The sequence below is a fragment of the Acidovorax sp. genome, from assembly GCF_046314175.1.
GTDB lineage: Bacteria > Pseudomonadota > Gammaproteobacteria > Burkholderiales > Burkholderiaceae_C > Acidovorax.
Window position 1 is genome coordinate 56,012 of sequence record NZ_JBKBXG010000003.1, and the last position, 45,720, is coordinate 101,731.

Sequence of the window (45,720 nt, forward strand, 5' to 3'; positions counted from 1 at the left end):
CGCTGGATTCTTATTGAACTCAGTCATGCTGACAACTAGGCCTGCGAGGATGGGGGCCATATTTAGCTCCATATGTGGAGTCAAATGGACCTGCATTGTTCTCTCCGGTCAAAAAAAATGGAGCCATTGCTGAGCGAAATTTATGTCTAGGCAATCCCATGGATTTCTCTAGCTTGCTTTAAAAGCACTTCAAATCGTCCATCCTTTCGCCATTGATACCAATGGACCTTAAGTGCGTTTGGTGTCAACGGCATCTGGGCAATTTCTTTCCAAGGGGAACCTGTCACATACCGCTGCAAAAGGCCATCGGCGATTGTTCTCCTGCAGTCTCGGGGCTTCCTCCCCTTGAGCGACTGCGCAGGGTCACATACATGGCGAACCCGAGCCCACTCTGCATCCGTTAGCCGCGTATAGGATGACGTCTGTCGGTGTATGGCTGGCTCTTGGTAGTGATTGGTATGAGGTTCGAGCGGTGATGCATTTCGATTCCAAAGAAAGGAATTTGCAGCTCCAGAGGCGAAATCAAATGGTGTTTCGAGCGCCAACACTGCGCCGATAGACAGAGATGTGACGTGAACCGTGCGCCCGCGCCTGATGCCAATGGGCAAGATTCGAGCCTGTGCCAAAGGTAGGCTCATCGAGAAACTACCTCGGCAACAGTTTTTGTAGACCGACGACCAAGCATTGTTTGCACTAGGGAACAGCGAGCCCCAGGTCAGCGACTCCCGTGTCGAAGGGCGGTCTCGTCCCCGGTATACACCCTTGAAGTCAGGCAGCGTCACTGACCAATGTCCATCGTTCTCTAGCGGCTGGCAGAGCAGCTCAAGCATTCGCGGCGTAAAGGCGTATTCGAACGCATCTGGAATCAGTGGAAAAAGGGCACGAAACAGTACCAGTGCGGGAACGAGGAAATCGCTCCACCCGTGGCGAAATCTAAAAATCTGATGGGACCCACTAGTCGATGCGTCGACCAAGCTGGGGAACGCCCCGAGGTAGCCCTCAGTTGTAGCGCAGGTCCAATCGGCGAAGTCTGTCGTGAAAGGTGCCCGCCATTCGTAGTCACCGTCTGGCACGCCAATCTTCGCGAGTGCTCCAAGGTTGTCCTCAAAGCGGATACCCACATTTGTGACCAATCGAGCGACCAGCGTCCCGCATTGCATTTCGAATCCATCCAACCATTCCATCTATAGCTCCAGGTAGTACCTGAAACCGTGTAGCGAATGGGCGGAAAAAGTTTTTTTATAGGGCGCGAGCGGTTAGGACGTTTTCCTAAACAGTAGGGTCACCGTGCAGCGGCTTGTTGATGCCAGTCTTTCTGCGCCAAGCAGCACGTTGACCTACCTGGCGCTCTGATTGTTCCGAAAATCGAAACAGCTGAACGACAGAGTCGGTCATCGGTAGATTCTGTCGATGGTGTCGGAAGCGCGACCAAATACCTGCTTTCACAAAAAGGGCCTGAACTGTCACGCGCTCGCCCAAGCGCGCGGCCTCGCCCCAGGCAATTCGAGCAATCTCCGCAAACTGAACATCCACGAGGTCAAATTCTGCCAACTTCGGCCCGGGTAGCTTGTAGTCAGCCTTTGTCTTTCGCACCTCGCAAGCTTCCAGGAATACTGAAAGCAAGATGTGCCGAAGCGGTGCAAACGGCACACCTGGCGCAGGCCTGAGCATCAACCGAGGCCAGGAGAACATGGCTTCAGTAGCCCCAACGAAGCTAAGCTTTCGCAAAAGAGGCGCGCCATAAAAGGCGAACAGGTCTGAGTCAAGCTGTTGCCCCGCTACATCACCACTCGGTAAGCGATAGCCCTTTGAAAGCGCTGTGGCCCTGTATTGCAGAGGCCAATCATCACGATGGACCCAATTGCTATCCAGGGTAGCCACGGAAGCAACTGCAAGGGCGACCTCAGTATCGGAGCAGACCTCCGATGCCGAGCGTCGTCCTCTTGATTGAACGATGGACGCATCATCCCAAAAATTGGACGCATCGACTGATATCAAGCGGGTTCGGTGAATCGGGCACACATAGACTGCTGGCAGAAGGTGAGCGCGATGCCAATATGTCTCGCCATATACCGCCAAATCGTTGGCTGCGCAGGCTGTGCAGAACCTCAGCGGAGCTGTACCGTTTCTGGCGGACCTGGCGAGAGTCATAACGCGAATATCGCGGAGGCTTAAAACATCCAAATGCATTGAATGCGACTGGGCGTTTGACATGAACGCAGTCACATACGGGAATACCGTGTGTTCATGGACAAGCTGTTCCAGCGGAATTCGTCCGAGCTCCGCTATCCGCTGCAGTCCTGCAGGAAGTAGAAACGACATCGTTCCGTTTGGTCGAAAAAGTACCTCTTGCAGGTAGCGCTTTCGCGCAACACCGAGATGCCGGAAAGCGCGTGTCACAAGGCTCCCGATGACTTCATCAGGATACGGCGTCGGAAAATAAAGCGCCATGTCCACCCTTCAGTCGAGCGGGACCAGTTCCTCGGCATTGCGAGCCATTCCGAGCGCCTGAAGCTGCGGGAACACAGTCGTTCCTTCCTTCTCTGCAAGCATCAGCGCACGTCGATAGTCGTTTGGTCTTTCCGAAAAATCAGGATAAATCACTGCGGCCGCTTTCCCTTTTGCAGCATCGTGCTTCCCGGTCCTCTTTTTCGGCATTGTTTTGGTAGCAAGTGCGCGGAGTGCCTCCGGCATGTTTTGCACCTTGCCCTCTGCGTTAATTTCATCTGCCAAGGCCCAGGACGTCACCTCGTCGTTTCCGCCAGCCATCGCCGCAGCGGCAACTTGTGTCGTGAAGGTCTCATCTTTGGGCTTGCTCCGTCGATTCGCTGCGCGCTGTATCAACGCGGTGTTGACCAAGCTCTGGACGGTGGTTGGCAAATCAAGAGGGCGGATGTCCTCGAATCGTGAGAGTTTGCGGTGGTCGTTTGCCGACAGTGCATCAATCATCTCGTGCATCAAGTGAAAGTTCTCCTGATAGACCCGTTCCAGCAGGGCAACAGACAGCACTTCGTGCCCATCCAGGATGGCGCGGACCTGCGCCGCCGCGAAGAGCTTGATAGCTAAATCTAGGATGCCTTGGGTACATGAGTACAGCGTGTCGAGCACTTCATTGGTCAGCTTCAGCGGTGTGCGGACCCATTGGTATTGCCACATGACTTCAACGAAGCCAGCCCATTCACTTTGCAGCTCAAAGGCATCTTCTTCTGGATGGGCCATAGACCCCTGGTCGTAACGAAGCATTCGATGCCACGGGGGAATGCAGACACCGGTAGAGCGCCTTGCCATCCGGAAGTCCGCACCGAGCAACTTTGCCGCCTTATTGGTTCCGATGAAAAGAATCGGTACGCTGAGCATGTTGCACATCGTGACGAGCTGCGTCATGACTACTTGCGCACCTTTGGGCGAGTTGCACAAGTTCTGCACCTCATCTGCGACCAGCAGACCGACATGATGGATGCATAAAAGCCGCCCTACGGTGTGAATCAAGGCGTCTGTGCTGGTCCGACCGGTATTGCTGAGATAGAGCTTCTGGTAACCATGCTCTGGGAGCAGACTGTCGAGCTGGGAGATGACGGCAATGGCCAACGCTTTTACGCTGTCGCCGCTGCTTGACATGTCGACATGGATGTACGGGACCTGAACAACATTGATTTCCTCGTGATATATAACGCGAGGGTATGTTGCAAGCCAGCGCTTAAGAGCGGTAGTTTTCCCCATCCCGGAGAGGCCCACCAATGCGGCCGAGCCGGTGGTTGGTACGGTGGTCGCTGTCTGTGCAAAGGACAACCCAGCTTTCTGGTGCTCGTAGAGACTTTGCAGATTCTCTACTAGTGCTTTTGTCCTTGGTGCGCGTCCCACATAACCTTCTCGCAGCATCGTATCGACTGTGCGGGCGAGTTCCACATGCTTGGACATGGGGACCATGAAGCTTGCCAAGCCCTGAATTTGTTGGATGCGCTCGTGATTTTCCCAGTCGCGTTGCTCCTCATGAAAGTTTGGTGCAAACATCAGAGCATCAGCCATGAGCTCATCGCTCATTGGTTTGGGTAATGCTGAAATCAAAGGGTTGTTTTGCAATCGCGGGAGGCGCGGTTCCGAATAAATCGCCTTCACGTAAGACGGCTGATTAACTATGGTCATCCTGTTAGCCATTCATCATTCGGTTGCGTGCAGCCAAAATAGCGTCACGTGATTTCGATTGGACGGATGGAGTGCTCGATTCGCTCTGTTCAAGAGATGCGGTCGTGTTCACTCCAGGAAATGAAATGACATTTCCGGAGGGGGTAGCCGTAGGATGTGCCGTAGCAATCGGCGTTGAGGCCCCGCTGTTGGCTGTCTGAGCATCTTTGACGGCCTGGCGTTCTGACTGAAGCTCAATCGCTCTTGATTGGGTCGTGTTTCTACGTCGGCTTGATTTAGATTGGCCTGCCATTGCTGCTTTGGTTTTTGCTGATGCCTCGTCAACAATGCTCTTGCTAAACGAACGAAATTCCATCCGCTGCTGAGCCGATGACTGCTCCGCCCCTCCATGCAATTCTTCGTCAATTTTTTGAACATGTTTGGCCTCCGACCAGGACATGCCTTCAAAGTGTCGACTCCTCGGTGAGAGAACTGCCGTGAAGCAAGCTTGAGGCATTGACTCGTCGTGCACGTAAATGCGGTCAACAATGCGCCGGTCATACGTAATCTTGATTGGAAATGAAGATTTACGCCCATTGACGAACCAAGTGCTTCTGTCGACATGCTCCGGCAGGTAGTAGATTCCGCCGACGCGGATTCCTTTCTCGTCCACGTAGGCCGTCTCAGATGGAAGCAATTGAAGTCTTAGCGAGTCTTCGGTGTGTCGTGCTAGTTGCCCAACTCTCGAAACGACCCCGTGGTTCCATAAATTAATAGGAGATGGCTCCACCCGGTCTCGGAGCTGTGATTCTGATAGGGGAAAGTTTTTCTGAATAGTACGATTCTGGGTAATGATGTGTTTGACCAGAATCGCCTCCATTTCCATTAAGGTTAAACAGGCATCTAAGGAGTAGTCTTTTACGCGACGTTTGTTGGCATTTGAGGCAGGGTTGTAGCCTTCGACAGTGTCACGCATTGATTGATGCGTTAGCTTAAATTGACCTTCGACGAATGGTTTCCAGTCCGGCCGAAGAGATGGAATATTTGTAACTGTGGTGTTTGAGGCTTGACAGAGCTTCGTCGCTTGATGGCTCATCGTTTCACCACGGTCAGCAAAAATCTGCTGAGGCATTATTTTGTCAGCGGGCCAATCTTCAGGGTCGTAGGGAACGCCTAAACACTCTAGGCGTTCTTGTTTGTTTTGAACGATGTTCATGATGGCGTGCAATGCAGCTGTCCAAGATGCATTTTCAAAACCTAGATACCAACTCACGATGAGTCGAGATGCTCTATCTATGATGTAGTAAAGCGTGGGTCGGCCCACGATGTCATTTCGATTTATGAGCGAAACCAGGGTAACGTCTGCGATGGTTGCATCTGCTTCGTAGATATGTCCGACGCCGAGGCAGTTTTGCATTGCAGTGCCCACCACTTGCCTATGGTCTCGCTCGAAGTTCTTGTCACCTTTCCTCTTTCTCAGTTGATGCTCTCTGGAGTAGTTTTTCTTTAGGAAATATTCGAGTTGCCTACGGGTTGGTCGCTCGCTGGACGGGCGAACGTGCAACACACCATTGCCATCGCGAAATGTGTAGAACCGCTCGTATAGGGCGTCTAATGCATTTTGGACGGTACGCCGCTCATCTTTAAGATAATGACTTTCTATAATTGCTCTCATGTTTTGAAAATCGATAGGCAGCATCCTGAAGTTTGAGGCTCCGGGTTTCTCCGATGGCTTTCCACGTGCACCTTTTTCAGACTCACCAACTCGGCCGCAGTTGGCGTATTTTCCAAGCAAGGCTGCTTGGGTTTGACCACCCTGCCAATAGCGTCGGAGATTAAGTAGAATTGTCGTTGGCGAGCATTGCATTTCTGATGCACGTTCAGCAATAAGTCTCCAACGGTCCCCTTGAACATAAATCAGCGGGTTTTTTGTCAAAGGCTCAATTATTGTCCAGTTGCGTGCTTGCACGGCTAAACGGGCTTTGCTGGAAAAGTGTGTGCTGTGGGTGAATTTTTGATGGCGTGACTCGTCATGCATCAAGTTGCCTATTTTCAAAAGTTCGGCATAATTTTTCTCAACTGGTAAGGCGGTGCTGCTGAGTACATCAATAATAAATACTGAATTTCCTGTGGGAGTGTCGGTGAGTAGCGTATATGTACGGCCATCTGGAAGAACGAAATGGTCATTTTTTAGAATAAGCATTACATTCCGCCTACGGCACGTAGTTGCCCGCTTCTTGCCACAACGGTGAATTCCGCCATGGGTGTCGACGCGAGGTCATTTGATTCCAGTGGCGCTATCAACGCTCGTTCATGCATCAGCATTCGTGCAAAACGCAAGGCCGACCCTGCTTGCAAGCCGCAGCGCTCGTCATATTGACTGCAGAAAGTACTTAGAATTGATTTTTTGGAGGCGTTCGTCATTGCTGACAAAAGTCGGCTGCAGTGCTCTTCCGTGTAACCGGAATACGGCTCCTTTTCGCCTTCAACATACTGGCCACCAATAATCCACTCGATATTTCTGATTTTGGCGTGAGGCAGCATGGAATGATAAATTAGGTGATGTGCTGTACCCAGCAGCGAGCAGGTTTCTCGTGAAATCTCTAGCTTGTCGAGAGTTCGAATGTCTTCGGCTGCTTCCGTTCGCTTGATGTCATACGCCTCCAGAATTTTGACGCTATTTATAACTCTCGTAACGAGAAAATCAACTGTCATGACCGTTGGGGTATGTGTTCCCGGATAGCATGGATGTGCGATTCCTAGGTTCATAGCGACATCACGCGTAATTTCTCGGTCGAGTGGGAATTGTTCTCTAATATCAATGATGTCGGTAGACCACTGCAGCATTAAAAAAAATTGCCATTCAACATCGCTCAAAAGATGATGCACACGTCCGGTTTTGTTGCTGAACGTTCGGCGGGAAAGCCCGGTTGATGACAAGTCCGTGATTTCAATAAATGGCCGATAGTCCTTGCCAATTCCGCTTCCTCGGCCTTGCTTGAGAAGACGCTCAACTTTTTCCTCTGTCCATGCCCGGTTCTGATATCCCATTTATCCCCCGTTAAAAAATAACAGGAGTATCAAGGCTAGATGGGTAGCCTTTCGGCCGTGCGGTCGAGCTTGCTATATACCCAGAATTCCACAGTGCTGAGATGGCAGGTTTTTGAGGTAATTGAGCGATGACCACAGTATTTCCTTTTGTACACATGCAGGCTCCGAATGAGCCTCCTGCCTTTGTGTAGGTAAGCACTCCAATTTTCGGAATGTTTAAAAGGAATTTCGGGTGGTCAGGTTTCTTTATAGGCGCACCTAAAGTTTTGTCACCGATGGCTGTCCAGCGTGGGGTACGAAAAAAAATCATGCGCGAATTTAGTTTCTATCGCCATGAATATGCAATGCCTATGACCGATACCGGCGCTTTATGCAGAACGGGTTTTTCGTGAAGAAGCGGCGCCAAACTTGAATTGTTCGACGCCGCAGAAGGGGAGTTACCGCTTAGAAGAGACCTTCATCGTGGGCTGTGCTATAGGTTTGTGCGGAGCTTGTTCTTGTCACGACTTGGTTCTGCGCCATTTTTTGGAACTCTGAAATCAAGTGATTTATCCTTTGACTGGGCATCGTCTCGATGGTCAGTTCGCGATAGAGAAATGCGACGAACAGTTTGACTTCCTGAGAGGAGCTTTCGAGTGTTTCCGGCACGAATGCACCGACGTATGAGTCCTGCCTCATCTGCTTCAGTTCTCGTGAGATTCTTGCGTCTAGCGATTCCTTGGCGGGCCAAACAAAGTCTTCAAGTCCCATAGTGCCCGCTAGGAGCGGAACAAAAGCGGGCGGAATGCCTAGATAATTTGCCGCTTTTTTGTGCACAGAGCGGTTCGCCGCACCGATGTCAGCGTCATTTCGACGCCATTGAGCGAGTCTCACGTAAGTCACCCCTAGGGACTTGGCGAGCATTGCAAGGGAGTCGCCACGTTTTGTCGCTTCCTCTGCAAGGGCGCGTAGTAAGGGCTGTGAATTTCCTGAGGTTGTGGCAGATTTTTTGCGAGGGTGAAATTTTCCTGATGTCATAGATGAGTACTTTTCTGAAACGACAGCAAAGCTCGCTGTCTATTCGTATAGCTCCCATGAATGAACAGCCATGAACCGCTCCTTCATATCAGAAGCATTGCGCCGATATGAATCACCCCGGTTTTTGAGGAGGGTCAACACTCTGAGAGGATTGAGCTATGAAGAAGACGACATGTTCTCGTCAGAGGGTTCGACTCGACATCACGAACGAATGCTTGCTGCAAGCCTGTTTCGTAGACCGACCGACAGAAGCACAAAATAGCTGTGCAGCGACAAAACCACCCCTAAAATAGCTGTGCAGCGACAAACCACCTACAAAATAGCTGCGCAGCGACAAACGAGCTAGACGAGGTGAAAAGTTAGCTTGCGCTCACTTCGAAATACTCCAGGCACTCTTTCCCCGTCGCGAATGTCAGCTAAGTTCATCATTGGTCTGCTTGCTGTCATCTTTGCAATCCATTCCAAAGATAAGCCCATCGCGGTTCGTGCAGCGTCAGCCTGTCTTCCATGAATATTTCCCCACAGAGCCTGCTCCATGAAGGGCGGCTGTATCTGCGCATAGGATTTGCGTGGCGCTTGCGCTGCTGATGAGTTGGTTGAGCGCACGACGGAACTTGGCTACAGCGCTTTGGCCATCACAGGTGAATTCTTAATGGCCGGCGCGGAGCAAGCGCATATTGTTGTTCTAAAAGACTACGCTGTTTCAACAAGTCCCGTTGTTGCACTAGGCACCTTTCAACACTCGGGTCACGGCGGACTCAGCAGCGCCTTTGCAAACGAACTCGTCATTGTCATTACGAGAGCATTGGCGAACTTCTTGCTTGAAGCGCACTACCAACCTTGAATTCCCTCAACAAGGAGATGCGTCGTGGAGAATTTCTATATGCCGTGGTCTGGCCCGGTGGACCAGACCTTCAAGTACTGGTCAAAAGTCGCGATGGGCCAAGTCGGGTTTATCAACATCAACATGGGCAAGTCGTCGGACCCGGCGCTAGAGCAACTCATATTGGATGGGGTTGGCAGCTACGGCCGCCAAATTGGGCAACTCAGTGACGCATTGTTTGCAGTGCTCAAGCACGTGAAGACAGAGGACTGGGACGACGAGTCCAAACTCGCAATTCTGGCATTCAGAAAGCAATACGAGGCTGTCGAACGGGTGAAGGCTAAGCACACCGCCTAGTATCAAAAGGCTTGCTTCGATTCCGCTCCTCCTAGGCACGCTCCCGTGTCTGGATGTTTTTCCTTGGACATTGCAGAGTTGCATGGCAATACTTCTCACCGAGGGCTAGTGCCACCCAGGTGCTGGAAAACGGAGGGAAAAAATGAACACCATGAATGTGTCTGAGCGTCGGGAGTTTCTGCGGGCGCTTGCCGCGATGGGAGGAATTGGCGTACTCAACGGCTGTACCGTCGTCCGCAATCCAGAACCTGTCTGTCCCAATTCGCCTGAGGTGAGTGGGCCTTCCACGACACTAACTATCGACACCCATTGCCACGTCTTCAACGGCTCAGACCTGCAAGTGGCAGAGTTCGTAAATCGCATTTTGGGTAGCGAAGGGGGGTTGATTGGTGCAGGCGCGAAGGCAATTGCTCCAACCCTTCAAAGGGTAGCTTGGAATACAGCCCTAAGTGGTGCGGCAGAGCGAGCCGTCCTCAGGGACCTCAGCGACTCATTGAAGTCCTGCTCTCCAGGCGCCAAAGTGGCAAGGATTGGCCAAGTCAGGAACGTCGCATTTCAAGCAGCTGTCAAGGAATTGAAGCGGGCTGTGGACGCAACCCCAGAGATGCAGGCCGTGAGAGAAAAGCGTGGCCCCATGGCGGTAGAACCGAAAGGCCCATACGAGTCTGAACGCGCGCAAATCATCGATGAGGTGGAGCGCCTCCAAGGAATAACCGTTGAATCGTATCGCGAACTCCTTGCTGAAAAAGGAAAGAAGTCAGCGAGTGGAATCGTAGCTTTCGTGCTTCAGAAACTGCAGTACAGGTATGTTTCTGTACATGACTATCTGGACACTTATAACCAAGAGGGTGCCCCCCGGTTCATCGACTTGATGCTGCCGAGCTTGGTTGACTTTGACTACTGGCTCGCGGATGGAAAACCGACCATAACATCCCTTCCAGACCAAGTCGCGGTGATGGAATCTATCTCTATTGCTACCGGTGGAAGAGTGCATTCGATGGTGCCGTTTGACCCGCTGAAGCAAGTCGCATTTGACCTTAAGCAGACAACATCCAATCCGCTTGAACTTGTTCGTGATGCCATCGAAAACCGAGGCTTCATTGGGGTGAAGTTGTACCCTCCTATGGGCTTCGCGCCGTACGGAAACGCGGATTTGCCTAGGGACCTGTGGGACCAAGAATGGCTGAAGAGGTTTGGCAGACGTACTGACCTTGGAGCACGTCTCGACGATGCAATGGCCAGGCTGTACCGTTGGTGCGAGAAAAACGAGGTCCCAATAATGGCCCACAGCGGCATCTCAAATGGGCCTATAAGGAAATTTCGAGAACTCGCCGGCTCAAAGTACTGGGCAATAGCTCTTAGAGAGTTTAAAGGGCTTCGCATCAACTTTGGTCACTTTGGCGATTCCGACCTCGGTGTAGGTAATTGCTCGGCAGATTGCAAGGCGCGCGGATTGATGGCGTTGATGGGCAACGGGCCGGATGCCCCAGGTAGGAACGCCTACGCTGATGCTGGCTATTTCATCGAAGGCCTGTCTGGAACGCCTGGCGTCAAAGAGGTACTCAAAAAGCTCTATGCTGAAAGCAACCCTGGCCAAGCGCCACTTTCGACAAGGTTCATGTATGGGACGGACTGGGACATGACTCTTCAGCAAGGAAAGGAAGCGGTGGGCTCTTTCCTTCGAAACTTCGAGACTCTTTTTCAAGAAATTGAAGCCCAGCCCGCCGTGAAGAGCCAAGGCAACCATGACCTGGCTGCCAAGTTCTTTGGAGGCAATGCAGTCGAATGGATTGGGCTTCGGCCAGGACAGCGCGCGAGGCTGCGCCTGGACAAGTTTTATACGGCCAACGGGGTGGCTCTGCCTGATTGGGCGAAGAAGGTAGTATGAAGCCGCTGGCGAAGGACGCTTAGCAAACTGGAATCAGTCTCGACTGCAAGCACTGGTGGCATCGATTTGGGCTTGCGAGTGCTATTCCAAAGCAGGTAGGCCCCAATCAATAGCAGTGGAACCCAGAAAGCCCAGTGAACGAGTGGATAGGAGATTTTGCGAAGACCGTATCCGCCTGAACACAATGTAGCTATCGTTGCGGAAATTGGAAAACCAGTCCGGCTTCAGAGACTGGAATGACATAAGGGTCGGGACCAAGCGAACGCGCAGCCCAATTACAGAGGGGGACACCAGGGTTAGCGCGGGGCGAAAAAGCAGGCGTATGACTCGACGCAGGGGAAGGCGCCCGTACTGCTTTAAGGTGGTGTGACCGAACAGAAGTAGCCGCGTGGCAGGCTCGCGCCTTGGTAATGCAGAGAGCCACGCTGTTGAGGAGTCAAGTGCCGCGACATTTCTGCATCCTATCGCCCACGCGATAGGGCTCTCCCCCTGAGCACTTAGCTTGCTACGCGCAGACTTCGTCGATATGCCTGGCCGCTGATTCAACTTCGGCGTCTTGCAGTAGCGCATCAGGAAACCCCGGGGCGATTCAATAGATAGCAGCTTGCTGATGACAATTAAATCAATGTTGCTTTTAGCGTTGTCGCTGCTGCCTCAAAGGAGACAAATATTGGGGTGAGTGCGACGTCTTTAAGACTGCGCTCAGGGCGTCAAAGGGCTTTGATTTCTCTGTCTGACCGCGGGTCTCTGTAACCGGGTGCCAACTGCGCGTTGCTGGCTCCATAGAGTGCGAGCGGGTCGCGCAGCCAAAGAGCGTATTCAATGCCACGGAGGCTATGGTCATTAGAGCAGTCTACAGACCAGCGCCGAAGCATGTACCCAGCGTTGGCGGCACGAACCCGGACTCGTAGAACGCCATCTTCGGGAAATTCGTAGTCCATGAGAACGACTTCGGGGCGTGGGTGATGTGGATGAGGCACCAACTCAAGCTCTATGAGTCGGCTCCACTGGACATCACACTCTGCCGTCTCATCCCGGTGCACTACGCTGTCCTCAAGCACAGTGGGCTCTTCCATCCGCGTCAAGACGAAGTCCCGGAACTGCTTATGTCTGCGGTCAAACGCTCGCACGTGCCAGCGGATGCCAATGTCGACCAGAGCTAAGGGAACCAACTCCCGTTCTGTGCGCCCACTGTCAATGGACGTGTAGCCGAGCTTAACTGCCCTGCCACGATGAATCGCCCGAGAGACAGGCGCCAAGATTGAAGACCTAGGGAGGCTCAATGAGCTCGGAGTCTCGCACCGCAGCATAGGGTGTGCCTCGCCCCCCAACAACTCTCCGGAGCCTTCCCCGTAGCCCTTTGAAAGGGCCGTCAGAACCCGTTGTGGGTTGTGTTCAAACAGCGGAGTGAACGCAGGCGTCGGCCGGTAGACCTTATCTGAGTCCAACTCAAGGTTCTCAGGAGCTATCTCCCTATACAGCGCAATGTCCCGTGTCGCTGCTGCAGGACCAGTTCCGAACCGGTCTACGACGTCAGCACGTCGCAACTCGCCTAGGAAATACAGCTTGAAATCGATATGAGACAGCCGTTCGCGCTGGCTCTTAGTCAGGCTGGCCAAAAACTGGGCGCGTTTATCTGAATTTTCCGACATCTAGACATCATAGCTCATGACGAAAGGTCACCGAATCTCATTGAGCCTATTGCATCATCATTTTGATTAGATATACTACTCACATGAAATACATGATGTCACCATCAACAAATCAACCAGGCGATGGGCATCGAATTGATGCGGTTCGTGGGCGCAGCCAAGCCGTTATGCCTTCGGGTCACTATGTCAAACGAGACAAACAGATAGGGCGATTCATGGACGTAAAAGCAGACAAGACACCCTTCAAAGGCGTCCGTCGCCGGGAAAAGTGAGGCACCCATGTTGGAAAGCACCGTTCACTTTTTCCTCGCTGCGCCGCGTCGCATTACATGGATGGGCATGGCACTGGCTCGTGTCCGCACGAACAGGCATCGCCCGGGCCTCCCCTTCATTGACTCTCTGCCTAGCCGTCTCGGCATTTGGATGCCCGAAAGCGCGCTGGGCTTCCGCCTAGCAGTGCTAACCCTGACGCTTGGGCTGTGGACAGTTAGCGCTGGACGGAGATACGAGCGCTTTCTGGAAATCTGACAACCGTAGTGCCTATATGAACCGAGACGACCACCTTCTCCGAGCAGTTCGACAAGTCACGGCTGCAGCCTCTGCACGCTTTACTTACTTAGCGGAATCCATTGCCAGAGCGCTCGAACCCAGTGCCACACAGTTGCAGGAGCTAGACCGCGCCTACAACGCCACGGGTGAGTACCTCATCGAATGTGCGGAATTCGATGGGCAGGTGGTGCAGGTTCATGCACAGGGCTCTCGACAAATGGGGACCATAGTTCGTCCCATGGATACGCAGCGTGAGGGCTTTGATATCGACTTGGTTGTACGGCTGGCCAACACAGCGTTCTCTCGTTACGGTGGGCCAGAGGGTGCGGCTTTACTGCTCGACCGCCTATTTACCGCGCTTAACCGTTACGCCGAGCGGCATGGCCTTGGCATCGAGCGATGGGAACGCTGCGTCACTCTTATCTACGCTGGCGGCATGAGAGCCGACTTTGCGCCGGTCATCGATGACCCGCTGTACGCGTTGCCCCACGGCGAACACCATGGGCGCATCCCCGACCGAGACCGCAGAAATTTTATTTCAACGAACCCAAAAGGCTATTGCCTGGGCTTCGACTCTGCGGCCCGCGTTGCCCCAGTTTTCAGATTGTCAAAGGCTCTTACGGCGAACTTCGCGGATGCCCGTAAGGCCGATTTGGTGCCACTGCCTGAAGCAACCGAAGTGTTCGCTCGTCTGCTGAGCCGGTTCGTGCAGCTTGTCAAAGTGCACAGGAACATGTCCTTTGCGGAACTGAAAGGCGGCGGTGACCTTGCCCCCACCTCGGTATTCCTGACCAGCTTGTTCGCAAAGGCGTACGCCATTCTGGCGCCGCAACCGCACGACGGGCCTCTCGACTTGTTTTTCGACATAGTGGAGCTCGTGCCAAGCCTTTTCGAACGCGAGATTCTTCACCCAGGCCAGCAACACTGGAAGCTGATGAATCCGTTCGCTCAATCTGACAACCTGGCATCTTCAATGAACACGCCAGCACGTCAGCACGCGTTTACGCAGTGGCACACGAAATTCGTATCGGACCTAGAGGGCCTCATGGGCGCGATAGAAGGCAATCAAGGGCTCGATGCTGTTATCAATTCTGTTGACCGGGCGTTTGGTCATCGGGCCGCCCAAGCTGTACTTCAGCAGAACGCACAACGCCGGGATGGTAGCCGTGCACTTCAACGGGCGGGGTTTGTCGTTGCCGGTGCCATGCCAATCGTCACCTCGGCACGTGCACACACCTACTTTGGCGGCCCAGCAACGTGAAACCACCGATTCGCCTGCCAAACCTCGCCCAACGTCACGCGGAGCTCAAGGCGCTGCGATGGCCAGAGTCGACCCTAGAACTATGGCAGGGACGGGCGCTACGCTTTGGGTTCAAGGTGGCGCCGACGCCGCTATCGCGAGTTTATCGGTGCGCCCTAAATCTGTATCCAGCCAAGTATCCCGAACTGTTTGTGATGGACCCAGACCCCAAAACGCTCGCAGCAGGTCGGGTCTTGCCGCATATCTATCCGCACAAAGGTGCGGGTACCAAGCTGTGCTTGTGGTTGCCAAAAGCACATGAATGGTCTGCGCAGATGCGGCTCGACGAAACCTACCTGCCCTGGGCCGCTGAATGGCTTGACTACTTTGAAGAGTGGCTCGTAACGAACGAGTGGTCTGGTGGCGGAGAACACCCTGACCCACGGCCCAAGCGCTGGGCTCGACCATTTGCCCCGGGGCTGGCAAGCTGAAAGCTGTTCAACAAGACCTATTAAACGAATCAATAAACCACCGTGAACAACAAACACCAAATCAACATTGAGCAGAACAAGTCCGAGCGGCTGATACTGCTGCGCGCCCAGAGACTGTTCTATGCCCGCGCCAAACAGTACCAAGCAGGATTCACTCTACTGGCGCTCATCCTCCCCCTCTTGGGGGTACTTTTTGGTACCAGCCAGCCCGAGATTCGGCCCTATCTGGCGTTGGGCTCGATAGTGGTTTTGCTTCTGGATGTTTGGGTCTTCTCGCCTTTCCAGAAGGAAGATTGCAAGCGCGGTGCAAGGGTTCAGGAGCAGTTTGATACTGAAGTTCTGAAGCTCGACTGGAACCCACTCGTCGCCGGTCGGCGCATAGATGCTGAAGACATTCGAGCGATAACAGCCACTCCCGTCGCTGACACGGAGCAAAAGCGTTTGATGGACTGGTATGAGCCGGTCATATCCCGGCTTCCTCTTGAGCTCGGCAGGTTTATTTGCCAGCGCACTAACCTTGCTTACGACATGCGGGTTCGCAAGGAATACGCGGGAATGCTGCTCGGGGCAGCAATACTTCTGTCTATCGCCTTAGCACTTGCTGGCGTTTACCAAGGCCAGAAATTCAGTGACCTCATCCTGACGATGTGCGTGCCACTCCTGCCATTGTTTGCGTATGTGCTCCGTGAGTATCGGAAACAGAACGACACCATCGAGGCGCTGACTACGCTGAAGTCGGAGGTAGAAAAGCTGTGGGACAAGGCGCTATCTGGGGCTTCATCCGAAGAATTGACTTCCAGCTCACGCGCATTGCAAGACGCCATCTATCGGCATCGTGCGAGCAATCCACTTGTATTCGACTGGCTCTACAACAAGCTGCGAAATCGCGAAGAGGACCTAACTCGCCATGCGGTTGAGAAACTGGTTACCGATGCGGAACAGAAAATGAACCACACAGGCACCAGATGAAACTACATGAGCATTTCAAGGTATTCCTCCACGACTATGTGAACCTGAATGCCACGCGCCTGGGGCTCCTGCAGGACAGCATCATTGCTGTCGAAAATGCAGTGCGAGCACTTGCGTGGGGTCCCAAGATTGTTTGCTTTGCTCCGCAGGGTTCTTGGGCTCACGAAACCATCATCAAACCAAAGTCGGAGCAGCCGTTTGATGCCGACCTGCTGGTGTTCGTTGAGGCCAAGGAAGGCTGGGCTCCCAAGGACTATGTCAACGAGCTTGCAACCGAGCTCGGCCGCATTCCCGCCTATGAAGAGAAGGTGCGTCGCTTCTCACACTGCGCCACGATTGAGTACGCTGGCGAGCGCAAGATTGACATTGCGCCTTGTATTGTCAATCGACTTTACGCAGGTCAGTATGAGGTCTGCAATCGTGTCACTAACCAGTTCGAGGCCTCCGCTCCAGAGGCTTACACCGAATGGGTGAAAGGCAAGAACGGGGTCGCCGGTGGGAATGACCTTAAGAAGGTCACACGGCTGCTGAAGTACATGCGCGATATCAAGGGCAACTTCACCTGCCCGTCGTTCCTACTCACAACCTTGATGGGCCTCCAGGTCTACGAAGGCGACCGTGGCAGCGCGCAATTCGCAGACCTGACAACGACCCTCAAAACGCTCGTCGGCCGCTTGGACGACTGGCTTCAAGCGCGGCCAAACGTTCCAACAGTGCCAAATCCACAGCTGCCACAGGAAGACCAGGCGGCCGGCTGGGACCAAACACAGTATTCAAACTTCCGCGACAAGGTCAATCTGTACAGGGGCTGGATTGATGATGCCTTCGCCGAGCAAGACCGGGACGAGAGTATCGGGAAGTGGCAACGTGTCTTCGGTGAAAACTTTGCAGCTGGCGAAGCGAAACAGGCCGCAGAGCGAGTCAGCGAAAATTCAGTCAGTGGAGCGCTCGTGGTCAGCGGAAACTTCCGAGACTTGGTCGAACTGGTTAAGACTCTTGGCGCTGCAGCAGTCCCTGCCAAGCTTTGCCAACTTCCACATGTGCGTCGTCCAACATGGAGGAAGGCTGCGGACCAGCACACCGTTCTGGCGTCAGCCGTTGTGCGCACAGGGCAACATGGAACAACAATACGAGCTATCAAGTCCGCTGAAGCACTGCAACCAAATTACTGGGTGCGGTTCACTGCGACAGGAAAACATGGCGTTCCTTTCGCAGACGACTACAAGGTTCAGTGGCGTGTGACAAACACGGATAAGGTTGCGTCGAAGGCCGGTGCCCTTCGCGGCGAGTTCTACCCGTCGGACGAAGGCACGAGCCGCTCCGAACGTTTGGAATACCGGGGAGTTCACTTTGTCGAGGCCTTCCTGATTCGAAAACGGGACAACCGGCTGGTGGGACAGTCGGACCCCTTCTACGTCGTCATTGAATAATTCGAAGGTGCTAAGTATTGCTCATCGGGCGAACGTCAGGGTTGAACAGGCAAGGCGCGGAGTATCTGAACTTGCCAAACCCATCTCCCTTTTCTGATATGGGCTCACACTCTGGGCGTCGCATGCCGCCACGCATAAGCCGAATTTTTGTGCCTTGATTTTATCGTCCCCGCAGTTAGCAGGCTCCCAATCACCAAAATGCCGCTAGGATGAAGGTTTTGCACCCAAGAAAAACATGCTCATCGGGCCCATCGATAAGATTACCGAGACTGACCTGCAGGCATTGGTCGCCGCTCAAGCAAGTGAAAGTGCAACCCTTGATTTCAAGAGAGATTTGCCTGGTGCTACAAGCAAAGATAAGTACGAATTTGCCAAAGACGCCTGCGCATTGGCAAATTCGGGCGGCGGTGATTTGGTTTATGGAATTGATGAAACGGATGGCTTTGCAAGCAGAGTTTTACCTTTGGTGGGCGAGACTTTTGATGCAGCGAAGCGCCGACTGGGGATGATTGCAGACGCAGGCATAGAACCTCGCATTCCTGGCATCCGCATGGAAGCAGTGATGGTATCTGGGGGGTATGTTCTCATTGTGCGTGTACCGGCATCCTTCAATGGACCTCATCGCATCGTGTTGGACGGTCACAGTCGATTTGTTGTAAGAAACAACACGCACACCACTGAACTTTCATATGACCAACTTCGCGATGCATTTAACCGTATGAACACGTTGAGCGAAAAGGCCAATAAATTCAAAGCTGAGCGTTTAAATAGCATAGTTGCTAAAAAGACTGGGCTGCCTATGCGGAAGGGGCCCATCGCCGTGGCTTTGCTTGTCCCACTTCAGCCGACGGTAGGGCGAAACAGTTTCGACATCACGGCCATCGACCCGCAATCCATGCTTACTTGGGTCGCGAGCGGTGCGAAAAGCATGCGCAACCTGGATGGGTTCCTAGTGTATGAAACCATGACTGATAAGCCCGAAGACGGTTTGTACGCCTATGCTCAAGTTTTTAGAAACGGAGCGATGGAAGCGGGGCTAACCGCCACCCAGACTATTTCCGACGAGAAGAAGATTCCTTCATCTGCGATTGCCAAGTTCCTAAGGAACTGCTATTTGAAATTTACAACCACTGCGCAGGAGCGTGGCCTAAGGGGTCCAGCCGTCTTTTCTTGCTCCCTTCTCAATATTGGAGACTATCAATTCGCAGTGAAAGATATCTATTCGAGTCGCTCAGCTATGTACTCCGACAGGCCTCAACTCACACTCCCTGATGGGTGGATTGAAGCCCTAGACTCACCAGCACCAGTGGATGATGTTGTGAAGCCAATACTGGATGTAATGTGGGAGGCATTTGATGCCAGTCGGTGTTTTGACTACGATAAATATGGTAATTGGTCTCCGCAATAGATGGAGCTAGAAAAAGCTTGCTGATTCTTTGAATCTATTTTGAGTGTCAATTGAAAGGAATTTATGCAGACATACAAAGAACTCTTAGCGCAGCGTGAAGCGCTTGAGCGGCAAATTGCGAATGCCCGTGCATCGGAGCTTTCTGAAGCTGTGTCCCGAGCACGAGGTTTGATTACAGAATACGGTCTGACTCAGGAGGATGTATTCCCCGCAAGAAGTGCAAAGACTGGCAAGGCTAAGGGCACCGTTGCGGCCAAGTACCGGGACCCTTTCACAGGTGCAACTTGGACTGGCCGAGGCAGGGCTCCTCTGTGGATTGCAGGCAGAGACCGAACTCAATTTGCAATCTGAACGCACTGCGGCTTTTAAGGCATTCGCTCCTTCAGGGTAACTGACTTCGACAACCATCTCAGCCGCTTGCGCCCGCCTAAGTCTCAAAGCCGCCATTTGTGGAAGGCGTTGGCCTGGAAGGCATGCCCTGAGTTGGAAGGCAGGAGGTCGTAGGCTTGAGCCAGCCAAAACTGGCCAAATTCACCAGGATTTACGACCAGCAGGGAAAGACGTATCAATCACGCTCACGCCCTTCACACCACTCGATAATTCGGTTGCCACTGCGATTGCGGTCATTGAGTAGTGGCCTGCTCGCCGGATGGGGCTCCAAAGTTGAGTAGCAACTTGGTCTCCAAATTGCATTCAACTGTAGGGTCTGCAATTCCCGAAGTCGGGTCCGAGGGAACAAAGTGAGGTTCCGCTTCCGTCGGCCAACCCAACGCGTCATCTACTGCGACCCACGCGCTCGGCGCTCTTCGGTAAACGTCATTGAGAACCTGCTGCGCCCGAGTCAGACCATCAAAGCTGCTGGCATTCATGTGGGTATGGAAGGTGGCGCCAACTACCCGCGCTTTAAGTGCAGGAGGAAGTTTTCCTGCTGCTCGGCTGTACCGCAACGAGCGCACCCAAGACGTAGACAAGACGATGACCGCATTGGGGTATGGCGACAACAACTGCTCAAGCAGAGGGCTGTTCTCGAAAAGCTTATGACCTTGCGCCCCGGGTCCGAAGTACAGACCGCGACGAGGGTGGCGCCAAACGTCTTGATGGTGCAGGACGCCATCAAAATCCAAATAGAGAATTTGTCGCCCGCGGCCCGCAGGTTGTTTCATTTTTTGTTCCGTTTGCTTGAAATGGGAACCCTCACAAAGTACTGAGGCCCATCGCCCTTATCCGCGCGAGCAAGTCCGAAAGTACAGCACCTTGAGCGCCTGTTCGGCCGTCAGTGACTACCAATCCCTTGAAGAAGGGACGGAAGAGAAATGGTCGGTCGTCCATTGCAAGCCATGCGTCCGAATATGGTCTGTTCACGTGCATCCACTCCCAACACTCTGCGTGTCGTGGATACCCAAGCAGTCTGTCTGGACAAAACTCGCGCTCGACACCTACAGGGGTCACGCCGACTACTCGGTCAGCAATGTCGCTGCTGAACCTTGAACGAAGTTCAGTCAGCGAATACTGCAATCTCCAAGTGCTGCTGATGACAACCTCTATCTCTGGCATCTTTCGCAACGCAGATTCAATTCCCGGAAGGCAGCTGAAGTGCTTGCTTTCGTGGCAGTGGAGTGGGTGGGTGACTCCGTCGAAGTCAAGAAAGAGCGTAGCTAGGCAAGTCATACATAGCGCTTTGTTCGAGCGAAGTTCTTCTGTGTAAGTACAGGCTGCGAACGTGACTGCTTGAGCAAAACATATCGACTGTCACATTCAACTCTCGGCCGCAGGAGTCGATGAGGCGGTTGGACGCCGTGCGAAGGACCAGCCGTTCTTCTTCACGTCCGTTGTGCTGAGTTTCAATGTAGACGCCTTGAATCGCCCGCTGGTGCCACACCTCACGCGTAGAACTCCCTGACATCCAACCAACGGACACGACCTGGGAGGCATCCAATTCCAAGAGCAGGGCTGCAAGCCAACCAGCATCACGGACAAGTAGCGTTTTTCCAGTGCCGCGGCTTTCGTCTGGCTTGAGAACAACGACGTACCAGTCGAGAAACTCCGCTAGGACTGAGATGCCCCAGCCTTCACTTTCGTGAAGAGAAGTTGAGGTGGGGTATCGAACAAGCGTGCCCGGAAACGGCGTGAACATTGGTGGAAGCAGATGACGCTGAACAAGGGAGAGGTGCAATTTCGCTCCACAGTCCATGTCGACGACGACGAAGGGGGCGGCGCTCAGATATTACCACCATATATGGTGCACTCTTTTATGGGGCTGACGTACATCATGCAACCGTACACACTCGGCCAATGCCAGTGCCTCAGAGGGAAAAGCCAAAGCTAGCGGTGTCCGCTCGCAAACTAATAGCAGTTAACGTTCTAAGACTTCGCAATGCACGCGGGTGGTCTCAAGAAGATTTAGCGTGGGATGCGGGAATTCACCGCAACTTTGTAGCGCAACTGGAGCGAGAAGGTAGAAATGCAACCGTCGACAACCTTGAGGCCTTAGCTGCTGCTCTGAAGGTTGATATCAGGGAGCTATTTGCGCCGGTGATTGAGTCCCCTTGACTCCTATAGTCTTTCCTAAGTCAAAACAAACGAAGACTGGCGCGACTCGATTTGCAAACCCTTGGTTTGTCCCCCAGAAATCGAAACGTGGCCCGTCGTGGATTGGACAGCCCACTTCTGGATTGGCTGATTTGTCAGCATTCGCGCTCAAATATTCGTGTGAGGAATAAATGGCGAATATTCCTCCCGCGAATATTTGTCGGCTTCAGTCACATTGCGTGTACGCATCCAGAAGCGGTGAGGCATGTCGGGATGGGGCTCGAAGCGGTGGTCAGTGCAGACCATCTTTGAGGCTTTGACGAACTCGGGTTGGCGCTAAGGACCTTGGACCGAGCAAATGTACGCCCTGAAAACGTCGAAAGCTACCTCAGTGAATTTTCGACTTTGCCCATTCTCCAGCAACCTCATTCTTTCGCTACTTCTGGCTGCAAATGCAGAGGCGGCAGCCTGAGCGTTTATCGTTCCCGAGCAAAGCAGGCGCAATGTTGCTTCCGTTGACTACGAAATTTCAGTGCGTAGAGGCGGACGGCATCTGTCCCGAACCCCGTCACTTTCGAATGCTTGCCGCGAGCCATGGTGTAAAGCGCTTATCAGGGGAAAACACAGACTCAGGAGTTGGCATCTTTGTCGGTAGTCGTTGACCGATAGATTTGACCGGCTGAAATGGCGACATATAAGGACTTTGAATGGTGGTGCGATTTGACTATGCGGGCTGCTTGGCAACTTTGTTTGAAAATAGGAACCGCATGCAGCGGGTCCGCGCCGGAAAATTCGCATGTCGCAATTCGCGGCACCCGGGCTCGGCTGCTGGAGTCGATGCCCTTGGGAAGAAAACCAGCATTGGAGATATACATGGCACGAACCCCGAACGATGACCGCTCTGACTCGATGAACCCAAATAACGACGCATACGACGACGCCAACGACAACCACTCAAATCAACTGAATCCCAACAACGAGCGGTACCAAGGCGACCAAGCCTTCGACGAAGACTAAGCCGCCGTCATCGGAGCTCCCGCAAGGAGCTTGTCGCGCAGGCTAGTAAGCCTTTCATTGATGGCAGCTTGGGCGACTACTTTCGTAACAGGCTCGGTCGAAAAACCCTGCACGTAGCAGATGAGGAACGTCAGCCACCTTGCTGTCCATAGCTGGGTGCGCTCTCGATGAAAATCGACATCGGGGCAGCAGGCTACGAGGAGTTGGTGGGCCGGGCCAGGTGGCATGAGCTTCTGAGCGCTTGCCCACTGCTTGAGCTCCAAGTGGGTGAAGGTGCGCGGATTGGCTTTGTCCGCTCGTTCTGCGAGTAAGTCACACAAGCTGGCCAAGTTGTGCGTTCCCGTTAGGCTGAGTATGCGGTCGAACCAATGGCGCATCGGGACCTTACCGGGCTGAACTAAGCCGACGATAGGGTCAGTGCGAAACACCGTATGCGCTGAGCGGCTGAGTTGGACGTCTGCCCAAGCCAGGTGCTGCAAGGTCATGTCAAGAACCAGCATCGGTCGAAATGAGCCACTGAAGAGCCCGGACGAGACCCAGTGATGAATGCTGGCACCGAACAGCTTTGCACGCATTGTGGCTTGTTCCTCGGCCCCCATTTCACCCAACACATGAAGCTGGCGGTCTTGCCATGCCAAGCGAACCAGCAGTCCGCGCCATATCGGTCTAGCGCCTCTGCGAAATATTCGAAAAGCGAGGCGCCAGTACCCCGCCATGGCATTGGGAAGTGCCAACAGCTCTTCGATGGTGGGCGGCCGGTTGATGTCTTCAGGCTCTGGCACAAGGTTCGCCAGCGATTCGCGGGTTTCCCGCTGCATCGTCGAGCCACGCGTCACTGAGCGTACCCATGCCTGCATCGTGAGGTAGCTTCCATAGTCCATACGCTCAACAACGTAGTTGAGGCTGCGTCCGGTAGCCACCATGATGACCGTGTTCGGGTCGAATGACACTGCGGTTGACAGCCCCAATGTTTGCCGCTGCCCAAAGCTTGGAAGTGGGCGCAGGGGGAGCAGCGTGAAATCGAAGGCGCTTGCCGACGGTGGTGGTGGTGAGTCCATATTCGAGAGGGCTGTCGTCGTTCCTATGTTTCCACGTTAGCGCTTCTGGGTTTGGAGGTTCCCGGCACGGGTGAAAACCCTCGGACCACCTCCAAGGCTAAATAGTGTCTTATAGAGATGTTACGATATGTATCGCAAAACGCTATACATGGATTGCCTTGAGCATGGAAGCAGAAAAGACCGTAGGTATCAGTTTCCGGATAACTCCAAGGATGAAGCGCATGCTCCTCGCTGCTGCGGAGCATGAGCGCCGTAGCCTTACCAATATGCTCGAAATATTGGTAGAAGACTACTGTTCACGGCATGGCATCAATGGGCAACAAGGTGACGTCCAAGGGACGGTCGCGGCAACAAGGGAAAAAACCGCATGAATTGGATTTCCAAGGCGCTTGGGGACATCCACCCATCTCTGTCCTCCCTTCAAAACGTACCTCTGTACATCTTTCTCATCGTTGTCGCCTTGACGCTTTGCTTTCTTGTTGGGTACGCCATCAAGGGCACCCAGGTTTGGTGGCAACTTTGGTCCGCAGTGCGGGTGGTGCAGTCGCTACGTAGCGGTAAAGCTGCTCCCAAGCCTGAAGAAGTAGGCAAAGCCTTTCGATGGGAGCCACTTAAGCACCTCTGGGAGGAGTACGCCGACACATTGCACGTGCTTCGAAAGGCTTCCTCTGGTGGTGTGGCACTGACCGAGGTTCGCGCGACTGTTCCTGCCGAGAGCATGTTTACCCGAGAGGTCTTGGTCGACGGTAGGTTGTTTGACGACTTTACGAAACACTTGCCAGGCGTATTGACCGGCCTTGGCATCATTGGCACTTTCGCAGGCCTGCTGGATGGACTGGGAAAGTTCGACCCGTCCACCACTGCGAAGGCGGTCGAAGGGCTCGGACCTCTGATGAATGGAGTCCAGCATGCTTTTGTGGCCTCCGGGATGGCTATTGCCTGCGCCATGGGGGTTGTGTTCATCAGTCGGCTAACACTGGCTTATCTGTACCGGTTGGTCGAGCATCTCACCCATGGAATTGATAGCTTGTACTCGACGGGGGCCGGCGAGGAGTATCTCGCCCGACTTGTCAGTTCCTCGGAGCAGAACGCTGCAAGCACCGCGCAGCTCAAGGACGCCCTTGTTGAGGACCTCAACAAGATGATGACGAACTTGGTGGAGCGACAAATTGCGGCACAACAGACGGTGACCCAATCGCTCGGCGACCGAATTGGCGAGAGCATTTCTTCTGCCTTGGCTGAGCCGATGAAGCGCGTCAGCGATGCGATGGAGCAGACCAGTCGAGCCAACGGCGAGCAAGTGAACTCCATGCTTGAAACGGTGCTGACTGGCTTTATGGCTAAGTTGGAGGATACGTTTGGCGGCCAAATGCGCGGCATTAATGAGCAGATGCAGCGCTCAATGGACTCTATGGCGGCAGTCCAGGCCTCGCTGCAAGGCCTGCTGTCCGACATCAAGATAACCAATGAACATGCGGCCAATCAGATGAGCGGCACTCTCGAAGATGCGATGAAGAAGGCGGCCGACAATCAGCAACTGCTCACAGACCAGATGCGAGAGTTCGTACAAGATTTTCGTAAGCTGGTGAACGAAGAGCAGAACAAATCTAAGCAAGCCATGGACGACACTGTCATGAAGGTGCTTGGAGAAGTTGCCCTGGCGATGGAGCGTTTGGAAGATGTCCGCAAGGTTGCTGCAACGGAAGAGTCCGGTCGCAGCACGCGCTTGGCAGACCAAACCGGTCAACTGGTTGGAGGCTTGTCGATGCAAGTCGATGCCCTCATCAGTGCAGTGTCCGAGCAAGTTAACAAGACGCAGACCAATATTGACGCATTGGGGCAGGTCTCACTGCGAGCCATCGACGGCATGAACCAAGGCGCCTTGACAATGGGAACCGCAGCCCAGCGGTTCGAAACTGCCGGCGGCGCTGTCACCACAGTGTTCGACCGGTCCAGCAAGGTGGCGGACACCCTGGCTACAACTGCGACCTCACTACAGGTGGCCTCCACCGCAGTGCAGAAGGGGTTCGAACAATACGATTCAACGCGCCGGACGGTTGACGCCCAGGTGGCATCGCTCATGGGACTCATCGAAGCCGCCAGAGCCGAGGCCGGCGTCTCTCAGGAGCTCGTTGCCAACATCAAAGCGAGCGCTGAGGCGATGCGCCAGTCGGAAGCTGAAAGCCGCGACCACTTGGATAAAGTCAATGCAGCGTTAGTCAAAGCGTTCACTGACTTTGGCTCGGCCATGGTTAGTCAAGTGAAGTCCACCATCGCAGAAACTGACCGCCATCTTGCCCAAGGCACGGGGCACCTTAACGGCGTGGTCCAGGAATTGGCGAGCGCAGTGCACCGCATGAAACAGGCTTGAGATGCTCACTCGCATCACAGTTAAACGCGGAACAAAAACGGAAGGGGAAAGCCCCTTCTGGATTTCTTTCTCGGACCTTATGTCTGCGCTTATGGTGCTCTTCCTGGTCGTCATGGCGGTGACGCTTGTGGCGGTCACGAAGAGCGTCACGGCCGAGGAGGAGGCAAAGATTCAGCGCGAAAAGGATATTCGTGCGGTCATGTCGTTGATTCGGCAAGAGTCGGCCGAAAAGAACGTCAATGTTGATGAGTCTACGTACCGCATCGATATGGGTGAAATCGTGAGGTTCGATAGTGGGAATTTCGACATCAAGCAGGATGCTGCACGATTCCTCCGGGGGTACATCCCAGTCTTACTTCGGGCCAAGTCCACTCCCTCCGGACAAAAATGGATGCGTCGTGTCGTTGTCGAAGGCTTCACTGACCAGGATGGTTCGTACCTTTACAACCTCGCGCTGAGCCTAAACCGCAGCCGGAGCGTGGTTTGTACTCTGTTTGCCAAGTCAGGCGCGGATGAGGTGCCCTTATCCGAACAACAGCTTCGGCAAGTCCAGGACCTCTTCCTTGTCGGGGGGTATTCCTTCAACTCGATTCGCAAAGACAAAGCTGCGAGCCGCCGTGTAGAGCTGAAAATTGAGTTCTGGGGTCTAGATGAAAAGAATCCCGAAGACGATGGCGCGCTCAGCGGCAAGGATTTCGGGCAATGCTAGCTGCCCAAGCGCTTATTCAGCTGAGCAGGGATTTGACCTCAGCACTGGAGACAATGGGGCTCGCGTCCGGCTCGTTCGGATTGCCGGAACTGGTTGAAAAACCGAAAAAAGAAGCAGAGCAGCTGTTCCAGGGCTACGCAAAGGCCAAACCAAACAAGGAAGATGCCTACGCTGCAGCCCTGACATTTCTGCGAGGTCAACCGCTTGACTCTTGGCAGCGTGACCTCATCGCTTCAGCCTTGGCTGAGCCGATTCGCGAGCAATCCAACGCGACAGTTTTGGGAGCCAAACACTTTCCCTCGCTACTGGCTTTGTATGAAGCAGAAGCCGTCCGTGGCGAGCTATGGCGGCTCACATGGCACGGCTTGCTATATTCCTATTTCAACTATGCCTCGGTTGCCAACACCAAGGACGATGGCGCAAGAAATGGGTGGGAAGAGCTTCGCTCATTTCTTGAACGCACTTGGCCGCTTATCGACCGGGAAGCTGGAGTCTCGGTAGTCCCAGATTGGGTGGCCGTCTTGAGGCGCGAGCGCGAGGTGCTATCGGTCAACCCCGTCGCTAAGTACGCCAAGGCGTATCTGGCTGGTGATACAGCGCCGACAGACCGACTTGCTGCCGACCTAGGCATCCCGCCATCTAGCTGGTTCTGGAACGCACTGGTTCTTGGTGTCGTTCGGTGTGCGACGGAAACCGGTGATGCCGAGTTCATGCGCTTGGTGTCAAGGCTCCTTCATCTTGTCGAGGGGCATCCTGGTTTTCGTGACGAGGCGCTAGAACTACTGCTCATCCGGTATCACGCCTGTAAGAGTCCCCAGCCCAACGAGCAATTGCGCGACTACGTCGTCAGTCCGCGCGTCTGGAAGAACCCAAAGCTCAGGGCTGCAGGTATCGCCACTGCTTGGAATCGCGTGCCGGACCCCGTCTGGATGATGGTATTGGCCTGGGTCAATGAGCGCAACCTCAAAGACTTTTTTGACATTCTGGCCTCAAGAAATCAAGCCGACGAGGGGCGCTTAGCTTTCTGGTCGCAGTACCTGAAGCAGATTGTTTGGACCCGGCTCGTGTTTAGCGCTGACACCATGTACTTGAAAAATAAGAATGCGGCGATTCGGGACCTGATTGCGCGAGAGGAAGGTGCTTATGCTGAATTGACATCTAAGCGCGATGTCGATGCATTCATGATGCAAATCGGGTCGTACATCATCATCGAGTTCAGCAAAAAACCGAACGCGTGCTATGTCTATAAGGACGACGCTCTGCCCTACGACCGTTACGAGCGCTACTACGCCGGCGGCACGGACGACTTGGCTTTTGGGTACCACGGTGGGTGTGCCGCTCGCATCGTGCACCGAGAGGGCTGGGAAGACCGTGCTGCAGTTGAGCTCCGATTGCTAGGTATCGTGCCGGACAGACCAGGGGCGCATCGTGTTTCCGCTGACACGGGTGGCGTTCGCGGTGCGGCGCGTGCTTCCTCTGCGCAAAGTGACGCAGCACCAGCATCATTGCTGGCATCTCATTTGGCCTCGGGAAGAACGGAAGGGCAGGCGCCCGGTGGAGCTACGTTCACGATGCGACGTCTCGAAGGCTTGGTTAGGGAGTACCACGGTGCTTTCATCAAGGACAGCCGTGGTGCAAGTGGCGGGCGCCTTTGGGTAGAGGACGCGAATCAGGCTGCATCCTTGGCAAATGAACTTAGCGCTCTTGGCTTCAAATGGGCTGCGGCTCGTATGGCGTGGTACTACCCGGAGAGATGATGGGACTTTTTGACATTTTCAAGCGGTCTCAGTCGGGTGGGCGTTCCCCGTCAGTACTGGTCACGACATGGGCTACTGAAGGCATTGTCGTGAAGCTATCAGCGCCGCTGCCGACTCCTACTGCAGAAGCACTTCAGGAAGCCCTGGCGAAAGCTGGGCCTGAGGATTCAGTACTTGGCGTTTATCTGGCGCAGCTTGCCATGGAAGGGCTCTGCGAGATACGGAGAGACAGCGTGATGCTGCCTTGGGGCCGCGTCTATGAGATTTCGACCACCGAAGAGCATCAAGGAATGATGCAGCTCTTGAACATTCCACCTCAAGGCGCGTTGAGGCCAATTTTGTCGTGCAACGGAACGTTGTCGGACGCAACCTTTGAAATACAGGTGGCGGGATGGGCTGATGCCCAGCAGACCGTGAGGCTTGAGCGGATAGATGGCGCAGTCGCGACTGTGGGCGGAAAGCAGCTGCTGTTGAACCACGCTGCTTGGGCTACTAACTACGAGATATCAAAATTCCAGCGACGCGAAGCAACTGCTAGGACCCAGCATGAGAACGAGTTGGCATGGGGTCGAATTCGCAGCACAGCAGACCAAGCCGGCGCCCTTTATGTCACCCCATATCTTGAGACCACCTACGTTCTGACGCCGCAGACCCTGCGTTTACCCTTGTCGAAGGAAGAGACACCGTTTGGCCGCGTGCTCACTGTGGCGCCGACGTTCCATGGGGCCCCCGACGGTTGGCTCAAGGCATTCGATGGTTTCAATTCTGTGCAGTCGCATTACGACATGACACGCGGAGCGGGGCGGGTGCGTGTCGTGATTTCCGAACCAGTCCGTAAAGTGCTTGAGGTTGTTAAGCGGGAGATGCCTGGGCGGCGCGTTGCTGGTAGCCGTGCAGAGAAGTTCATTCACAATCCGTTCGCCTTTTTGGGTGACGCAGCGCATGACGTCATTGACGAAAAAGAGTTCGAGGAGGACCGGTCAGAGATTGGTGCTGTTGCCGCAATTTTTAACGTCGTAGCCCGGATTGAAGAGGGTCGCCTGGATGCCGTCGACTTATCGGTAACCGAACATTTTGGCAATGGCACTGTAAGACACAACATCAGCTCGTTCAAGGGGCAGGAGCAGCTCGCAGTGTTTGTTTCCGCTCTGGAGCAGGCATTGAGGGATGACAGGGAGCGCTTTCCTTGGGAGGAGTACGACTTAAGTATTGATGCTGAAGCTACTACGCAGCTAGAACAAGCGCAGCAAATTCTGAATCTGTGGAGAACGCAACCGAGTGAGCGGATTTCGTTTGAGGATATCTACGAACTTGAGGGGTACAGCAGGCGTATCGAAGGCATTGGCCTAGCTAAAGCCATTTACGTTCCGGTCTTTCAGAAGCCGACACAAGACGATGAAAAGGAGCCTGGATGGTTGCCACAGGACCTGACGCCCATGGTTCGTGTGACTCTGCAGAACCATGAGGGGTCGGTTTTGATTCCATTGACCACGCAGTGGGTCGAGGAGTTTGGAAACCAGGTACGTGAAGCTGAGAAGATTGGGGCGTCTGAGGTGACGAACCCGATTTTGCCAACTTCGATAGTGACAGAGCAGGCAAGGACATTGCTGGATAGTTTTGTCTCCATGCTTACTAAGCAGGATGGAGTGACGGGGGACGGTCATGCGAAGCCGCCTACGGTGAGGCCTCGCCGCGAAACTTTGTTGCTCAAGACCAACTTCAACACAGTTGACTATCAGGAATCGCAGGAGTTGCGACGGACATCGCTGACGCTGCCGCCCGGGGTGTCTGCTGAATTGCCGAAATGCTTACGCGCTGAAATTAAGCTCAAGTCACACCAGTTGCACGGCGTGGCTTGGTTTCAGCATCTAGTATCAAAGGCGCCAGCTGAGTGCCGAGGTGCATTGCTCGGCGACGACATGGGGCTGGGGAAGACCCTTCAGCTACTGTCGCTCCTCGGCTGGTACTACGAACGTAATCCAAACGCCGCGCCATCAATCATTTTTGCCCCCAAGAGCTTGATTGAGAACTGGGCAAATGAGGTCAAGAAGTTTTTCACTCCTTCATTTCCAGAGATTTTGGTTCTTTACGGCGATGAGTTGAAGGCGCTCAAACAGCCAGCACGACTCATTGATGAGCAGGTTCGTGCTAACGGCATCGTTGAGCTTTTGAAACCAAATTGGGTCGGCGCCTCGAAGCTCGTTTTTACGACTTACGAGATGCTCACGTCCTACGAGTTCTCGCTTGCTCGGCAGCCGTTTTCTTTTGTTATTTGTGACGAAGCTCAACGCATCAAGACACCGGGAACGCTGGTGACTTTAGCGGCCAAGAAGCTTAAGGCGGACTTTCGAATTGCCTGCACAGGTACGCCAGTGGAAAACTCCCTCGCCGACCTGTGGTGTCTGTTTGATTTCGTTCAACCTGGCTTGCTCGGTGCTCTTGAGGAATTTGGCAAGACCTACCGCCGCCCCATCGAATGCGATACCGACGAGCATAAGGAATCACTTGTCCGTTTGCAGGGGATGATTGCTCCGCAGACGCTTCGAAGGACCAAGCCTGATATCGCCGCGGAGTTGCCGAAGAAGTACTTCGCACACAAACGTGTGGACGCAAAGGAGCTTGGTTTCAAGCAGCATCTGGACGTGCGGGACCGGCTTGAGATTGCTATCACTGAACACCAACGCACCCTTTACATGGGAGGCCTAAAGAAGTTACAGGATGCGACGAGTGAGACCGATGGGCGTAAGCGGGCTCGCCTGTCCTTTGGTGCACTTCATCTGATGAAGGCTGTCTGTGCAGAGCCCTATTGCATGCCGGGAACGAAGTTCTTGCCGGATAGCCGCGGCAAGGATGCGCATCTGGAGAACTCTCCCAAGATGCGCTGGCTCCTTGAGCAGTTGGCGGAAGTCCGTAAGAGCGGCCAGAAGGCCATCGTGTTTACCGAGCTGCGTGAAGCGCAGGCCGCGCTTTACTACTTCCTACGGGAGACGTTTGGCATCAAGCCATTCATCATCAACGGTGACTCCCAGGGGCGGCAGGGCTACATTGATAAGTTTTCGGCGAAAGATGGATTTGACGTCATCATCCTCTCGACGTTGGCGGCGGGTGCTGGGCTAAACGTCACCGCTGCAAATCACGTCTTTCACTTCACTCGGATGTGGAACCCAGCAAAGGAGTCGCAGGCGACCGACCGCGCATTTCGAATCGGGCAAGAGCGCGATGTATTTGTCTATTGCCCGACTGTCGTTGCGGACTTCGATACGTTTGAAGTTCGGCTAGACGAGCTGATGAAGAAAAAGGCCGGACTCGCTGACAGCACGCTGGACAAGGATGCATTGGTCTCGATGCTCAATGGGACAGGGCGCGATGCGTCTTTCTATGAGCTTGTTGGCGGAGTTGACGGAGGGGCTGCGCTGCCGAAGCACCTTTTGACTATGGACGATGTGGACCGGATGGACGGGTTTGGCTTTGAGGTCTTGTGTTGCCTGCTATGGAGCAAGAGAGGCTACCAGGCAACCATGACACCGAAACATGGCGGTGATGGCGGTATTGATGTGGTCGCCCTCAAAGGTCGAGAAGGCGAGCTCCTCCAGTGCAAAAGCTCGAAGTCCGCTGAACTGGGCTGGGACGCCGTCAAGGAAGTCGCAGCAGGCGCGGCTCGCTATCAGGCTCGTTTTTCTGGAACTCGGTTCAAGAAGGTTGCTGTTACTAATCAGGGCTTTACTACTGGGGCGGTCACTCAGGCCGAGGCAAACCAAGTCCATTTGGTGACTCGGTCCAAGATTGAAGAATGGCTTGGAGCCAAGCCAATCACGAACTACGAATTTGAAGAAGAGTTGATGGCTTGGACAGAGGTTCGTCACTAAGGAAGTAGTCACCCTGGCTTGATTCGGTTTCGGATGTCCCCACAAGGCCTTGTGCTGCCCGGGTTGGGTGTCTTCGCACCAGCGGTTGAAGTCATCACTACCGAACTGACTGCCCTTGTCGGAGTGAATCGTGTTAACGCTCAGCTGACCCAGAAAGCCAACAAGTTCGAGCAGGACCCGGACGCTCTCGAACGCTCCCCGTGAGTCTATGACTCGAACATCTGCCCCTTAGCCATCAAGCCGGTCGACTGTAGGCAAGCTGAATCCGAATCGCTTCCAGGAGCTTGGCGTCCAAAGATTAGCGGTTACAATTTACCTGTGGCATAAGCCTCCACCTTGTCTCCAGCGAGTTCGCTCGCTGTCCGACCCCGAGACAAAACATTGGCGTGGTAGTTGGTTATTTGAATAGTGTCTTCAGCCTGATTCTCTTTTTGAACCGGGCGGTAGGGGTCGGACGCTCAAAAGCTTCAGAAAGCACATCATGATGGCTGCATCATTCCGCCTCCAACACAAGGGCAAGGCCCTCACAGTTCCCCGAAAGTTTTTACTTACCGGGAAATCACTCGCATTTGTTCGTCCCGAGCCTGTCCAGGATGACTCCGGAGTTCCTACTCTCAGATACTGGCCGCGTCAGTTGCCTCACTCCGCGTTCGAACTGGAAAATTTCGAACATCTGAAAAATGACTTTGAACTTGCGAGCCAAGAATGCAACACTCTTCGGCTGCGAGTGAGCATCCCCTCACATCCAGAGGTTAAGACCGTCGAAGACTTGCGCGCTCATGCCCTGAGCGTTGGGACTGCAAGCAGCAGTGCTCGCAAATATGACGAATTGAGCGAGAAGCTCCTCGGGCTGAAGCACGCGCAGCTCGTCGCTAAGCTACGAAACCAGACCGCTGAAAAATTTCGTAAGATTTTTGATGACGTGCTCCTAGTCGACCCGCGAGAGCCGGGGTGCCGCGGCTTTGTCTACGGAACCGAGGTGGAAGCTGATAAGCACATCAAGGAGGCTTTTTTTTCTTTGGCCGAACAGGGCCATGTGTACTCGCAGTTCATTGGCGGCCTGTTGGCAACTCCATTTGGCAAGCCGTTGTCCGCGAAGTCTGCTGAACTGCTGGTCCAGGCGCACATCAATGGTTTTCCAATGGCCTTGGCGGCGCTTGGCGAACGGCTGCTAGCAGAGAACTATTTCTTTGATTCCCTTCAATGCATCATTATGGCGCTGGAGGGCGGTTACAAAGACGCCGGTTGTATCCTGGATGACCTCCAAAAAAACACCTTCGCCACGGTACTGGAGACTCCCCAAGGGTTGGTGCCGTTCCTGCCATACCTTGTGGAGGTCGAGCTTTCGGATGACATGCGCAACTTGCTCTATAAGCACAAGCCAGAATGGGTTCCATTGACTCCTGAGCAGCAAGCTGAAGCCTTCTTTGCGCGCACGATGGGCAAAGGAGTGCATCATGACTAACGCTCTCCGCTTCAAATGTAGAAACTGCGGCTGCAAAACGGGTCCTGCGGCGTTCGAGGATGTGGACGCGGAGTTCAACGCTAACCACCCGTTGTGCCCGCCCTGTGAGGAGGCTGCGGAGCTTCGTGGCCAAGAGTGCGAGTATTGCGGCGCCCCTGCGCAACACATCACTGACGCAGGCCCTCTGTGCGAAGACCACTATGAGACCTACGTAACGGGCTACGGTCCCCGGGACTGAATAGGCATGACGCCGACGTAATCGCTCGGCGTTTCGTAACGTGGTAGCTAGGGCTGACAGGTCACTCAACAATGGACCTGTTAAATGACTCAACGGAGTTGAAGTTGAGCCGGTTCCGTGGACGCATCAAGCATTAAGGACTGGGGGCAGAATCTCTGCTTCTTACTTTCAAACTATTTGTACGTCCCGGAATTCACTTTGAAACTATTTGGCAATTTGTGCCCGTTTGACAGGTTTCGAGCCGGTAAGAGGAAATGTCTTCAAGAACGTCGATGGTCAAAATCTTGAGGTCTCTTGATGTCAACAGGGCGCGAGCGGCGGACTTGAGTTGACACAGTTTCTGATTTTTCAATTGCATCAACCACTTAGGTTTCCACTTTGAAACTTTTCAGCTGCCTCAAGGTTTGCTGTCAAGGCTTCCACTTTGGAGCTATTTGGTAATTTTGGCCGCTTTGAAACTATTTGTCCCACTTTGAGACTTATTTGTTAATGGCCAACCGTGCGGACTGGGATGTGTTCCGCGCGACTGGAGTCGCGCATCTGATGGCAATTTCGGGCTTGCACATCACCCTGTTTGCCTGGCTGGCGGCGCTGGTGGTGGGCGCGTTGTGGCGGCGTTCGATACGCCTGTGTCTGGCGGTGCCTGCGCCGTCTGCCGCATTGGTAGCCGGGGTGCTGCTGGCAGGGGGCTATGCACTGTTCAGCGGCTGGGGCGTGCCCGCACAGCGCACCGTGATCATGCTGGCCGCCGTGGCGCTGTTGCAGCTCAGCGGTCGCCGGTGGCCCTGGCCGCAGGTGTGGCTGCTGGCGTGCGCGGCCGTGGTGCTGGTCGACCCGTGGGCGCTGGCACAGGCGGGTTTCTGGTTGAGCTTTGTGGCGGTGGGCGTGCTGTTTGCTACTAATCCAATAGCTGCTAGCGCATACCAGTCAAGCGCTAGAGGCCGTTTTTATGCATTATTTCGAGAGCAGTGGGTGGTTACGCTCGCGCTGTCGCCGCTCAGCTTGCTGCTGTTTGGTCAGGTCTCTGTGGTGGGGTTTGTGGCCAATCTGGTGGCGATACCGTGGGTGACGCTCGTGGTCACGCCGCTGGCGCTGGGTGGTGTGTTGTGGGCGCCGCTGTGGAGCCTGGCCGCGCTCAGCCTGCAGCCGCTGGCGGCGCTGCTGTACTGGCTGGCGCAGTGGCCCGGGGCGGTGCTGTTTTTGCCTGCGGCACCGCTGTGGGCGGGCGTTGCGGCGGTGACTGGCGGTGTGCTGCTGGCCATGCGGCTGCCGTGGCGGCTGCGGTTGCTGGCGTTGCCACTGCTCTGGCCCGTGATTTGGTGGCAGCCTGCACGGCCCGCCGCAGGGCAGTTCGAGCTGCTGGCGGCCGACATCGGCCAGGGCAATGCCGTACTGGTGCGCACCGCCACACACACGCTGCTCTACGACGCAGGCCCGCGCTTCAGCCGCGAGAGCGATGCGGGCCACCGCGTGCTGGTGCCCCTGCTGAGAGCGCTGGGCGAGCGTGTGGACCTGCTCATGCTCAGCCACCGCGACGCCGACCACACGGGCGGCGCTGCTGCCGTGCTGATGCAGCAGCCGCACGCAGCGCTGATGGGCTCCATCGAGGCCGACAATATCTTGCAGCGTTTGCGACCCATCCAGCCTTGTGTGGCCGGGCAGCAGTGGATGTGGGACGGGGTAGCCTTTGAAGTGCTGCACCCCGTGGCCGGAGACGTTGCTTCCACGTCCAGCCCACCACGTCCACCGCGTCCCAACACGTTGAGCTGCGTGTTGCGCATATCGGCTGCCGGTGAGCGTGGTGAGCGCGGGGCCGTCGCTCTGTTAGCGGGCGACATCGAAGCGCACCAGGAGCAGGCCTTGCTGACCCGCGGTGCTCCCCTGCAGGCCGACGTCCTGCTGGTGCCGCACCATGGCAGCAAGACATCGTCGTCTCCCGCGTTTCTGGAGGCCGTCCAGCCGCGCACAGCTTTGGTGCAGGCGGGTTACCGCAACCGTTTTGGACATCCTGCTGCCGAGGTGCTGCAGCGCTACCACCAGCGCGGCATCCGGGTGGTGGAATCATCACGTTGTGGTGCCGCCACCTGGTCATCAGCGCAACCCGACGCCCTGGCATGCCAGCGCGATACAGCGCAGCGGTACTGGCAGCACCGCATGACCGCATCGGGTGATTGAGCCGATGGCGTAGTGCCGTCAGGGGCTGTTCGCCGGGGTGGGCGCACAACTTGCTATCCTGTTACCAGGAGGCCCGTTCATGCAGAAATTTGATGAGATGTACGCCATGCTGCCTTTTGATGGCAGTGATGTGCGGGAACACTACAAGCGCTATGCGCAGTGGTTGAGCAAACAGCCCCCTGATGTGATGCAGGCCCGCAGGGCCGAAGCCGAGATGATCTTCCGGCGCGTTGGCATCACCTTTGCGGTTTACGGCGCCAAAGACGAGGGCGGCGCAGGCAACGAGCGGTTGATTCCGTTTGACCTGATCCCTCGCATCATCCCGGCCCACGAGTGGAGCAGCATGCAGCAGGGGCTGGTGCAGCGGGTCACAGCGCTCAACCGCTTCATCCACGACGTGTACCACGGCCAGGACATCATCCGCGCCGGCATCGTGCCCGCCGACCTCATCCTGAACAACGCCCAGTACCGCCCCGAAATGGCGGGCGTGCAGGTGCCGCAGAACATCTACGCGCACATCGCGGGCATCGACATTGTTCGAGCACCCAACGACAAGGGTGAAGGCGAGTACTACGTGCTGGAAGACAACCTGCGCGTGCCCAGCGGCGTGAGCTACATGCTCGAAAACCGCAAGATGATGATGCGGCTGTTCCCCGAGCTGTTCAGCCAGCACAAGGTGGCGCCGGTGGCCCACTACCCCGACATGCTGCTGGAAACCCTGCGCGCCAGCGCCCCGGCCACGGCCGACGAGCCTACGGTGGTGGTGCTGACGCCTGGCATGCACAACAGCGCGTACTTCGAACACGCCTTCCTGGCCCAGCAGATGGGGGTGGAGCTTGTCGAAGGCCAGGACCTCGTGGTCAAGGACAAGTTTGTGTACATGCGCACCACGCGCGGCCTGCAGCGGGTGGACGTGATCTACCGCCGGGTGGATGATGATTTTCTCGACCCGCAGGTGTTCCGCCGCAACTCCACCCTGGGCTGCCACGGCCTGATGGAGGCGTACCGCGCGGGCAACATCGGCATCTGCAACGCGGTGGGCACGGGTGTGGCCGACGACAAATCCGTCTACCCCTACGTGCCCGAGATGATCCGCTTTTACCTTGGTCAGGAACCTATCCTCAAGAACGTGCCCACCTGGATGTGCCGCAAGGACGAGGATCTGCAGCACGTGTTGGCCAACCTGAAAGACCTGGTGGTGAAAGAGGTGCACGGTGCCGGGGGGTACGGCATGCTGATTGGCCCCGCCGCCACGAAGGCCGAGATCGAAGACTTCCGCCGTGCGCTGCTGGCCAACCCCGCGGGTTACATCGCGCAGCCCACGCTCAGTCTGTCCAGTTGCCCCACCTATGTCGATAGCGGCATCGCCCCACGCCACATTGACCTGCGCCCCTTTGTCCTGAGCGGGCGCGAGGTGCAGATGGCCGCCGGGGGCCTTACGCGCGTGGCGCTGCAAGAGGGCTCACTGGTGGTGAATTCGTCGCAGGGCGGCGGCACCAAAGACACCTGGGTGCTGGGCGAGGGTGCGCCTGCAGCGCAACCCAAGGCCGTGCAATCGCAATCGCAGGGACAAGGTCAGTCGCAAAGTCAATCGCAAGGGAGCCTCTGAACATGCTGAGCCGCACTGCCGACCATCTGTTCTGGATGTCCCGCTACACAGAGCGGGCGGAGAACACCGCACGCATGCTCAATGTGAGCTACGAAACCTCCCTGTTGCCGCAAGCTGCCGACGTGGCGCAAACCGGCTGGGAAGGGCTGCTGTCCATCAGCGAGCTGATCCCCGCCTACACCGCCAAACATGGCGAGGTGACGCCCGCCCGTGTGCTGGAGTTTATGGTGCACGACGGTGAGAACCCGTCGTCCATCCTGTCGTGCCTGCGCGCAGCGCGCGAGAACGCGCGTGCCGTGCGCGGCGCGCTGACCACCGAAGTGTGGGAGACCCAGAACCAGACCTGGCTGGAGTTGCATCGACAGCTGCAGGGCGGCGCCTTTGAGCGTGACCCGGGGCAGTTCTTTGAATGGGTGAAATACCGCTCACACCTGTCGCGCGGGGTGGTGCTGGGCACCATGCTGCAGGACGAGGCTTTCCACTTCCTGCGCATGGGCACATTTTTGGAGCGGGCCGACAACACGGCTCGCCTGCTGGATGTGAAGTTCCATGCGGTCAAGAACGACTTTTTTGGCCGTGCCAGCGAGCGCAACCAGGAAAGCGACTTTTATCACTGGAGCGCGCTGCTGCGCAGCGTCTCTGCGTTCGAGGTCTACCGCAAGGTCTACCGCGACGTGATCACCCCGGGCCGCGTGGCTGACCTGTTGATTTTGCGCAGCGACATGCCTCGATCACTGCACGCTTGCATGCGCGACGTGGTCGACAACCTGGCGGTGCTGGCCAACGAGCAGTCGGGCGAAACGCGACGCAGGGCGGGGCGCTTGCTGGCCGACCTGCAGTACGGGCGCATTGACGAGATCCTGGCGACGGGCCTGCATGCGTTTCTCACGCAGTTCCTTGACCGCGTGAATGACCTCGGTGGGGGCATTAGCCGCGACTTTTTGGTGACGTCTGGCGACTGACCGGCTGACGGGCAGGGCGATGGGGCGACTGACCGTTTGATCGCTTGCCTGAGACGGACCCCTTTAGGGGTCCTGTTTTGATAGCTGTCAGCGCTTTCTGGATAAGCGCTGGAGCCTGATTTGACTGTTATTCTGGGTGCGGCCAAGTCACAGCGCGTTCAATCCTGCGCATTGCGCTTTTGGTCGCGCAGCATGAAGAGGTAGAGGCTTTCGACCTTCTCACGCGCCCAGGGGGTTTTGCGCAGAAACTTGAGGCTGGACCCCACGCTGGGGTCGATCTGAAAACAACGGATGGGAATTTGCCTGCCCAGGTCGTCCCATCCAAAATAATCTGCCAGCCCCACCACCATGGCCTCCAGCGTCACGCCGTGCAGCGGGTTGCGGGCCTGCTTGGCGGGGGCTGTGCTGGCAGCGGGTGCATGGTCTGGTGCACCGGGTTCGACTGGGGTGTTGTCGGAACCAGGGGATGGGGTGGGCTCGGTAGCGTTCATGGGGCCCAAGCATAAAGCCGACGGACCGCCCGCCAAGCCGCTGAGAGCGCGGTGGCCGCTTAAGCAGTGCGCTGCAGATGGGTTTCGCGTTGAAAGAGCTCTGCAGCCCAGTCCACAAAGGCCCGCACCTTGGCGCTCAGGTGCCGGTTGGGTGGGTACACCACATACACGGGCAGCAGGGGCTGGGTCCATTCGGGCAGCAGCTGTACCAGCGCACCGCTTTTCAGGTGCCGCTCGGCCTGGTACCCGGTGATCTGCCCCACGCCCAGGCCCGCCACGATGGCGGTGACATAGGCATTGCTTTCGTTCACGCTCACCTGGTAGGGGCCTGTGATGTCGATGGACTCTTCGTCCTTGCGAAACTCCAGCGGGTAGTGCCGACCGGTTTGGGGCGAGAAGTAAATCACGCTGGCGTGTTTCTCTTCAATCTCCAGCGGGTGCGTGGGCGTGCCCTTGCGCTGCAGGTAGTCAGGCGATGCCACGGTGATGAACTCCAGGTTGCCCACGCGCCGCGCCACCAGCGACTGGTCGCTCAGTTCCCCGCCGCGGATCACGCAGTCCACGTTGTCGCCGATCAGGTCCACGATGCGGTCGCTCACCCCCAGGTCCACCTGGATGTCCGGGTAGCGTGCATGAAACTCCGCCAAGTGCGGAATGATGAGCAACTGCGCCACCGACGTGCCCACGTCAATGCGCAGGCGCCCGCGCGGGTTGGCCCGCGCGTTGGTCATGCTGGCCTCGATATCGTCCAGGTCGGTCAGCAGGCGAACCGTGCGGTCGTAGTAGGCGGCGCCATCGGGCGTCACCGTCACGCGGCGGGTGGTGCGGTTGAGCAGCTTCACGCGCAGCCGCTCCTCCAGCGCCTGCACATGCTTGGTCACCGTGGCTTTGGGCAGCGAGAGTGAATCTGCTGCCCGGGTAAACGTGCCGGCCTCAACCACCCGCACGAATATGCGCATGGCCTGTATCTGGTCCATGGCTTCTCCTTGAATCTGGAACGTCAGCACCCACCAGTGGGTGCTGCGGAATTCTCACACGGCACCCCTGTTCCGATTGTTGAGCTTTTGGAAACAGTGCGGGTGGTGTTTGACCTGTTTATCCGGCGTACATAAGCCACTACATTTCATCCATCGTCAACCGACCTTCCACCCTCCACCCACTGGGTACATGCCATGCAGCCCGACCATCCATCTTCGCCAGCCTCTACAACGCAGCCTGCTGCAACGCCCGCCAAGTCGCCCCGTGCGACCAAGGCTGCAGGCGCGTCGGCATCAGTGTGCACCGATTCCACCATTGAGGTGGCCAAGGGGCAGGACGTTGCTGTGCGCATGTATGGCCGCAAGAAGACGGGGCAGGCGTCCCCGCTCGTGGTGCATTTCCATGGCGGCGCGTTCACCACGGGCGACCTGGACAACGGCTGCACCGTCGCAACCCTGCTGGAGAACGTGGGCGCGGTGGTGGTTTCGGTCGCTTACCCGCTGACCCCCTTCCCCCAACCGGTGGATACGGGTTACGACGTGCTGAAGTGGGTGCATCGCAATCGCACCAAGCTGGGCGGGCAGGGCGCACTGGTCTATTTGGCGGGCGAAGAAGCGGGTGGCAACCTGGCCGCTGCGGTGGGCCTGATGGCGCGTGACCAGTCGCACCCGCCGCTGGCCGGACAGATCTTGCTGTCGCCCATGCTGGACCCGTGTGTCGGCACCGCATCGCTGCGCGAAGCCACCGGCAATGCCACGGGTTGCAAATGGGCCGAGGGCTGGCGCAATTTTCTGCGTTGTCCGCGGGATGCGGAACACCCCTATGCCGTACCCGGCGCTGCTCGTCGCCTGGCGGGACTGCCGCCCACCTTGATTTTGGTGGGCGACACCGACCCCATGCACGACGAAGCCCTGGCCTATGCGGCCCGGCTGGAGGCCGCTGGCCTGCAAGTGACGCGGCACGTGTTCTCCAAAACGGCGCAGTGGCCCGATGCCTTGCTGCAGACCGGCGCGCAACAAGAGTGCCCTTGTGCGGCTGGCGCACAAGAGCAGTTCCGAACCTTTTTTGAAGCAACCCGAAGTCCGGCGCCTTCCTGAGAAAAGCCGGGAGCCGTAGAAAGTGGTTGACCTCAACGTTGGTTGAGGTTTGTTACTGCGGCCTTCTCGCCTGCCACCTGGTTTTCAACGCTGATTTTTCTGGCCCCACCGTGCCGGAGGGAGATGCTTTGTCCACGCATTTCTGCAAGCCGTGCCCGCGAGGTCGCAGACGGCAGGCAGGGCCATTGATATCAACGATAGATACGGAGGAAATCACACCATGAACAACCCTTTGGGCGGCCCGCCCGCTTGCCGCTGTCGCTGTCACAACCCGCAGTGTTGCAACGTCTTCTAGCGTTCGCGCACTTTTCGCGCGGCAGGGCGCGTCCAAGTCTTGACTTTGTCACCGTGTCATTGCCGAGACTGCCCATCCCTGCCCGGCGCTGACACCGAATCGGCACAACGCTCATGCACCGGAGCGTGACAGACACCCTTCACCGGCTTGCCTCACAAGGGCGGCCTTAACGATTGAAATGACCATGAACTCCAATCTATTCTCCAAAAATCGCCCCCTGGGCCTGGCCACTATCGCCACTGCTGTAACCGCCGCCGTGGCGGCCGCCATCCTGGTGTTCCAGGCGCCTGTCGCGCAAGCCGATAGCGCTCCTGCTGCGCCACCCGCCATGCCCGTGTCCGTGGCTGCGGTGGTGCAAAAAGACATCGCCCTGTGGGACGAGTTCTCCGGTCGGCTGGAAGCCGTGCAGCGCGTGGATGTGCGGCCCCGCGCTTCAGGCGCCGTGCAGGCCGTGCACTTCCGCGAAGGCTCGCTGGTCAAGCAGGGTGATTTGCTGGTGACGGTGGACCCCGCACCTTACGCCGCCGAGGTGGACCGCGCAGAAGCCCAGGTGGTGGCCGCCCAGGCCCGCGTGTCGTACACCCGCAGCGAAATGGAGCGTGCCACACGCCTGCTCGAAGAAAAAGCCATTGCCCAGCGCGAGCACGACGAGCGCCTGAACGCCCAGCGTGAAGCCGATGCCAACCTGCGCGCCGCCCAGGCCGCGTTGCAAACCGCGAAGCTGAATCTGGGCTACACCCAGGTGCGCGCCCCGGTGTCGGGCCGCGTGGGCCGCATCGAAGTCACTGTGGGCAACCTGGTGGCTGCGGGCCCCGGCGCACCCGTGTTGACCACGCTGGTCTCCGTGAGCCCTATCTACGCCAGCTTTGATACCGACGAGCAGATCGTGGTGAAGGCACTGGCCGACCTGCAAAGCGGCCAGCGCGGCAACAGCGCACGCCAGCTCATCGAGCGCATTCCTGTGCAGATGGGCACCGGCACGGCGGGCAGCACGCCCCACGTTGGCAAATTGCAGCTCATCGACAACCAGGTGGACGCCCGGAGCGGCACCGTGCGCGTGCGCGCCGTGTTCGACAACGAAGACGGCGCCCTGATGCCCGGCCAGTTCGCGCGCATCCGCATGGGCCAGGCCCGGAACACGAAAGCGCTGCTGATCAACGAGCGTGCCGTGGGCACTGACCAGAACAAGAAGTTTGTGATGGTGGTGGGCGAGGGCAACAAGGCCGAGTACCGCGAGGTCACCCTAGGTGCGCCGATTGACGGCCTGCGCGTGGTCACCTCGGGCCTCAAGGCGGGCGAGAACATCGTTGTCAACGGCCTGCAGCGCGTGCGCCCCGGCGCCGTGGTGGCGCCACAGCCGGTTCCCATGACCGCCAAGGCCGAGCTGGCCACCGACCCCAAGCAAGCCAAGAACGCAGCCAAGTCGCCAGCGGCCTGAGCCAGAGCGACCGAAGGAATTTTGCATCCATGAACCTGTCCCGCTTTTTCATCGACCGCCCCATCTTTGCTGGGGTTCTGTCGGTGCTCATCTTCCTCGGGGGGCTCATCGCATTGCGCGGTCTGCCCATCTCCGAATACCCTGAAGTCGCGCCGCCCTCCGTGGTGGTGCGCGCACAGTACCCGGGCGCCAACCCCAAGGTGATCGCCGAGACCGTGGCCACGCCGCTGGAGGAATCCATCAACGGCGTGGAGGGCATGCTCTACATGGGCAGCCAGGCCACCACCGACGGCGTGATGACGCTGACGGTGACCTTTGCCCTCGGCACCGACCCCGACAAGGCCCAGCAGCTGGTGCAAAACCGCGTCTCGCAGGCCGAGCCGCGCCTGCCCGAGGAAGTGCGCCGCCTGGGCGTGACCACGGTGAAGAGCGCGCCGGACCTGACCATGGTGGTCCACCTGGTCTCGCCCAACAACCGCTACGACATCGACTACCTGCGCAATTACGCGGTGCTCAATGTGAAGGACCGCCTCGCGCGCATCGGCGGCGTGGGCCAGGTGCAGATCTTCGGCGGCGGCGACTACTCCATGCGTGTGTGGCTCGACCCGCAAAAGGTCGCGCAGCGCGGCCTGTCGGCCAGCGACGTGGTGACCGCCATCCGCGGTCAGAACGTGCAGGCGGCCGCCGGCGTGGTGGGCGCATCGCCCGGCCTGCCCGGCGTGGACCTGCAACTGTCCATCAACGCCCAGGGCCGCCTGCAGACCGAAGAAGAGTTCGGCGACATCATCGTCAAGACCGGTGCGGACGGTGCGGTGACGCGCCTGCGCGACATCGCCCGCCTGGAGCTGGGCGCGGCCGACTACTCGCTGCGCTCGCTACTCAACAACGACCCCGCCGTGGGCATGGGCGTGTTCCAGGCGCCGGGCTCCAACGCGCTCGACATCTCGTCGAACGTGCGCAAGACCATGGACGAGATCCAGAAGAACATGCCCGAAGGCGTGGAGTACCGCATTGCGTACGACCCCACGCAGTTCGTGCGCGCATCGATCAAGTCGGTGATCCACACGCTGCTCGAAGCCATCGCCCTCGTGGTGCTGGTGGTGATCCTGTTCCTGCAGACCTGGCGCGCCTCCATCATCCCGCTGCTGGCCGTGCCGGTGTCGGTGGTGGGCACGTTTGCGGTGCTGCACCTACTGGGTTTTTCGATCAACGCGCTCTCTCTGTTCGGCCTGGTGCTGGCCATCGGCATCGTGGTGGACGACGCCATCGTGGTGGTGGAGAACGTGGAGCGCAACATCGAGGCGGGCCTGACCCCGCGCGAGGCCACCTACCGCGCCATGCGTGAAGTGTCCGGCCCCATCATCGCGATTGCGCTGGTGCTGGTGGCAGTGTTCGTGCCGCTGGCCTTCATCAGTGGCCTCACAGGCCAGTTCTACAAGCAGTTCGCGGTGACCATCGCGATCTCCACGGTGATCTCGGCGATCAATTCGCTGACCCTGTCGCCCGCCCTGTCAGCACTGCTGCTCAAGGGCCACAACGAGCCCAAGGACGCGCTCACGCGCGGCATGGACAAGGTGTTTGGTGGCCTGTTCCGTGGCTTCAACCGCCTGTTCCACCGCGGCTCGGAGGCCTACAGCGGCGGTGTCAAACGCGTCATCGGCCGCAAGGCGCTGATGTTCGTGATCTACCTCGCGCTGGTGGGGGCCACCATGGGCCTGTTCAAGATCGTGCCCGGCGGCTTCGTGCCCGCGCAGGACAAGCAGTACCTGATCGGCTTTGCGCAGTTGCCTGACGGCGCCACGCTGGACCGCACCGAGAACGTGATCCGCCGCATGGGCGAGATCATGAAGGAGAACCCGAACGTCGAGGACGCGATCGCCTTCCCGGGTCTGTCGATCAATGGCTTCACCAACAGCTCCAACGCCGGCATCGTGTTCGCTACGCTCAAGCCCTTTGCCGAGCGCACCCGCGCCGACCAGAGCGGCGGCGCGGTGGCGGGCCAGCTGAACCAGGCCTTTGGCAACATCCAGGACGCGTTCATCGCCATGTTCCCGCCACCCCCGGTGGCGGGCCTGGGCACCACGGGCGGCTTCAAGCTGCAGATCGAAGACCGTGCCTCGCTGGGCTACGAAGCCATGGACGGCGCCGTGAAGGCCTTCATGGCCAAGGCCTACCAGACGCCCGAGCTGACCGGTATCTTCAGTAGCTGGCAGGTCAACGTGCCGCAGCTGTACGCCAACATCGACCGCACCAAGGCGCGCCAGCTCGGTGTGCCGGTAACGGACATCTTTGACACGCTGCAGATCTACCTGGGCAGCCTCTATGCCAACGACTTCAACCAGTTCGGCCGCACCTACAGCGTACGCGTGCAGGCCGATGCGGCCTACCGCGCGCGGGCTGAGGATGTGGGCCTGCTTAAGGTGCGTTCCAGCACCGGCGAGATGGTGCCCCTGTCGGCGCTGATGAAGATGGAGCCGAGCTTCGGCCCCGAACGCGCCATGCGCTACAACGGCTACCTGGCTGCTGATGTGAACGGCGGCCCTGCACTCGGTTATTCATCGGGCCAGGCGCAGGCCGCCATCGAGCGCATTGCCGCAGAGACCCTGCCCCAGGGCATCACGTTCGAGTGGACCGAGCTGACCTACCAGGAAATCCTGGCGGGCAACTC

General features: G+C 56.6%; 36 protein-coding genes and 1 pseudogene (1 of these 37 running past the window's edge). 23 read left to right on the forward strand and 14 right to left on the reverse strand.

Translation table 11 applies throughout. The features are described 5' to 3' along the window. The 7 genes from ACK4OE_RS01745 to ACK4OE_RS01775 all read right to left on the reverse strand — a co-directional run. Positions 1 to 60: the start of an antitoxin gene (locus ACK4OE_RS01745; RefSeq protein WP_409882601.1), read on the reverse strand. The gene continues 198 nt to the left of window position 1, outside the view; only the first 60 of its 258 coding nucleotides appear in the window; its start codon is at positions 58 to 60; its stop codon lies beyond the left edge, outside the window. A gap of 86 nt (positions 61 to 146) precedes the next feature. Next, positions 147 to 1,184, reverse strand: a complete 1,038-nt coding sequence (locus ACK4OE_RS01750; RefSeq protein WP_409882602.1) for a transposase — start codon at positions 1,182 to 1,184, stop codon at positions 147 to 149. A gap of 85 nt (positions 1,185 to 1,269) precedes the next feature. Continuing rightward, on the reverse strand, positions 1,270 to 2,451 hold the full coding sequence (locus tag ACK4OE_RS01755) for a TniQ family protein (RefSeq protein ID WP_409882603.1): 1,182 nt from the start codon (positions 2,449 to 2,451) through the stop codon (positions 1,270 to 1,272). A gap of 9 nt (positions 2,452 to 2,460) precedes the next feature. Further along, positions 2,461 to 4,143 carry an ATP-binding protein gene (locus ACK4OE_RS01760; RefSeq protein WP_409882605.1) on the reverse strand — a complete coding sequence of 561 codons (1,683 nt, stop codon included), beginning with the start codon at positions 4,141 to 4,143 and terminating at the stop codon, positions 2,461 to 2,463. Between the two features lie 4 nt (positions 4,144 to 4,147). Continuing rightward, positions 4,148 to 6,325 (reverse strand): hypothetical protein, encoded by a 2,178-nt coding sequence (locus ACK4OE_RS01765; protein ID WP_409882606.1) that lies wholly within the window; start codon positions 6,323 to 6,325, stop codon positions 4,148 to 4,150. Beyond that, the gene (locus ACK4OE_RS01770) at positions 6,325 to 7,173 is read right to left on the reverse strand and encodes a TnsA endonuclease N-terminal domain-containing protein (protein ID WP_409882607.1); all 849 of its coding nucleotides are present in this window, start codon (positions 7,171 to 7,173) and stop codon (positions 6,325 to 6,327) included. Before ACK4OE_RS01770 ends, ACK4OE_RS01765 begins: the two co-directional genes overlap by 1 nt. A 444-nt stretch (positions 7,174 to 7,617) precedes the next feature. Beyond that, a complete protein-coding gene (locus ACK4OE_RS01775; RefSeq protein ID WP_409882608.1) occupies positions 7,618 to 8,190 on the reverse strand; it encodes a hypothetical protein in 573 nt (190 codons plus the stop codon). A 592-nt stretch (positions 8,191 to 8,782) separates the two neighbouring features. Here ACK4OE_RS01775 and ACK4OE_RS01780 point away from each other — a divergent pair. From ACK4OE_RS01780 to ACK4OE_RS01790, 3 genes are all read left to right on the forward strand, one after another. Beyond that, positions 8,783 to 9,034 carry a hypothetical protein gene (locus tag ACK4OE_RS01780; RefSeq protein ID WP_409882609.1) on the forward strand — a complete coding sequence of 84 codons (252 nt, stop codon included), beginning with the start codon at positions 8,783 to 8,785 and terminating at the stop codon, positions 9,032 to 9,034. Positions 9,035 to 9,058: 24 nt separating this feature from the next. Beyond that, positions 9,059 to 9,370, forward strand: a complete 312-nt coding sequence (locus ACK4OE_RS01785) for a hypothetical protein (RefSeq protein WP_409882610.1) — start codon at positions 9,059 to 9,061, stop codon at positions 9,368 to 9,370. Positions 9,371 to 9,512: 142 nt separating this feature from the next. Beyond that, entirely contained in the window at positions 9,513 to 11,258 is a 1,746-nt protein-coding gene (locus ACK4OE_RS01790) for an amidohydrolase family protein (protein WP_409882612.1), read from the forward strand. A 710-nt stretch (positions 11,259 to 11,968) separates the two neighbouring features. Here the strand turns inward: ACK4OE_RS01790 and ACK4OE_RS01795 are convergent. After that, positions 11,969 to 12,910 carry a WYL domain-containing protein gene (locus ACK4OE_RS01795; RefSeq protein WP_409882613.1) on the reverse strand — a complete coding sequence of 314 codons (942 nt, stop codon included), beginning with the start codon at positions 12,908 to 12,910 and terminating at the stop codon, positions 11,969 to 11,971. A gap of 83 nt (positions 12,911 to 12,993) precedes the next feature. Between ACK4OE_RS01795 and ACK4OE_RS01800 the strand changes: the two genes are divergently transcribed. The 6 genes from ACK4OE_RS01800 (at position 12,994) to ACK4OE_RS01825 (ending at position 19,348) form a co-directional block, all read left to right on the forward strand. Continuing rightward, the gene (locus ACK4OE_RS01800) at positions 12,994 to 13,182 is read left to right on the forward strand and encodes a hypothetical protein (RefSeq protein WP_409882614.1); all 189 of its coding nucleotides are present in this window, start codon (positions 12,994 to 12,996) and stop codon (positions 13,180 to 13,182) included. 272 nt (positions 13,183 to 13,454) lie between these two features. After that, positions 13,455 to 14,720 carry a nucleotidyltransferase gene (locus tag ACK4OE_RS01805; RefSeq protein WP_409882616.1) on the forward strand — a complete coding sequence of 422 codons (1,266 nt, stop codon included), beginning with the start codon at positions 13,455 to 13,457 and terminating at the stop codon, positions 14,718 to 14,720. Between the two features lie 512 nt (positions 14,721 to 15,232). Further along, on the forward strand, positions 15,233 to 16,159 hold the full coding sequence (locus ACK4OE_RS01810; RefSeq protein WP_409882618.1) for an S-4TM family putative pore-forming effector: 927 nt from the start codon (positions 15,233 to 15,235) through the stop codon (positions 16,157 to 16,159). Further along, on the forward strand, positions 16,156 to 17,589 hold the full coding sequence (locus ACK4OE_RS01815) for an SMODS domain-containing nucleotidyltransferase (protein WP_409882620.1): 1,434 nt from the start codon (positions 16,156 to 16,158) through the stop codon (positions 17,587 to 17,589). Before ACK4OE_RS01810 ends, ACK4OE_RS01815 begins: the two co-directional genes overlap by 4 nt. A gap of 235 nt (positions 17,590 to 17,824) precedes the next feature. Then, a complete protein-coding gene (locus ACK4OE_RS01820) occupies positions 17,825 to 18,997 on the forward strand; it encodes a helix-turn-helix domain-containing protein (protein WP_409882621.1) in 1,173 nt (390 codons plus the stop codon). Positions 18,998 to 19,060: 63 nt separating this feature from the next. Next, positions 19,061 to 19,348, forward strand: coding sequence for an H-NS family nucleoid-associated regulatory protein (locus tag ACK4OE_RS01825; RefSeq protein WP_409882622.1), 288 nt, complete (start codon positions 19,061 to 19,063; stop codon positions 19,346 to 19,348). Positions 19,349 to 19,620: 272 nt separating this feature from the next. Here the strand turns inward: ACK4OE_RS01825 and ACK4OE_RS01830 are convergent, their stop codons facing one another. Genes ACK4OE_RS01830 through ACK4OE_RS01840 form a run of 3 tightly spaced genes read right to left on the reverse strand, consistent with a single transcriptional unit; the run spans position 19,621 to position 21,131 of the window. After that, positions 19,621 to 20,160, reverse strand: a complete 540-nt coding sequence (locus ACK4OE_RS01830; RefSeq protein ID WP_409882623.1) for an HAD domain-containing protein — start codon at positions 20,158 to 20,160, stop codon at positions 19,621 to 19,623. A 31-nt stretch (positions 20,161 to 20,191) separates the two neighbouring features. Continuing rightward, entirely contained in the window at positions 20,192 to 20,665 is a 474-nt protein-coding gene (locus tag ACK4OE_RS01835) for an HAD domain-containing protein (protein WP_409882625.1), read from the reverse strand. Next, positions 20,637 to 21,131 (reverse strand): hypothetical protein, encoded by a 495-nt coding sequence (locus ACK4OE_RS01840; protein WP_409882626.1) that lies wholly within the window; start codon positions 21,129 to 21,131, stop codon positions 20,637 to 20,639. The genes ACK4OE_RS01835 and ACK4OE_RS01840 overlap by 29 nt, the downstream gene beginning before the upstream one ends. Before the next feature lie 158 nt (positions 21,132 to 21,289). Here ACK4OE_RS01840 and ACK4OE_RS01845 point away from each other — a divergent pair, with 158 nt between their 5' ends. Together ACK4OE_RS01845 and ACK4OE_RS01850 are read left to right on the forward strand one after the other, a co-directional pair. Beyond that, positions 21,290 to 21,547: a helix-turn-helix domain-containing protein gene (locus ACK4OE_RS01845; protein ID WP_409882627.1), complete on the forward strand. Its 258-nt coding sequence runs from the start codon at positions 21,290 to 21,292 to the stop codon at positions 21,545 to 21,547. Between the two features lie 852 nt (positions 21,548 to 22,399). Then, positions 22,400 to 22,543 (forward strand): hypothetical protein, encoded by a 144-nt coding sequence (locus ACK4OE_RS01850; RefSeq protein ID WP_409882628.1) that lies wholly within the window; start codon positions 22,400 to 22,402, stop codon positions 22,541 to 22,543. Here ACK4OE_RS01850 and ACK4OE_RS01855 read toward each other — a convergent pair. Continuing rightward, positions 22,540 to 23,601, reverse strand: coding sequence for a hypothetical protein (locus ACK4OE_RS01855; RefSeq protein ID WP_409882629.1), 1,062 nt, complete (start codon positions 23,599 to 23,601; stop codon positions 22,540 to 22,542). The genes ACK4OE_RS01850 and ACK4OE_RS01855 overlap by 4 nt on opposite strands. Positions 23,602 to 23,765: 164 nt before the next feature. Between ACK4OE_RS01855 and ACK4OE_RS01860 the strand changes: the two genes are divergently transcribed. The 9 genes and pseudogenes from ACK4OE_RS01860 (at position 23,766) to ACK4OE_RS01900 (ending at position 38,753) form a co-directional block, all read left to right on the forward strand. Beyond that, positions 23,766 to 23,972 carry a hypothetical protein gene (locus ACK4OE_RS01860; protein WP_409882630.1) on the forward strand — a complete coding sequence of 69 codons (207 nt, stop codon included), beginning with the start codon at positions 23,766 to 23,768 and terminating at the stop codon, positions 23,970 to 23,972. Beyond that, positions 23,969 to 25,972, forward strand: a complete 2,004-nt coding sequence (zorA, locus tag ACK4OE_RS01865; RefSeq protein ID WP_409882631.1) for an anti-phage ZorAB system protein ZorA — start codon at positions 23,969 to 23,971, stop codon at positions 25,970 to 25,972. The genes ACK4OE_RS01860 and zorA overlap by 4 nt, the downstream gene beginning before the upstream one ends. A 1-nt stretch (position 25,973) precedes the next feature. After that, a complete protein-coding gene (locus tag ACK4OE_RS01870; RefSeq protein ID WP_409882632.1) occupies positions 25,974 to 26,681 on the forward strand; it encodes an OmpA family protein in 708 nt (235 codons plus the stop codon). Further along, on the forward strand, positions 26,675 to 28,438 hold the full coding sequence (locus tag ACK4OE_RS01875) for an EH signature domain-containing protein (protein ID WP_409882633.1): 1,764 nt from the start codon (positions 26,675 to 26,677) through the stop codon (positions 28,436 to 28,438). The genes ACK4OE_RS01870 and ACK4OE_RS01875 overlap by 7 nt, the downstream gene beginning before the upstream one ends. Continuing rightward, positions 28,438 to 32,304 (forward strand): SNF2-related protein, encoded by a 3,867-nt coding sequence (locus tag ACK4OE_RS01880; RefSeq protein WP_409882634.1) that lies wholly within the window; start codon positions 28,438 to 28,440, stop codon positions 32,302 to 32,304. Before ACK4OE_RS01875 ends, ACK4OE_RS01880 begins: the two co-directional genes overlap by 1 nt. A 484-nt stretch (positions 32,305 to 32,788) precedes the next feature. Beyond that, the gene (locus ACK4OE_RS01885; protein WP_409882635.1) at positions 32,789 to 33,769 is read left to right on the forward strand and encodes a hypothetical protein; all 981 of its coding nucleotides are present in this window, start codon (positions 32,789 to 32,791) and stop codon (positions 33,767 to 33,769) included. A 736-nt stretch (positions 33,770 to 34,505) separates the two neighbouring features. Continuing rightward, a pseudogene (locus ACK4OE_RS01890) lies at positions 34,506 to 36,182 on the forward strand (DNA internalization-related competence protein ComEC/Rec2); the annotation flags it as partial. A 79-nt stretch (positions 36,183 to 36,261) separates the two neighbouring features. Next, positions 36,262 to 37,791 (forward strand): circularly permuted type 2 ATP-grasp protein, encoded by a 1,530-nt coding sequence (locus tag ACK4OE_RS01895; RefSeq protein WP_409882636.1) that lies wholly within the window; start codon positions 36,262 to 36,264, stop codon positions 37,789 to 37,791. A 2-nt stretch (positions 37,792 to 37,793) separates the two neighbouring features. Then, a complete protein-coding gene (locus ACK4OE_RS01900) occupies positions 37,794 to 38,753 on the forward strand; it encodes an alpha-E domain-containing protein (protein ID WP_409882637.1) in 960 nt (319 codons plus the stop codon). Positions 38,754 to 38,911: 158 nt separating this feature from the next. Here ACK4OE_RS01900 and ACK4OE_RS01905 read toward each other — a convergent pair whose 3' ends face one another. Both ACK4OE_RS01905 and ACK4OE_RS01910 read right to left on the reverse strand, forming a co-directional pair. Next, entirely contained in the window at positions 38,912 to 39,244 is a 333-nt protein-coding gene (locus tag ACK4OE_RS01905; protein WP_409882638.1) for a VF530 family DNA-binding protein, read from the reverse strand. A gap of 59 nt (positions 39,245 to 39,303) precedes the next feature. Then, the gene (locus tag ACK4OE_RS01910) at positions 39,304 to 40,221 is read right to left on the reverse strand and encodes a LysR family transcriptional regulator (RefSeq protein ID WP_409882639.1); all 918 of its coding nucleotides are present in this window, start codon (positions 40,219 to 40,221) and stop codon (positions 39,304 to 39,306) included. Between the two features lie 195 nt (positions 40,222 to 40,416). Between ACK4OE_RS01910 and ACK4OE_RS01915 the strand changes: the two genes are divergently transcribed. The 3 genes from ACK4OE_RS01915 to ACK4OE_RS01925 form a co-directional block, all read left to right on the forward strand. Next, positions 40,417 to 41,319 (forward strand): alpha/beta hydrolase, encoded by a 903-nt coding sequence (locus tag ACK4OE_RS01915; RefSeq protein ID WP_409882641.1) that lies wholly within the window; start codon positions 40,417 to 40,419, stop codon positions 41,317 to 41,319. Positions 41,320 to 41,798: 479 nt separating this feature from the next. Then, positions 41,799 to 43,052 (forward strand): efflux RND transporter periplasmic adaptor subunit, encoded by a 1,254-nt coding sequence (locus tag ACK4OE_RS01920; protein ID WP_409882642.1) that lies wholly within the window; start codon positions 41,799 to 41,801, stop codon positions 43,050 to 43,052. A gap of 29 nt (positions 43,053 to 43,081) precedes the next feature. Beyond that, positions 43,082 to 45,720 (forward strand): efflux RND transporter permease subunit (locus ACK4OE_RS01925; protein ID WP_409882643.1); only part of this gene is annotated, 2,639 nt, incomplete at its 3' end.

Excerpts from the sequence above, each read along its gene's own strand:
- ACK4OE_RS01750 (WP_409882602.1), bottom strand. The coding sequence starts at position 1,184 with ATGGAATGGTTGGATGGATTCGAAATGCAATGCGGGACGCTGGTCGCT.
- ACK4OE_RS01755 (WP_409882603.1), bottom strand. The coding sequence starts at position 2,451 with ATGGCGCTTTATTTTCCGACGCCGTATCCTGATGAAGTCATCGGGAGC.
- ACK4OE_RS01760 (WP_409882605.1), bottom strand. The coding sequence starts at position 4,143 with ATGACCATAGTTAATCAGCCGTCTTACGTGAAGGCGATTTATTCGGAA.
- ACK4OE_RS01765 (WP_409882606.1), bottom strand. The coding sequence starts at position 6,325 with ATGCTTATTCTAAAAAATGACCATTTCGTTCTTCCAGATGGCCGTACA.
- ACK4OE_RS01770 (WP_409882607.1), bottom strand. The coding sequence starts at position 7,173 with ATGGGATATCAGAACCGGGCATGGACAGAGGAAAAAGTTGAGCGTCTT.
- ACK4OE_RS01775 (WP_409882608.1), bottom strand. The coding sequence starts at position 8,190 with ATGACATCAGGAAAATTTCACCCTCGCAAAAAATCTGCCACAACCTCA.
- ACK4OE_RS01790 (WP_409882612.1), top strand. The coding sequence starts at position 9,513 with ATGAACACCATGAATGTGTCTGAGCGTCGGGAGTTTCTGCGGGCGCTT.
- ACK4OE_RS01795 (WP_409882613.1), bottom strand. The coding sequence starts at position 12,910 with ATGTCGGAAAATTCAGATAAACGCGCCCAGTTTTTGGCCAGCCTGACT.
- ACK4OE_RS01800 (WP_409882614.1), top strand. The coding sequence starts at position 12,994 with ATGAAATACATGATGTCACCATCAACAAATCAACCAGGCGATGGGCAT.
- ACK4OE_RS01805 (WP_409882616.1), top strand. The coding sequence starts at position 13,455 with ATGAACCGAGACGACCACCTTCTCCGAGCAGTTCGACAAGTCACGGCT.
- ACK4OE_RS01815 (WP_409882620.1), top strand. The coding sequence starts at position 16,156 with ATGAAACTACATGAGCATTTCAAGGTATTCCTCCACGACTATGTGAAC.
- ACK4OE_RS01820 (WP_409882621.1), top strand. The coding sequence starts at position 17,825 with ATGCTCATCGGGCCCATCGATAAGATTACCGAGACTGACCTGCAGGCA.
- ACK4OE_RS01825 (WP_409882622.1), top strand. The coding sequence starts at position 19,061 with ATGCAGACATACAAAGAACTCTTAGCGCAGCGTGAAGCGCTTGAGCGG.
- ACK4OE_RS01830 (WP_409882623.1), bottom strand. The coding sequence starts at position 20,160 with ATGAAACAACCTGCGGGCCGCGGGCGACAAATTCTCTATTTGGATTTT.
- ACK4OE_RS01835 (WP_409882625.1), bottom strand. The coding sequence starts at position 20,665 with ATGACTTGCCTAGCTACGCTCTTTCTTGACTTCGACGGAGTCACCCAC.
- ACK4OE_RS01840 (WP_409882626.1), bottom strand. The coding sequence starts at position 21,131 with ATGTTCACGCCGTTTCCGGGCACGCTTGTTCGATACCCCACCTCAACT.
- ACK4OE_RS01845 (WP_409882627.1), top strand. The coding sequence starts at position 21,290 with ATGCCAGTGCCTCAGAGGGAAAAGCCAAAGCTAGCGGTGTCCGCTCGC.
- ACK4OE_RS01850 (WP_409882628.1), top strand. The coding sequence starts at position 22,400 with ATGGCACGAACCCCGAACGATGACCGCTCTGACTCGATGAACCCAAAT.
- ACK4OE_RS01855 (WP_409882629.1), bottom strand. The coding sequence starts at position 23,601 with ATGGACTCACCACCACCACCGTCGGCAAGCGCCTTCGATTTCACGCTG.
- ACK4OE_RS01860 (WP_409882630.1), top strand. The coding sequence starts at position 23,766 with ATGGAAGCAGAAAAGACCGTAGGTATCAGTTTCCGGATAACTCCAAGG.
- zorA (WP_409882631.1), top strand. The coding sequence starts at position 23,969 with ATGAATTGGATTTCCAAGGCGCTTGGGGACATCCACCCATCTCTGTCC.
- ACK4OE_RS01870 (WP_409882632.1), top strand. The coding sequence starts at position 25,974 with ATGCTCACTCGCATCACAGTTAAACGCGGAACAAAAACGGAAGGGGAA.
- ACK4OE_RS01875 (WP_409882633.1), top strand. The coding sequence starts at position 26,675 with ATGCTAGCTGCCCAAGCGCTTATTCAGCTGAGCAGGGATTTGACCTCA.
- ACK4OE_RS01880 (WP_409882634.1), top strand. The coding sequence starts at position 28,438 with ATGGGACTTTTTGACATTTTCAAGCGGTCTCAGTCGGGTGGGCGTTCC.
- ACK4OE_RS01885 (WP_409882635.1), top strand. The coding sequence starts at position 32,789 with ATGGCTGCATCATTCCGCCTCCAACACAAGGGCAAGGCCCTCACAGTT.
- ACK4OE_RS01895 (WP_409882636.1), top strand. The coding sequence starts at position 36,262 with ATGCAGAAATTTGATGAGATGTACGCCATGCTGCCTTTTGATGGCAGT.
- ACK4OE_RS01900 (WP_409882637.1), top strand. The coding sequence starts at position 37,794 with ATGCTGAGCCGCACTGCCGACCATCTGTTCTGGATGTCCCGCTACACA.
- ACK4OE_RS01905 (WP_409882638.1), bottom strand. The coding sequence starts at position 39,244 with ATGAACGCTACCGAGCCCACCCCATCCCCTGGTTCCGACAACACCCCA.
- ACK4OE_RS01910 (WP_409882639.1), bottom strand. The coding sequence starts at position 40,221 with ATGGACCAGATACAGGCCATGCGCATATTCGTGCGGGTGGTTGAGGCC.
- ACK4OE_RS01915 (WP_409882641.1), top strand. The coding sequence starts at position 40,417 with ATGCAGCCCGACCATCCATCTTCGCCAGCCTCTACAACGCAGCCTGCT.
- ACK4OE_RS01920 (WP_409882642.1), top strand. The coding sequence starts at position 41,799 with ATGAACTCCAATCTATTCTCCAAAAATCGCCCCCTGGGCCTGGCCACT.